This window comes from Kineosporia sp. NBRC 101677 (genome assembly GCF_030269265.1).
Classification (GTDB): domain Bacteria; phylum Actinomycetota; class Actinomycetes; order Actinomycetales; family Kineosporiaceae; genus Kineosporia; species Kineosporia rhizophila.
In genome coordinates this window covers 1-57671 of the sequence record NZ_BSTA01000022.1, presented here as the reverse complement: position 1 = coordinate 57671, position 57671 = coordinate 1, and the positions used below count along the sequence as shown (strand labels likewise).

General features: G+C 64.2%; 15 protein-coding genes and 4 pseudogenes (1 of these 19 running past the window's edge). 7 read left to right on the top strand and 12 right to left on the bottom strand.

The annotated features are described in order from the left end of the window. The 3 genes and pseudogenes from QSK18_RS34790 to QSK18_RS34785 form a co-directional block, all read left to right on the top strand. Nucleotides 1-466: pseudogene (locus QSK18_RS34790) on the top strand (transposase); it begins 954 nt to the left of the window's first position. A gap of 43 nt (nucleotides 467-509) precedes the next feature. Further along, nucleotides 510-782, top strand: a pseudogene (locus QSK18_RS36170) (alcohol dehydrogenase catalytic domain-containing protein); the annotation flags it as partial. 137 nt (nucleotides 783-919) lie between these two features. After that, entirely contained in the window at nucleotides 920-1309 is a 390-nt protein-coding gene (locus QSK18_RS34785; RefSeq protein WP_285628541.1) for a zinc-binding dehydrogenase, read from the top strand. Nucleotides 1310-1769: 460 nt separating this feature from the next. Here the strand turns inward: QSK18_RS34785 and QSK18_RS34780 are convergent, their stop codons facing one another. Next, the gene (locus tag QSK18_RS34780; RefSeq protein ID WP_285628538.1) at nucleotides 1770-2609 is read right to left on the bottom strand and encodes an alpha/beta hydrolase; all 840 of its coding nucleotides are present in this window, start codon (nucleotides 2607-2609) and stop codon (nucleotides 1770-1772) included. Here QSK18_RS34780 and QSK18_RS34775 point away from each other — a divergent pair. Further along, the gene (locus tag QSK18_RS34775) at nucleotides 2544-5057 is read left to right on the top strand and encodes a winged helix-turn-helix domain-containing protein (protein ID WP_352396721.1); all 2514 of its coding nucleotides are present in this window, start codon (nucleotides 2544-2546) and stop codon (nucleotides 5055-5057) included. The two genes, QSK18_RS34780 and QSK18_RS34775, sit on opposite strands and share 66 nt — an antisense overlap. Nucleotides 5058-6403: 1346 nt before the next feature. Here QSK18_RS34775 and QSK18_RS34770 read toward each other — a convergent pair. Further along, on the bottom strand, nucleotides 6404-7324 hold the full coding sequence (locus QSK18_RS34770; RefSeq protein ID WP_285628550.1) for a transposase: 921 nt from the start codon (nucleotides 7322-7324) through the stop codon (nucleotides 6404-6406). Nucleotides 7325-7855: 531 nt separating this feature from the next. Between QSK18_RS34770 and QSK18_RS36340 the strand changes: the two are divergent. Both QSK18_RS36340 and QSK18_RS36165 read left to right on the top strand, forming a co-directional pair. Continuing rightward, nucleotides 7856-8008, top strand: a pseudogene (locus tag QSK18_RS36340) (IS3-like element IS1206 family transposase); the annotation flags it as partial. Between the two features lie 75 nt (nucleotides 8009-8083). Further along, nucleotides 8084-8311, top strand: a pseudogene (locus QSK18_RS36165) (IS21-like element helper ATPase IstB); the annotation flags it as partial. Nucleotides 8312-8568: 257 nt separating this feature from the next. On the opposite strand, the gene QSK18_RS34760 reads toward QSK18_RS36165, so the two are convergent. The 6 genes from QSK18_RS34760 to QSK18_RS34740 form a co-directional block, all read right to left on the bottom strand. Then, a complete protein-coding gene (locus QSK18_RS34760; RefSeq protein ID WP_285628529.1) occupies nucleotides 8569-10095 on the bottom strand; it encodes an acetolactate synthase large subunit in 1527 nt (508 codons plus the stop codon). Beyond that, nucleotides 10092-11156, bottom strand: coding sequence for a glycoside hydrolase family 6 protein (locus QSK18_RS34755; RefSeq protein WP_285628526.1), 1065 nt, complete (start codon nucleotides 11154-11156; stop codon nucleotides 10092-10094). The genes QSK18_RS34760 and QSK18_RS34755 overlap by 4 nt, the downstream gene beginning before the upstream one ends. 236 nt (nucleotides 11157-11392) lie before the next feature. Next, a complete protein-coding gene (locus tag QSK18_RS34750) occupies nucleotides 11393-12529 on the bottom strand; it encodes an MFS transporter (RefSeq protein ID WP_285628523.1) in 1137 nt (378 codons plus the stop codon). A gap of 130 nt (nucleotides 12530-12659) precedes the next feature. After that, nucleotides 12660-13346, bottom strand: a complete 687-nt coding sequence (locus QSK18_RS34745) for an Atu4866 domain-containing protein (RefSeq protein WP_285628513.1) — start codon at nucleotides 13344-13346, stop codon at nucleotides 12660-12662. Nucleotides 13347-13643: 297 nt separating this feature from the next. Then, the gene (locus QSK18_RS36160) at nucleotides 13644-13865 is read right to left on the bottom strand and encodes a GMC oxidoreductase (protein WP_352396720.1); all 222 of its coding nucleotides are present in this window, start codon (nucleotides 13863-13865) and stop codon (nucleotides 13644-13646) included. Nucleotides 13866-13877: 12 nt separating this feature from the next. After that, entirely contained in the window at nucleotides 13878-14078 is a 201-nt protein-coding gene (locus QSK18_RS34740; RefSeq protein ID WP_285628510.1) for a hypothetical protein, read from the bottom strand. A 717-nt stretch (nucleotides 14079-14795) separates the two neighbouring features. Here QSK18_RS34740 and QSK18_RS34735 point away from each other — a divergent pair. Next, complete coding sequence (locus tag QSK18_RS34735) at nucleotides 14796-16394, top strand: SMI1/KNR4 family protein (protein WP_285628506.1); 1599 nt, start codon at nucleotides 14796-14798, stop codon at nucleotides 16392-16394. Nucleotides 16395-16955: 561 nt separating this feature from the next. Here the strand turns inward: QSK18_RS34735 and QSK18_RS34730 are convergent. The 4 genes from QSK18_RS34730 to QSK18_RS34715 all read right to left on the bottom strand — a co-directional run bounded on the left by QSK18_RS34730 (nucleotide 16956) and on the right by QSK18_RS34715 (nucleotide 57635). Then, nucleotides 16956-18029 (bottom strand): glycoside hydrolase family 26 protein, encoded by a 1074-nt coding sequence (locus QSK18_RS34730; RefSeq protein WP_285628503.1) that lies wholly within the window; start codon nucleotides 18027-18029, stop codon nucleotides 16956-16958. Nucleotides 18030-18064: 35 nt separating this feature from the next. Continuing rightward, the gene (locus QSK18_RS34725) at nucleotides 18065-19198 is read right to left on the bottom strand and encodes a glycoside hydrolase family 26 protein (RefSeq protein WP_285628500.1); all 1134 of its coding nucleotides are present in this window, start codon (nucleotides 19196-19198) and stop codon (nucleotides 18065-18067) included. Nucleotides 19199-19296: 98 nt separating this feature from the next. Continuing rightward, the gene (locus QSK18_RS34720) at nucleotides 19297-20436 is read right to left on the bottom strand and encodes a hypothetical protein (RefSeq protein WP_285628497.1); all 1140 of its coding nucleotides are present in this window, start codon (nucleotides 20434-20436) and stop codon (nucleotides 19297-19299) included. A gap of 899 nt (nucleotides 20437-21335) precedes the next feature. After that, nucleotides 21336-57635 carry a hypothetical protein gene (locus QSK18_RS34715; protein ID WP_285628494.1) on the bottom strand — a complete coding sequence of 12100 codons (36300 nt, stop codon included), beginning with the start codon at nucleotides 57633-57635 and terminating at the stop codon, nucleotides 21336-21338. Between the last annotated feature and the right edge of the window lie 36 nt (nucleotides 57636-57671).

Here is a 57671-nt window from a genome sequence, read left to right as displayed (position 1 = left end):
TGTTCATGGCATCCCGCACGTCGTTTACGCCGACCGCGGCACCTCGATGACGTCCAGAGACGTCGCGGCGCTCCTGGACGATCTGGGCGTGACCCGCTCTCATTCACGGCCGAAGGTCAGCAACGACAACCCGTTCAGCGAGGCCTGGTTCAAGACGGCGAAGTACTCGCCCGTCTTCCCGGAGTACTTCGCGGATCTAGCTGCAGCGCAGGCTTTCATGAGTGACTTCGTGGATTGGTACAACCATTGCCACCACCACAGCGGGATCGGGCTGCACACCCCGGCCGACGTTCACTACGGCCGCCACCCGTCCGTCACCGAACAACGCCGCCGGGCCCTGCAGAAGGCACGCACCGCACATCCGGAACGCTTCACCACCAGCCAGACCCTGCCCAAAGCGCTTCGACTGCCCGAGCAGGTCTGGATCAACCAGCCCGAACAGCCGGCTGAAACACCAGTTGCCTAACACCCGCTGGCCCCAACTCCTTGACGCTTACCGGCGGGGTGAGGTGCTGGTCAAGGTGCGTGCGGTGTCCCTGAACTTCCGGGACGTACCGACCCACAAGTCCCCCACCTCATTCTTCATCCCTGTCTCGGGCGCGGCCGGACAGAGCGTGGCCGTAGGTGAGGGCGTCACCCGGTTGCGTACTGGAGACCGCGTGATCGATGCGTATCACGCCGACTGGATCGGCGGCCCGCACTCGGCCCGCGCGAAGCTCCTCGGATACGGTGTGACCCAGGACGGCTGGCTGAGCGAGTACCGGGTGGTGCCGCAGCACGCACTGGACGCGATTCCGGGCGCACCGAGTTTCGAGCAGGCCGCGACGCTCCCCTGCGCCGGTGTACCGCCTGGACCGCCCTCGGCGGCCCGAGCCCTATCGAGGCCGGTGACAACGTACTCGTCCTGGGCAGCGGTGGAGTGTCGTTCTTCGCCTTGCAAATCGCCCAGACCTTGGGCGCTACGGTCGTGGCAACCACGTCGATCTCCGAAAAAACCGATCGACTCACAAAACTGGGCGCCACAGCGGTGGTCAACCACCGCGACCACCCGGACTGGAGCAAACCGGTGCGGGCCGCGACGAACGAGGAGGGCGTGCACCGGTTGGTCGAGGTCGGTGGACCGGCGACCATCCGGCAGTCGCTGGCCTCGCTCGCTCGCCGCAGCGGTGAGATCGCACTGATCGGCTTCGCCGGGGGCGGATCGACCGCAATCGACTTCTGGGAGGGGACCCGCACCGCCGCGCGCGGGTCATTCTTGTTAATGACGACACCGGTCGCCGGGTCGCCAGCGCCTACCTGCACCAACTAGACCCCGAGGTGACAACCGCCGGTGGCGGGGGCCGAGGCACTTCTCGCCCCCTTGAGCGGCCACCTCGACCTGTTCTTCCTGGAACAGCACATGCCGCACATGCACGGGCTGCAGACCAGCCGCGCCGTACATGAGCACGCCAAGACCCGCGACGTGCTCATCGTCGCGCCCCCGCCGTCGGCACGACAAGAGGGACGAGTTGACCGGAAGCCGGCGCAAACGACTACACGACCAACCCCCCTCAACCCCCGACAGTCTCGCGCATGCTTAAGAACATCCGCGTTCCCGTCGCAGGATGTTGAACAGCGAGTCTGGAAGTTCGCTTGAGGTAGCTCGCCAGCGAGGCGCCTCGGGCCCAAGCTGGAACTAGAAGAACTGGGTCCAAGTTTCGAGCTATTGCACTTCGCATGCGTTCTCAAGCAGTTGGCCACCGTCCCGCTCGGAGGGTCCAAGTACCCGTTTACCTCGCGGCTTCGATGATCACCTGAACGAGGTCGTCCGGGTGGGTGAGATGGGGGGCGTGGCCCGTGGGCCAGGTCAGGCTGGTAGAGCAGCGAGAGGCAAAGAGATCCACCAGGCTAGGGGCGATGGTGCGTTCCTGGATGCCAGCCACATAAACGGAGGTTCCGTGTTGCCAGGGGGCGGCTTCAGGGGCTGCACCGAAGATGCTTGGGGGTTCGGGGCGCAGCAGGGCGGTTGCAGTGGCGGCGTCCCGGTCGCTCACCCCGATGTACAGCTTCCTCCGGGCGTCAGTGGGGTCGAGGTGCAAGAGACCGGCGTCGTCCAGGTGGGTGGCCAGGAGTTCGGGTTCCTCCCCGGTGTCGGCTCTCACCTTTGCCAGCAGCTCGCCCGGGGATTCGTTGGCCAGAAGAACCCAAGCAGTCAGGAACACGTACACGGCCGCACCGGTGACCGACCCTGCGGTCAGGCCGCCAAAGGAGTGCCCGACCACGACGGGCGGGCGCGGAGAATCGTCCACGACTGCCTGGACCTTGGCCACGGACTCGGCCAGTGACAGCATGTGCAGGTCAGGCAGTTCGACCGTCAGACCCTGAGCTCGCAGGCACTCGGCCACGTACGCGTAGTGCGCGGGCTGGTGCCACGCTCCGTGCAGGAAGATCACGTCAGTCATCGCTTTGGCATTTCTGTGTGAGAACGGCTGCAGTCGACCGCGCTCGGCGGCCCCATCCACTCTGGCCTGAACGCGACCGGTCCACATCACGTGAATGATGTGATGATGAGTCAGCGACGTGGTTCTGGTTCCGTTCGCAGGGACCGGTTGTTCCGGATACTGACGCACGCCGCCCGGGTAGTCACCGTGACGGCTGCGGCTGGAAGCGGCAAGACAGTGCTGGTGCGGTCGTGGCTCAATGAGAGCGGCCGGGCTGATCGCGCGGCCTGGGTCTCGCTTCCTGAGGAAACGACCGGCGCTCAGTCTTTCTGGCTCTCAGTAACCGATGCATTGCGCGGGCCGGAGCCGGATGTCGTGCCGCCGGTCACTGCGGCCCCGGCCATGGCGGGCCGTGAGCTGGTGGATCGGCTGGTGGACCATCTGGCGGCGCTCGAAGACGATGTCTGGCTGATTCTGGACGACGTGCACCTGCTGCGCTCACCCGAGGCTCTTGACGATCTGCAACGGCTGATTGAACGGGCGCCGAGTCGGTTGCGCCTGGTGCTGCTCTCCCGCTATGACCTCGATCTGCGGTTGCACCGTTTTCGCCTTGCCGGGGAGCTCACCGAGATCCGCGGCGACAACCTGCGATTCACCAGTGAAGAGGCCGCCGCGTTGTTCGAGGAGGCCGGGATCAGCCCCTCACCGTCAGCTGCGGCGTTGATCCAGGAGCGCACTGAGGGCTGGGCCGCCGGCCTTCGGCTGGCCGCCTTGTCACTGGCGGGCCAGGATGATCCGGATCGGTTCGCCGCCGACTTCTCCGGCAGCGAGCGCAACGTGGCCAGCTATTTACTGGACGAGGTGCTGCGGCGGCAGCCGGACGATACGCAGCGGATGCTGCTTCATACGTCGATCCTCGATCAAGTGTGCGGCCCGCTGGCCGATCTCCTGGGTGAGGTCGAGGGCGGGGAGGGCCTGCTGAAGTCTTTGGAGGCGGTTAACGCGTTCGTCGTCTCCACCGGAACCGGCTGGTTCCGCTACCACCACCTGTTCGCCGGGCTCCTGCGTGATCAGTTGCGCCACCGTGAGTCCCCAGAGTCCGTTCGGGATCTACATCGAAGGGCCGCCCACTGGTTCGCCGATAACGGTCATCCGATCGAAGCTGTCCGCCAGGCGCAGGCCGCCGAGGACTGGAGCTCTGCTGCCGAGTGGCTGGTCTCGTCCTGGCCCGCCCTCTACCTGAACGGGCAGTCAGCGTTGGTTAACGTCCTGCTGCAAAAATTCCCCGACCTGACCGCCAGTCCGGGTCTCGCGGCCGTGGCTGCTGCCGATCAGCTCTATCTCGGTTCACCGGCGCAGGCTGAATCCTATCTGCAAGGGGCGGAGGCCAGCGGGATTCTGAATGCCCTGGTGAGGATGCTGTTCGCGCGGCAGATCGGTGACCCGCCGGCTCTAATCGAAGGGGCTGGACTTTTGCAAGAGTTGGCGCGGACGCCAAGGCTGGGTGATGACCTGAAAACTCTTGCGCTCATCCATCTAGGAGGGGCCGAGCTGGCAGCCGGTCGGCCGGAACCAGCCAGGCTGCACCTGGAGCTCGGTGTGGCCCAGGCCCGGCGGATCGACCGGCCGTACCTGGTGATGGGTGGGCTGGCCAACCTGGCCCTCCACGAGGCCACCCGGTCTCTCACCCGGGCCTGCGCACATGCCCGTGAGGCACTCGACCTGGCGGCCCAACACGGTTGGCATTCCGATCCAGCCGTCGGGAACGCGGGGGCCCTAATCGGCTACCTGCGGGCCTGGCAGGAGCGTCCGGACGAAGCAGAAACCTTGCTGGAAAACGTTTTTCGCGTTCTTCAGCCAGACGGCGACCCTGAGACGGCAATGCGTGCCTATGCCGCCCGCGGCGCTCTGGCCCTAGCCCATGGGCGGGTTGGGGAGGCATTGATCGCTCTGCAGATCGCCGAGGACTTCGGATGCCGGTTCGTCGTCCGGCACACTCTGGCCCTGCAGATCAGGATGCAGATGCTGCACCTGCGGCTGCGCTCGGGCGAGTTTGCCTTCGTAGAACGACAGCTGAACGACCTCGTCCGGTTCCGCGGCTACGAGGTCTATCTGATCTGCCTGGCCGATCTGCAAGTCAGACAGGGAGATCAGGCGGCGGCAATCGAGACCCTGCAGGCGGTGCTGGACGGGACCGTTGAGGGAGGCGACCACATCTCCCGAACGCGAGCGCATCTGCTGTACGCGCTGGCGCAGGAGAGCGAGAGCGAGAGCCATGCCGCCCTAGAACAGGCGCTCGCCCTGGCCGCTCCCGATGACCTTGTACTACCTTTCCGGCAGTACGAACTGCGATCACTTCTTGAGCAGCACCAGACCGCGCACACCGGCCTGCTGGCGCGACTTGTCACACCGTCCACCTCTGGGCTTCGCTTGCAGCGGCCTCTGACTAGGAGCGAACTGCGCGTACTGCAATACCTTCCGACGCACCTGTCGATGCCCCAGATCGCAGAAGCCCTGGTCGTCTCCGTCAACACGATCCGGACCCACATGAAGAGTGTGTACACCAAACTGGACACTCACTCCCGGGACGAGACGGTCGCTGAGGCACGCAGACTGGGCCTACTGGCCCGCATCTAACTGAACCCCGCGACTGCTGCAGTCCGTGTTGCAGGTGTACCGCTGATCTGCGCCATGCCTTGGAGGGCAAGAAATGAGCTTCCCGTACCTAGTATTGCCCTCAAGATCGAGGAGGTGGGGGCGCTGCACCTGCCCCGCCGGGCAGGGACTGACCAAGGCGGCCCCGGGGGGGCCAGCTTCACGATAAAGGTGGCCCGCGGCCAGACCAACTGGCGGATGGGATTGATAGAGGCAATTGGTCGTACCGTCGAGGGCCGGGAATGCACTCCCAAAACCGACTGCCGCTCGGGACAGAGTTTTCGGTGTCTCGTCGCGCGCCTAGGCCGATTCTGAACCCACCGGCTTGACGCCGACGCTCAGTTGATGTCGCTGACGATCATGCTGCAATGGACTATCGGATGACATTAAATTTAGAGTTCATTGTCCCGCTTTTCTGGACGTTTCTCAACGTCTTCCCCTGGTATGGGCATGAGGGACTCGCACAGGTGTTCCATCAGAACGCCCCGGTCAAGCTAATTTCGTCGGGTATCGCCCCGACCATTCACTCAGATGTTAATTATGCTGGCTAACAGATCGGAAATGAGCAGACCGTGGACGGCTATGGTCAGGGTTCGGTCAGCTTCTCAGCCACTTGACTGTACCCCTCGCCCCACTCCAGCACTACTGGTCCGGGCTCAGGTTCTTTGCAGGTGGCCTGGGCAAAGACTTATTCGACAGTCTGAATCCCTGCGTAACGATGAGCGTGGTCGTTCCAACCGTCCCTGTAAGCGCGGACTTCCGCACGGAACGGCAGGCGTCTCGCTGGACAACCTGCTGTTCAGCCATGAAGAGTCATCACGCGACCATGTTCATCGAGAGGAAAACGAGCAAATGTGTAAACGTGGACACAATTACTCAACCTGGACCTGGTTACGTCTCCTACTCTGGAGGTACCCTACAGCGGCGCGTCGATTGAGATTGCGCGATACCGAAAGGAAAGAACATATGCCGCGGCCTGAGTTAGCTACCGGGGCAGGTCTTCTAGTGATTACTATACTGATCAGCCCGGCTGGCCCAGTAGATTCGACGTCGGAAGAAAACTCGACTACTCAAAGATCCGCCGCAGCACCCGCCGCCCAGACAGACTGTGACACTAGTCCGGTTAGCGACCCGACCCCCGGACCTTGGCCGCGCTGAGCTCGATCCTTCGCGAGTGAGGAACGCTCGGTTCTGACCGGTCGGTAGTTGATCTTGTTCTGCTTCCCTGTCGGGTTCGGGGCGTGTTGACGGGCCGACTGTCGGGTCCGTGGCCGCCGGTTCCAGGGCCGGCCGGGTTCCTCCGGGGTTGCTGGGGCAGGACCGGTTGGTCAGATGGCTTGCGGCAGGGCCATCGCAGTATTGAGGCAGCGTTCCAGTTCTTCAGACCAGAGCCAGGTTTCGGGGACGCCGATGGTTCGCCGTCGCTGGCCGCGGATGATCCGGGCGCTGGTGTGCAGGGTCCGGTAGCGCAGGGTCTTGGGTTCAGCCTTGGCGAGGTCACCGTTCAGGCAGAGCAGGCGGAGCCAGGCCAGCAGGTCGAAGGCCATGCCGGCGGCGGCCAGCCGGGCCTGATTGAGCTGAGCTTTCTTGGAGGGCAGGTGGCCCAGGCCGGTCTCCTTGGCGGGGCGGATGCGGTCCTCAACCCGGGCATGGGCGCGGTGACGGGCTTCGAGGAACGCGATCTGGCCCAGCCGGCCGCGGGTGGTAGCTGGGGTGTTGGTCGCGAACAGTTGGTGTCGCCAGCCCTTGTGCTGCTCGAACAGCGATAGCGGGGCTCCGGGGTGGGGCTTTTCGCGGCGGGTAAGGATCCTCATCCCGGCTGGCCAGGTCTTCAGCAGGTCACCTCCGGTGGATTCACGCAGCAGGCCGGTCATCTCGACGACCGCGGCTTGTTCCAGCGGGCGGGCGTTGCCGTGGCCGTCCAGGACGTGCTGCCAGGCGCTCTCGGGCAGCAGCGGAAGAACGGTCTTGGTGCGGTCGTCGAAGTCGAATCCGACACTGTAGTGCACTTTCCGATTCGGCGAGGCGTTCAGGGCGGTGATGTGCTCGATCAGGTCGTGGGTGGAGCTGGCGCCGTCACAGGTAATCAGCAGGTCGCGCCGGAGCGCGGCGGGGATCTGGCGGATTGATTCGGTCAGGACCTCGAGGGGATCGGTGACGGTGTTCGATCCGGCGTTGCCCGGTCGCAGCTTCACGGCCAGGCATTCGTCGGTGTTGTCGCACCAGGACGTCAGCGGGTAGTGGCCCAGGTCATCTCGACAGTCACTGCGGCCCAGTTTTTGTCGGAGTGCGCAGGGAAGCGTTCAGGCGGATCACAACGGTCCGGCCGAGGTCGTACTGCCCGGCCAGCCGCGCGGGCGGGATGCGGCCGTGCCGGGCGGCGATCAGGTTCCAGATGTGAGTGCGGGTCTTGGCGCGGGCTAAAGCCCGGCATGAAGCTGGGAGAAGCGAGATAATCCCTCGTGGCCCGCAAGTCGTATTCAGAGGAGTTCCCTCAGCAAGCGATGGGCGTGTACCGGTCCACGCCCCGACGCGCCGACAGAGGACATTGCGGCCGACCTGGGCGTGACCAGGGACGCGCTGAGCAAGTGGATCCAGGCGCGGCGGGCACCAGCAAATCAGAGCCCGGGTGCGGTCCTCCGCGCCGCTCGGCCACGCAGGAGCACCCAGCGCCAGACGAGGGCGCCCCGCGGGCGGGGCTGAACGAATCGCGAAGAGCTGGAGGCCCAGGTCGCGGTGTTCGAGGCAGCTGAGGCTGCCTTTCGGGTCGAGATGCGCAGCTCGCAACCGAGCGGGACATTCTGCGTCAGGCTGCGAACCTTTCGCGGGAAGACGAACTGGTGATCCGTTTCTAGTTCGTTGACGACAACGCAGCCACCTTGACAGTGAAACGGCTGTGCGAAGTCCTGGACGTGAGGCGGTCCTCGTTCTATGCCTGATGCAAGGCAGCTGCTGGCCGGGAACGTTCGGGCTGTAGCCAATGCTGCGCTGGCCGAAAATCGTTCCTGGTGCATGAACTCCACGATGCCGCCGAGCACCTACCCACCGTCCTGAAACAGGCCACGACCGAGGGACTCACCCTCACCGCGGCCCTGGAACGGCTGCCGGCGATCGAGGTCGATGCCACCGAAGCCCGACGTCTGGCCGGACGGCTCCGTTTCACCTGCCTGCCCACACCCGCCCGTCTGGAGAACTTTGACTCCGATACCGCCCCGGCCGCGATCAACCGGATCTTGCACCAGTCCGTAATCCTCAAGCTCGACGGCGACTCCCTACCGCCTGCGCGACCACCAAGCCCGCACAGACACGCTCCGACAAGCCGTGGCTCACAGCGAAGAACCTCTAACCTGACGCCTACGCCGGTTCCAATGACCGAGGGCTGTCCGGTCGTGCGGTACCCCGACGACGGCAGCACGAAGTACATTGGCGCCCGGTGAACGTCCGCCGAACCGTATGTGATCAGGGCATCTCAGCTAACGTTCCTGCGAAGGGACTACTGGTTGCCGGTGAGGACGGCTTCGATAAGATGCGGCCCGGGTTCGGAAATGGCGGCCTTGAACTGGGTGGCCAGCTCCTCCACGGTACTTGCGCGAGTGGCCGGCACCCCCATGCCCTTACTGAGGGAAACGAAGTCGAGGTTAGGACCGGCCAAGTCGATCATTGCCGCCGCGCCCGGCCCCTCAGCCGGGGCGCCGACGCGTTTCAGCTCCGCGCGCAGTATCGCGTAGGAGCGGTTGTTCAAGATGACCGTAGTGATGTCGAGACGCTCGCGGGCGTGAGTCCAGAGCGCGGACAGCGTATACATCGCACTCCCGTCCGCCTCCAGGCAGATCACGGGACGCTGTGGACAAGCAATTGCGGCCCCCGCCGCGAGAGGCAGGCCCTGCCCGATCGCCAAGCCGGTCAGGCCGAGCGCGTCGTGAGCGGGTGCCCCAGCGAACGCGTCCGGTAAGACTTGGAGACCCGACGTAATGGCCTCGTCGACCACGATAGAGTTATCGGGCAGAAGAGCCGCCAGCACGTAGGCCCAGTTGTCCGAGTCCAGGGCACCAGTCGGCAGATCCACGTGTCGCGGCGTAGTTTTTCTCGCCCGAACATCAGGGGCGAGGTCGTCCGCCAGAGCTTTGAGTGTGGCGAGCCCGCCGCTGAGCTCGTGCATCGTTGCTCCGTCGGGCGTCAGGCGTCCGTCTTGGCCCGGATAGGCGAATGATGTTACCGGCGGCCCGGTCTCAACCAAGAGCAGGTGCTTCACCCCGGCAAGCTGTTCACGAACCGTTTCGGCGCGATAGCTGAGGGGTGTCACCACAGGTACTCCGACACCGCGGCGCAACCTGGCCGGCCACGTGGGACAGAACAACTTCACGTTGCCGGACTGTGCGACCCGGTCTGCAGCGGCCAGGCCCTCCTCGCTCAGCACCGAACCATTCAGCAGGAGCGCCACCGATTCACCGCTGCTGAGTACGTCGCGCGCGTAGGAGATTTTAGGAGACGCGGGCGGGCTAGTTCGGGAAGGCGCCCGGCCTGCTGGCTGGGCGCCGTTCGACCAGGACACATCGGCCGGCACGATGAGGGTGGACACACCACCCGCCCCGATAGCCTCCAGGACCGCTGGTCCTAGCGCATCGACCTCAGTCGGACGCCCGACCCACGAAGAGACCGTGCCAGCGGCCGACTCAATATCGGACTGCAAGGGCGAGTCCAGAAGCTGATGGCTTGCAGCGTGGTCACCAACGATGTTCACTACCGGTGTGGCCGCGCGTCGGGCGTTGTGAAGGTTGGCCAATCCGTTTGCCAGCCCCGGCCCCAGATGCAACAGGGTCGCCGCCGGGACACCGGCCATCCGACCATACCCGTCGGCCGCACCAGTGGCGACACCTTCAAAAAGGCAGAGGACCCCACGCATGGACGGGTACGACTCCAGGGCCGCGACCAGATGCATCTCTGAGGTTCCAGGGTTGGCGAAGCAGACCCTGACGTCGTTGTCGATCAGCGTCTGCAGCAGTGCCTCAGCGCCGTTCACAGTGTCCGCGCACCGGACTGGTTTCCAAGGACCATGTCGTAGGCAATCTGCGGGTTGAAGGTGCCGGCCTTGCTCGTGGGCGCGTTCCCGCATTCACCGTCCGAGTTACCTGCTGTCTTGATCCACAGCCGGGCCTCAAGACTGGTGCCGTCTGTGCTGTCCACACGCGATGTCACACCAATCTTCCGGCCAACAGGGTTGCACCACTGACCATTCCAGCCGTTACCGTTGCGACTGGTATCCATCACGTAGGGCTTCTCGGATTTGCCCTGCGCCGCGAGGGCCATGTTGACCGCGTCGCCAAACGCTGTCTCCTCCGACTCCGTGTGGAAGTTCGAGACGTTGAGGGCGAACCCGCGTACGTTGTCCACTCCGGCCTTTGCTAGGCGGTCGGCGATGTCTGTGGCCTTGGCGTACTTCGAATTACCCGCGTCGATGTAGACCGCAGCGTTCGGCGCTTTGTCCCGGAACTGCTCCGTAGCGTAGCGAATCAGATTCTCCCGCTCGGCCTTTTGTGAACTATCCAGGCACGAGTAGTCGGCCAGGGCGTCGGGCTCCAGGACCACGACGGCAGGGCGGTCCATGATCGCGCCGGCGTAGGACGAGATCCAGGTGCGGTACTTTGCCGCGCTGGTCTCGCCACCACCCGAATACCCGCTACATGCATCACGGTTGGGAATGCTGTAAGCGACCAGGATCGGAACCTTGCCGGCCTTCTCCGAGGCATCGACGTAGTCGCCGACGGACTTGCTGATGCTGGTGAACCAGTCTCCAAACCACCGCGCCATCGGGTTCTTGGCTAGGCCCTCTCTGATTACTGGCATCCGGCTATCACCCGGGTTCGCAGCAGTCCACAGCGCTGACTGTGACTTCGGGTCGACGTAGAAACCACTGCTGGCAGCTAAGTTCAGGGTGCCAATCGGCCCGGCGGCAACAGCCTTGGCTGCGACCAGCGAGGCAGCCGGAGCGGCGGTCGCCGACTGGGTGACCACCACAGTGGTCAGACCGACTGCAGTCAGCAATCCCGCCGCCACGGCCGCGGTGAGGTGTGTACGTGTCATGTCAACTTTCTAACGGGCCTCGGCTGGCGCGAGTGTCGGAGGGGCGTCATCCAGAGCCTCAGCTTGTCTGGTGCAGCCTTCGCGCCGGTGAATGTTGTCATCCCAGCTAGGTCGGTGGTGGGGTCGGACACCGGGTACACGTGCCCTCGAAGCCCAAGGTTCACCTCGGGCTCGCACATTGCCATGGCCAGCCCTAACCCCACACTCACACAGCCGAACGACCTCGTGGACCGCCCTTACGAAGCGTCTTGTCTGCGCAGAGCAGGCAGGATGAGCAGCGCCCCCACCACGAGCAGCCCTGCCAACCCCTGCAGCAAAGGACCGAAGCCGTGGCTGATACCCGCGCGAACCAACTGCGGGCCGAGACTGGCGCCGATGAACATCCCACAAGCGTAGAGAGCCACCGCCGCACCGGCCGTCCCCGGGGCGAGCGCAGTGATGGTCTGAACGATGGCGGGGGCGGTTGCGGCAACGGCGGCGACGAACACGAACAGTGCCACTCCCAGCCACACCGTGTGCGCGCCGAGTAGGGAAGCAGCCAGGAGGGCAAGTGCGCCTACGGCCAGAGCCACGACACTTCGCACCGGTCCGCGCAGTCGCTGCAGGAACGGTGCCGCAGCAGCGACCAAGATCAGTGCGGGCAGCGAGCTGGCCCGCAGGCCCAAGACTGCGCCACTGTCACCGGCCAAGGACGGCGGTCCGGCAATGGCGATAGCGGTGTACAGGCCGACGAAGGCACTCATCAAGCAGACCGTCGCCCCGTACACGGCCAGCAGGTGCGCTCGTCGCAGAAGTGCTGGCATTACGGCAAATGCCTGGAATAGGCCGGTCTCCCGCTGGTGCGGACCGGAGCGCAGCACACGCCGGGAGACGAGTGCGCTCACAGCCATAAGCGCGCCATTGAGGATGAAGACGGCTCGCCATCCAGCTGCGTCGGCCACGGGCACGACAGCGATCTGCATCACGATGGCCGAGGCCAGCATGGCGCTGGTGACGCAGGTGAGGGCGAACGGCCTGCGTGCAGGCGCGATGTGGTGGGCCACGTAGGCAAAGGCGGCCGGTGCGAAAGCAGCTGCAGTGACTCCCTGGACGGCTCGCAGAGCGACGGCCCAGCCGAGAGACGATGCGCTGGAGACCGCAATCGTGGTCAGAGTGCAGGCCAGCAGACCGGTCACAATGACCGCACGAGGCCCGTAGCGGTCGGTCATCGGCCCGGCGACCAGGAAACCAGCTGCGTAGGCGATACCAAAAACGGTCGTTGCCCAGGTGATGTCGGGTGCGGGTACGTCGAAGGTCTCGGACATTGGGGCAGTCAGCGCCAGCACGGCGTACATCTGCCCCACGACCAGCAGACCGAGAAGGATCAGCAGCACGACCGGGCCCGAGGTGGGCGGCTGGGCCTGCGAATCCTTGACTTCGTTCCTGAGGACAGTCATGGCTTTCTCCTGAAGAGCAGGGTGCTGGCCCGGCGGCCTGTCCGGCCGCCGGGCGGTCGGGTATAGATCAGCCTCGGTTCAGGCGGTAGCCGGCGTGATGAAGCACACCGTCGCGGAACTCGCCGAAGGCCCAGAAACCCAAATCGTCGAGGTACTCGATCCGGTCGCCCTGGATCCAGTAACGCCCTTGGTAGGCGTGCGGGCGTCCACCCCGTGTTTCGTCGTACCGGCCGTCGGGGAGCAGCTCCTGGTGCAGGAAGTCGGTGTCGTCGATCCACATGCCGGCGTAGGCATGCTCCTGATCTGACTTCACAGTCGCCTCAGTCGGCTCAGCGGGCGTGGCGGCCGCGAGGTTGACCGGGCGCCCGTCCCACAGCTGCACCTGCCCCTGTGACAGGACGATGTCCAGGTGACTGGGGCGGTTGATTACAGGGCCCGTGGGCGTTCCTTCGCTCTCGCCAAGCCGTACTACCACGATGTCGGCCGGGTTGCCGCAGGTCAAGGTGCCTACGCCGGTGCCCGCCGGGGCGGCGAAGTCAGGTTGCGCAGGCATCACCACGCAGCCTGTGCAGTCGATGACCAGCATGTCGTCATCTTCAGCGGCCGACAGCAGCCCCGGCCCGACCCCGACAATCAGGGAACCACCGAGCAGGACATCGGCCTGCTCCCAGTCACCCATCAGCGGATTCCTGGTGAGAACCGTCCCGCCGCTGAGCAGCAACGGCTGCGGCTTGGAACTGGTGGCCTTGAGCACAGCCTCGAGAACTTCGACGCTTCGCGACTTCTCCACGGACATGAACCTCTCCTCACTTCCAAATTGTTGCGCCTCAAGTGCTCCCCGTGATCGAGGAGCTTGGCGTGCATAAAGCTTGGCCGAGTCGGCCGACCCCATCCAGGTAGCCGCCCTCCCTAGGAGCGCCGCACCCAGGCACGGCACCATCAGCAGGGGGACGACGTATCGGCCGGTCGGATTAGCGCCTACGGCGCCGTCAACTCATGCGCTGCCGGCGATGCGGGCCGCGGCCCGTTCGGACAGCGTGATGACAAACGACTACAGGTTGCCGCGCGTAACGTTCGGCAGCACCCATGCATCAGCCACGAACAGACCAGCTACGCCGTGCATTACCATGGTCGCCGGATCAATCACGGCGTCCGAATCGGTGCCATACGGCAGGGCCCCGGCACGATGCCAGTCCGTTCCCCCTTGACGCTCATCCAGGCGTCCAGGCGTCCAGGCCGTCCTTGCTCCAGTCCGCTGGCTGAAGGACCTCACCGATCGTCACCTTCAGCGACGGAATCGCAGGATCCGGCGGATCAGTCGCGGGGCCCCGCGTGGTCGGACCCGGTCGTCCGGGTCGGACAGATGGGCCGGGTCAGCTACCGGAACTACGGCCGGGTCGGCCGAAGCCAACCCCAGGATTCCCACACTGCGCAGGGCCAGCAGCAACAGGGCCAGGGCACCACCGGGATCGGAGATGACCTGCAAGTCCCTCGTCCAGCCCGAACAGGGTCAGCGTGACCTGGACATCAGGTTCCTTCTCCCCGCCCGCATGCTTAGGACAGCTCCGGCCTGAGACACAGACGCGAGAGATTCGCGCCGCAGCAGCGCCTAAGCACGCTGAGCGCGTTGTGCAGCGGAGTGCCATCCGTGACCGTCCGCACCGGCGTCAGCAACGGATGGTCCTGCAGATTGGCTCCGACATTGGGCAGGTCCCGCCACGCCGGGATCAGTACTCGGCCAGATGGACGGCCGGGACGATCCCGCACACCACTAGCAGTTGAGAGCTGCGCAGTGCCCGGCGGCCAGCACCAAACATCGCCGGGAACACCCTCGCATCTGCGGCCATTGAAGTTCCGCGTCGCGGGTAGACCGTTGCCGTCGCGCACCCGGTTCACCCGCATCGGGCCGCCGCCAGTGCTTCGTCGAAGTCCCCGTCTTCAGGGCCGGGAAGGCTGAGGCGACCTCGTTCCACGACCAGTCGGCAGCACCGCGCTCGGCCCACCCGTCGTAGCCGGCGGAGCACCCCTCGAACCAGGACATCATGGTGATGCTGCTGTCCCGCCCAGCCCCTTACCCTGCGCGAGGTACACCGACGAGCCGAGACATGGCTGCTGGAACGGTGTCCCACCGCCCTGGGGCTCACCCCTACACAGCTCTAAGCAGGGTCTGAACCCGGTCGGAGAGGGGCCCGTGCTGAGGAGCGTGAACGCACAGAATGTGCGCGGTTCGGTCGAGGAGACCGTCCCGGGCATGACAGTTCGGTGGCGGGTGCTGTTCCGTCCGACCGGTCCCGGGCCGTGGCGGGAGGGCCGGCTCCTGCGCATCGGTATCGGATCTGCAATCCCGTGGCCAATGCAGCGGATCGAATGGATAGACCGCGCCGGGTACAGCTGTACGGTCGACTTCAGCAGCGACGGCTCCATCTTTTCGGGAGTGCGCACGACCCCTGACGGCCAGACCGAGGAACTGCAGGGTCAGATCCTCGGCCCAACCCCGGCTCCCGAGTCGATCCGCGCATTGTGGCCGGCCTGGCGAAGGCGTCCCAGCTCTGAGGGCTGGATCTTCACGATCGAGACGGCTGACCGGCTCTGGCGCAGCACCAGCGGTTGGCAGATCCTCCTCGATGACGGCATCGCTCCCCCGGCCTGGGTCGGCTGGCAGGACGTCACTGGAGCCAGCGGCGAATGGGACATCGCCGAGCCAACACCGCGCGAGCGACCCGTCACCATCGCGAGCGTGCAAGCTGACGCCGAACACGCCGCGGCCGACGAGGTTGCCGCCAACCTCCTAGAACCGGGCCCGTCGAAGTGGTTCGCGGACCAGCCGACCGGCGACCTTATCCTGCTCCTAGACGAAGCGGCGACGGTGACGTCCTACGAACTGGTCAGCGGCGACGACGCGCCAGACCGAGACCCCAGCGAATGGCAACTGCTTGCGCTCAAAAGGTCAAGTTGGAGCGTCGAGTTCCAACCCGAAGAGTGGCAAGTCGTCGACGTCAGGTCTGGCGAAGACTTCGCCGGCCGGAACACCGTCCGCCGCTTCAACGTGTCCCGACCGGGCAGCGAAAGCCGTGTCTACCGCCTGCGGATCACTCGCAACACCGGCTCTGTGCATCTGCAACTCAGTAGGCTGCTGCTGTTCGGCCTTGCCGCGCCGCATCCTGACACCGTGGTCGGATTCCGCGAGCCAGCCGGTGGACATCGGCTGATCATGCGGGGGTACGCCACGACTGAGCCTGCCAGGCATCTGCTCCTCACCGGCCACAACCGCGGTACCGCCCGGTGGGAACTGGATCGAGCGGGCTGGGAGAGCCCAGACCCCGCCGATCCGACAGGCCCGGTGACGATCGACGAATGGACAGCATTCCTCGAGGAACTGGGAGAGGTGTATCCACCCGCCCTTGAGGAGCAAATCCTTGATCTGGAAACACAATTGGGGGTACGACTCCCCCCTAGCTACCGCAATTTCCTGAGAGTCAGTAACGGCCTCGGTCAGGAGAACCCCATCGGCCCGTACCTCTTACCGGTCGAGGATGTGGGCTGGTTCCGCGACGTACACCGGGAAGTCCACATCGACGGAATCATCATCGGTGCTGACCTTGGGGACTGGGAGAGGGTTTTTGGTCGCAGCCTGGCCGTCTCACGTCAGGACGACGGCTGGTACCTCTTCCTCGACCCCTTCACCATCGACGAAAACGGCGAATGGCGGGCCTTCCGATGGCGTGACGGCGACGCCAGCCCCCCGGAGGCCGTCACCGACTTCGGCGCTCTGCTTGCCCTCGAAAGAAGCCGGCCAATCTGAGACCCCACGTCGGGCACTCACCTCGGTCAATTCCATGCATCCGCAGGTAGCTGTAGTTGCCTTCCTGGAATGGTTCATTCTCGACGCAGTTCACATCGACCGTCAGATCGGGCCTGAAACGCCCGAACGGCATCGCACAGAGGGCCTTCTGTTGCTCGTAGGCCCGCCTCGATCCGGTGCCTCGTTAATGCCGGCCCGATGTGCCGGTGTCACCGCCGGCGTCATCGCCCCCTCCGCAACTAATCCGCGGGACACGCCCAAGCCAGCAAGCCATGGCGTTCAGGGTGGCCGGGATGGCCGGGATGGCCCAATTCGTCCAGGATCTGCCCGGGAACATAGGCGTCGATCAAGTGGCTACGATCGATTGAGCAACGCATCGCCACCGTGAACGTAGGGCAGCAGCTGGCCGCAGTGGTGCGGCTGAGCACCTCGCAGGGCTGTGGTCCTTCGTTGTGTCGCTGCCGGGGAGCTGGCCGAGCAGATCGGATAGGCCAAGACGCTTATGGGCTGGGGCCCTGCCCGGAATCCCTTGTCGAGGCCCGGACACGACGCCGCCAGAGGTCAACCGAAAAGATCCCGGAACACGGCTGCGGACTCGGGCATCGAACTCAGCAGGTGGTTCCCATTGTCCCCTACATCGAACTCGAAGTAGGCCTGATAGGCCACGTTATTCACCGGGTCGTGGATGAACTCGTGCATGCGCTCGATGAAGTGTGGGTTGTCCATGCCGCCGTGCCCGTCGTTGACGGTACGGTCCCATAGACCCCACTCCGGCAACGAGAGTGGCTTGCCGCGCTCGGCTGCGAAGCCCGACCAGAACTTCAGGCCGAACTTGGAGTTGTAGATGTCGTTCCAGGCAGCCTTCTGGCGCTCCAGCCGGCAGTCGGCAGGGCACTCGCTAGGGTAGGGGTAGGTGTTGTTCGCCCAGGAGATGTCGTACACGTCCACGCCGATGTAGTCGACGTAGTCGTCACCCGGGTAGAAGCGTGTGCTGTCATAGCGCTTGCCTCCGTTGCTGGGGTTCCAGTCGAACCGGAGGTTCTCACCGCCGGGGACCGCGCGCATCGTCGTCACGATCTGGCGCCAGTAGCCGATGAAATCCTCACGCTCGGCCGGGTGCCAGCGCCAGTTGCCGAGGTTGAACTCCCACCCAAGTCGCAGAATGGCGTCCTGCTGACTGTGCTCGACCAAATTCTGTGCCAGCCGCCGGTAGTAGCGGTTGTACTTACCCTCAGCACCTTCTGCGAGAGAAACCTTGAGGTGCTTGGCCTCGGGCAGCATGGCTAGGCCGTAGACGATCCGGTAGTCGTGGTCCTGCCAGGCCCGTAACTGGTCGTAGGGGTTGGCAATCTCGTCCCAGGTCGAGCGCAGGGAGAAGTCGATGACGTACTCGATCTCCTGGCCTGACCAGTCCGCGAACGTCTGGACGTCCTCGGGCGAGGTACTGCGAAAGACTCCGGCTCGCGGGGTGGGCGCATATCTTGAGGCTGCATTCTCACTGGGCGCTGCCTGTCGGCCCGGTTCGGAGGGCTTGGAGATCTTGTAGGCAGTGGCACCGAGCGCGAGCAGGACGGCAACGCTTAGTGCGACCGGCCAAAACCCGCGCCGGTTGGAAGTTTTTGGTGCTGAGTTCACAGTGAAAGGTTCTCCGGGATGCTGAATGTCATTAGCTAGCGGGACGCCAGTTCGCGGAACTTTTCCCCGGCGCGGGTCAGTACGGACAGCTTGTGTGTCCCGTTCTCGGCCACGTCGAAGTCGAAGTAGATGTGGTAGGCGACGTTGTTCTTGGGGTCGTTGATGAACTTCATCATTTGCTCGATGAAATAGGGGTTGTCGCCGCCGCCGTGCCCATCAGGTCGCTGCCAGACTCCCCATTCGGGAAGCGACATCGGCTTGCCAACCGATCGCGCAAAATTGGCGTAGGTGTTCAGCCCGAAAGTGCCGTTGAGCTTGTCGTTCCAGGCAACTTGCCGTCGGTTCTGGACGCAGGCTTCGTCGCACCCCTCAGGCAGTGGGTAGGCGCCGGGAGCCCAAGAAATGTCATAGATGTCGACACCGATGTAATCCACATAGTCGCCGCCAGGGAAGTATTGGCGCGGGTCGTAGGTCTCTCCCCCAATGTTAGGATTCCAGTCGAACTGCAGGCCTTCGGCCCCTGGGACCGAGCGCATGGCATTCACGATGTGCTGCCAGTAGCTGATGAAATTCTCTCTGGTGTCCGGGTGCCAGCGCGACTCACGCAAGTTGAACTCCCATCCTAGGCGCAGGATGGAGTTGCCCTGCCCATGGTCTACGAGGTTCTGCGCCAAAGTTTTAAAATGATGGTCGTACTCACCATTGGCACCGGCGGCCATCGTGGCCGAATCATCCTGCAGCGGGAGCATCGCCACCCCGTAGACCATCCGGTAGCCGGACCCTTTCCATATGTCCAGTAGGTAGTTCGGGTACGCAATCTCCTCCCAAGTAGCGCGGGCGGAAAAGTCGGCCGCGTAGTCAACCTCGCGACCGGCCCATTCGCCAAACGTCGACACCTCCGGGGGTACGCTTCCTTTGAAGACACCGATTTTGGCTGGCTTCGAATCTGGTTCACCAGCCGAGTCATCAAAACTTCCTGCAAACAAAAGAATTCCAGCGACAACTGCGATCACTGTAATCAGCGGGACCACCGGGAAACGGCCCGATCGGCTGGTTTCTTCTGCCTCATCCGCTTGAGTTTCCGTGTCGTCCTTCTCGGACCGCTCCGTGGGGTTGACTGGCATTGGAACCGTGGGCTCGGTTGGGGGATGGACTGACTGCTCGGCCATGTTCTCGGCTTTCTGCTCGACGTTCCTAGCGCCTGTGTCACGTCAGCAGCAGGGCCACGGTTCACCGGCGACTGTCCTCCCGGCCTAACCCCTTCAGGTCATTTCGGAATGCCTGGGCGTGCGGCGGGTACGGTCCACACCGTCTTGCTTTCGGTAGGGCGCTGCAACATGCTCAGAACACGATGTAGAGCGACGTCGGAAACGTCGGGCTCGGAGTTCTTCGCCAACTGCAGGTGGTAAAGCAGCTCGGGTTCCGGCGCCAGGCCGTATCGTTCGAGGTAGTAAGTGATCGTGTCAGTCCAAACCCATCGTCCATCGGTCCGGAACGTCAGCGGGACCACTTCAGGACGCTCCGGGTCCAAGACGTCTGCCATGGTCACCGATGTTGTCAGGACAGGTAAGCCGTCACCCAGGTACCGGAGTAATGCAATTACTTCATCCAGGTCATCGATCCGCGGGTGGTTCTCGTCAAAGAGCGGACCATGCTCAGGATCCACCGAGTCGAAGACCCTGGCCATCCGTACCGGGGCGGTGGGCTCCGACGTCCAGATCAGGGCCCCCCTTGCGCAGGCGTTGCTTTGGTAGGCCGGCACCATCGTGGCCTGGCCACAAACCTCGACCTGCGGATCGGGTTCGCCGGCGGCAGAAAGGGCTGCCTGGAGCCGGGCCGTGACGGCGGGCAGGTCATGCGGCTCAAGCGGAGCAGCAGCCTGGACCACGAAGAGCAGTCGGGGCGTTGGCCACGGCGAGCCGTCCGCGGGCGCCCGCCATGACCGCCACACAGCGATCAGTCCGATTTCGGCCCGGGCTGCAGAGACCATGACACGGTCCAGTTCGTCCTGGGCCTGTTGCTCGAGCGCGAGGGTCAGGTCAAGAGGACCTTGGACACCTTCGGGTCTACGAGGGTCTGTAGAGCTGAAGATCCATGGAAGATGCTGGCTGGCGCCGTCCTTGAGCCTTTCCAGGGCGCTGATGAGTTCGTCATCCTCCCCGGCCGCCTGAAGTTCTCCCGCCATGAGCTCGGCGTCCTGACCCAGCACCGGCACTCGGCCGGTGGCCGCCGCGAAACCGATTGCCTGGGCCACGTCCACCAACCCACCCTCAGCCAGCCAGGATCGAGCTTCGCAGATCAGGTCGTCTGGGAGAGTTCCGGCCAGCCGCAGGAGCATGGTGTGCCAGTCCCCCAGCCCGCTGCGATTATCACCCGCCGTCAGCCGCTCTGTTCCAGCGCCGAGCACCCGCCACCTCCACCATGACTGCATCCCACCGGGCACATTGCATAAACCGGCGGCTACCGATGTCACGGTCGCTTGCTTCAACAAGGTTCAGCGGCCGGGCCAAATACCCCGGAGACGTGGGTCACAGCACGCCGAATTCACCAGGCGGCTATCTTGCGGCCGCTGCCTCAGCCCCGACGCGAATCAACGGCGACGAAAGATGCTCTGGGGCCTCCTGTATCGGCGTCAAGGCCACGTCATGTCATGGGCGAGAGGTATGCATCATGCAAAAGTACGTCTTCGAACGGCTTCCGGATGTCCGAGCGCGACTTCGCCGTGACCGTCGCTTCCCCGGGACTCCCGCGATGACAACCATGCTGGACATCTGGACCAGTGGACAGCGCTTCCGGATCAGGGACCATGACGGGCGTCCAGTGCGTGACCTGCTGGCAGACGTCACTGAGCAGAGCGGACTGGGCCGTGTGCCGAGCACACTCGAAGAATTCATGGATGCGGCAGCCGGCTCAAGAGCCCCATTCTCGGGGCCGACTGACGTGTACGGCGACCTCTCAACCGGGATAGCTCTTGTTCGGGAACCCCATCGAGCCCCGTGGACGACTGACGCAGCGAACCTTCTTCCGGTGATTGCGCAGTTGGTTGTCTCGTCCATCCCATCCTCTTGGCGACCGGTTGGCCACGGCAGGCAGCTTAATCGTCCTTGCAGCCTTTACGTGTCGAACCTTGCGGGCTCAGCTGGGCTGTGTACCTGGGCGGTTGCGGGCCCTTTCATCCTGTCCAGGCGTGTGCAGGAGGCGGGAAATCCATCAGTATCGGTAACGGTCGAGGCGGTCGAACTGGTCGAGGCACCGTTCGAGCAGCCTAAGACCTGTTCCCCGATGAAGCTTCTGGTCGACACGGACCTACCGGATCACGACTCTGCGGTTCAGCCGGTCCAGGTAGGCATGCGCGACCGCTTGCGCTAGGTCTCCTGTGTAGGAGCGTTCCGACGCCTTTCTGTCTCCCAGCACCTGCCAGAGCAGAGTCTCCACTTGTGCAGGCGAGGGCATGTCCGGCTGCGGGTCCGAAACGATCTGCATCTCGATCAGCTCTCGCAGTTCGACGGTCACTTGATCGGTCAATTCCTGCAGCCCGGCCTCAACCTCCCGGGCCGGCGCACCGACCTGACGACCCAGCGTCCCAAGAGCCCGGACAACGGCTTCGGACAACGTCTGAGGTCTGGGCGGTGACGTCGGGTTAGGTGTTGCGGCGAGAAGGTCTTCTGTCTCGGAGTCAAGGTCTGTGTATGGCTCCTCGGGGAAGGGAATGTGCGACAGGTCTGCCTCGCCTCCGCCACCAGAGCTTGCCTCAGGTCCGCTGATCAGCGCCAGCTGGGCCTTGAAGGCTTCAGCAGCATCTCTGGCGGCCTGCGCCTGTTCCTCGTCGGCCTTTAGCCGGCGGCGTTGAAGCTCCACCACTGTCCATGCCAGATCCCGTATGGACGTGGTGTGTTCCGTGACCGAGTGAGCCAGTTCCAGGAGCTGTTCCTCTCTCAGTTGTGGCAGCAGGGTTTCACCACGCTGTTCCAGCAGACGCCTGGCCCGGTTCACATGCGAAGTCAGCAAGGTGAGCCCGTCAGGACTCGACTGATCAGCTGAACGTCCGTCGTGGGCTCTGGTAAGCCGTTTTGAGAAGGAGCCAGCGATATTGCCATGCGACGAAGGCATAGCCGGGGCACCGCGTTCTCTCACGGACACTTCCAGCGACACAGTGGGTCCTTCGGATGTGCTGGTGAGGTGCGCTTCAACGGTCACCATGACGAAGGCCTGGTGACGTCCCGACCTCCAGTGGCGGCGGCGCGGGTCAAGCCGGATGGTCTGCGGTTCGGTGCCGGAGCCGTTCAGGAACTGATTGCGGACGCTCTGACGCAGCCGGTCCGGATCGACGGTCGCCAGCGTCGCCGACACATCCGCGTAGTCCAACTCAGCCAACAGCACGCGAAGTTGAGGCTCGGCTTCCTGCAATGCCCGGGCGAAATCGTAGCTCTGCTCGAGGGCAAGCGCCGGCTCCAGGGCCGAAGTGATCGGCCCGGCGATCACCCGGGCGTTTGCCTCGGCGTCAGACTCGCTCCCGAACCCCAGTCCCAGGGCCCATCTCATCACCTCCGCAGGAAGGCCGTCGTCGGCGGTCCACAACCGCCCGGCGAAGATCAACGGCAATGCCCCCGATCTGGGCCTCTTACGCCACAACTGGTGCAGTCCGCTGCCGGACATCCATCCGAAATCGCTGTCCTCCGGACGACCGGCCAAGACCCAGAACACCTGATAGGTGGGAACACGCTCGTCCAGTCGCAGGTGTACCGCGAGCTCGACGCGGACCAGAGACCGGCGACCGCTCAGGGAGAGCGGGCCGGTCTGCTCGAAATGCCCGGCCACCGTCCGTTCGATCCGGTCCTTGACCTCCAGGAGCTCCGCCTCCGTCACACCGGGCCCAGGCACCAGCAACAGCGGGACCCTGACCAGGACAGCCAGCAGGTCGCCCGGAAGCTCGCCGACCTCGGGCAGGACGCCGACCGAGACCTGCGAGGGCTCGTGTGCGAGACGCTCCAGCGCACGGCCCAGTGCATCAACAGTGTCTTCGCTCTTCAGCACATCATCGGTAAGCAGAGCCAGGCCGTGCCGCACCGACTGCCGCAGCAGATTGCTGCGAGCCGGCTCGTCCACGGCCTGACCCTCATCGGAAGACCACTGAAATGGTCGGAACCTTAGGTAGCCGTGAACCTGCGCGAGCTGAGTGGCGGAAACGGCCACGGGCGATGCCTCGATGATCGGCACCACAGCCGGGTCCAGGCGGGTATGGGGACGCAGAACCTTCGCCAGCGAACTCAGGCCCTGGGCGATCGCCTCGGCGTCCGCCTCTCTGCGTTCGTGGACGGCCTTCTGCCATCGGGAGATCCCCTTGCCCACGGCCTCCAAGGTGGTGGCCTGTGCCGGTTCCAGAGCAGTCGACTCGTCGTTCAGGTAACTGCGCACCGCGTCCGGGTCCAGTACCGGGATGCCCTCGTTCAGAAGCTCAACAATCCGGCGGGCCTGAGCGTCGTAGGTGTCGTCTTGCCCGGCGTGTGACGCCCAGTACTGGTCCCACAACTCTTTCAACTCATTGACCGGTAGATCTCGGTCACGGGGCAGGACTCCCTGAGCAGCCGAGAGGACCTCTGCCAGACGTCGCAGATACGGTCGCAACTGGTGCGGGGAAGAAAGATCACGTAAGGCTGCGACGACGTCTTGACCGATCGCTTCGATTACAGTTCCGTCTTCGAACAGATTGGGTACCTGGTACGTCAGGGCGAAGCCCTCGTAGCGCTTGTGCATTGTGGTGAGCTGCGCCGTTTGGTTTCGGATCTGTTTCAGTCCCTGGCCCACCCAGGTTCCGGGAGTAAGTTGTGCGCGGGATGGACCGGCTTCGGAAGCATGCCTGTGTGCGTGGAACCTGAACGCTTTGAGCAGGCGACCACCTCCGGGGACTCTGAGCCCCAGCAGGTCACTCAACATTGCCCGTGCCAAGGAGTCTGTCTGTCCCAGATTGACGCCCTGAGGTTTCTGGGCCTGAATACTGGCTAGGTGTTCCTGTACCTCTTCCAGCGAGAGCATTCTCGGCGCCTCGGCAGATCCGTCGACATCTTGGTAAAGCATTCTTAGTCGGTCGTGAACCATGCGAGCGGTGGGCTGGCCCGGCTTCAGGTGGTGCTGCACGATCTCGTCTGCGCGTTCCTGCACGCTCCGCACGGGGGCGCTCACCAGGTGATCCAGCTCGTCCAGCTGATCCGGCCCTATGGACGGCAAATCCCGTTGCTTCAGCAGCCGGTTTACTTCGCCTAGAACGCTGGGCGGCTCTTGGGCATCGGAGCTCGTCCCCTTCGGTGCGGCCGGCTTTACGGATGGGGTTCGCGATAGGTATCCCTGGGGATGGAAGTGGTTCTTGCGGCGACTCTCGTCAGCGGCCTCGTCGGCGGCCCTCTTGGCTTCCATCCACAGGCCGAGGGTCTCTCGGAAGGAGAGTTCCAGCCGGTCGGCGGCAGCCTGCTGACGCAGCAGTTGCCGACGGGTTTCGTTGAGGGGGTCCGGATTGCCCCCGTTCAGCTCCTGGCGCAGCCGCACGGCCGAGGCAAAGACCTCACGTCGGGCCTCCTGTCGCTTGACCCCGGCCTTCACCAGCGCAGCCTGCTCCCGACGCGGTTGCCTCATCGACTCCGGCAGCGCGAATCCCAGCTCCGTGCGGGCCACTTCGGCGCTCATCCGCAGCCCAACGGCGCGCTCGAGACTGACGATGGTGAAGCTGGTTCGTGAGCCCTTGCGATGAGCCAAGAGAAAATCGATGGTGTGTGCGGTGGCGACCGAAGCTCCGCCCCGACGCACCATCCGGCTGTTGGCCGAAGTATCGCTCACTCCGGAGCGCTGCTCAGTGGCGCTAGCGCTGCGTGGACCATTGCTGCTCTCGGTGCGTGGCGGAGGTTCGCTTTGCATGCCACCGGGATTGACGTTAAGGCTAAGCATCGTGTCTTCGGCGTGGGTACGCACCGGAGCGCTCACGGCCCGGGCTACCGACGGGGTGACCGCTGCCAAGGCACCTTCGACTGCCGTCCACAGATCCTCGCTTGAAGACAGTATTTGGGTGTTGAGCATCCGTGAGTAGATCTTCAAGCCCGGGTAGGGAGCTGGGTAGCCCTCGTCGTTCTGTGACAAGGGAATCCAACTGCGAGCGGCCGTGTTGCTGCCCGCCGTCTCCAGGACCAGGGCCAGAACCGTGTCTTCCGCCACCCCCTCAAGCCCGAGCAGAGCATCCTTCAGTGGGCCCGCCCCCAGGAACCAGGTGATGGCTGACTCCCGCGGCATCCGGTGCTGGGCGCCTGCAAGGAAGTTCTGGATGAACGCACCGGCCTCGGCGTCGGAATCTACCGTTCGGGCCCGGTGTACGGTCACCGGCCCGGGAACCGCAGGGTGTGGTTGCCCAATTAGGCGTAGCGGGCTGGCCGCATGTTCGACCGTCAGCGGATCCACCTGCCCGGCAACCGAACCGGTCACGGTGAATGTTCTGCCGTTGGGCAGCCGTAGCGACACTTCGACCTCGCTGACCGGCACCTCCAGGAGGGCCCGTGGACCACCGACCAGCCAGTTCAGCGCCAGAGTGGCGGCGTTCTCTGCTCCATCGGCACCGTTCTCGACGAGGAACTGTTTTCCCGTCCCAGGGCCGGTGCCGAATATAGGTTGAATGACCTGGTCGGGCTCGCCCTGGAAGCCGAACCCGCCAGCGGCCTGGATCTTGCGTCGTTCGAGGAACGACAGACGTTCACTGCGCTTAGCAAAGAAGTTCGTATACATCTCCAGGTCGCCCCCGTCGACGAGGATCTCGGTGACACGAGCCCGGCCGGCCCGCACGACTACCTTGACCACTGCGACCCGGGTGCTTGCGCTGCGGCTGGATCTGCTCCGGTCATCTTCGGGGGCTGGGCTGGACGCGGCTGTGCTGGACGCCGCCTTTTGCAGGCGGTTGCGTAGTGGACTGCTGCCGTAGGAGGACAACCCAAACACCGCGCCACCGTCCAGGGCGTCTTCGAGCAGGCCGCCCAGGCCCTCCGGTCCGAGAGCCCAGAGAAGTTGGCCCCGATTGTTTCGGACGTCCTGGGCTCCGTGCGGGAAGAATGTGTCGGCGAGCGTGCCCATCTGGGAGATCAGGAGGTCCGCGAAGTGGCTCAGGTCGGGCACTAGTGTGAGCAGGCCTTCGCCCAGCGCAGAGCCCGGTCCCCCGCTCAGATAGGCGGGAGGTTCAAGGGATGGGACGGGCCCGGCCGTTGGTTCGTACAGGGGCGGGGTGTCGTCCGGGTCGTGCCCATGATCGGCCAGCCACTGCTGTCCTTCGGGTGAGTGAGCCCACGCCCGGTTGTTGGCCAGGATGCTGTCTAGTTCGTCGAGCAGTCGCTGGCCGGTGACCGGGTCCGGGGGCAGGGCGCGGGCCTGCCGTTCGGTCAGCAGTTGCAGCGCCCCCTGCAGCACCTTCATTTCCCCCACAGCCCAGTGGCCGTCCCCGTCAATCCCGAGCCGGGCCGGGCGTTCGTACGCGGTGGCCACCGTCCAGGAAAGGTCACCGGGGACCAGGAAGAGCGGCGCTGTGCCGAGCACCTGTTTCAGTTCCCGGGTAGCCGAGAGCTCGAGGAGATGATCACGCTTACGGGTGCGGCCCAGACCAGCCGTAAGGGCGTACTCGAAGAACGGGCCGAACGGCTGGCTTCGACCGTTGACCCCTAGGTCGAGATCCCACATCCATGCGCGGTGGCCGCCTGCGCCGGCGGAGCGCCCACTGGTGTTGACCACCTCGCTGTAGACCCCGAGAGCCAGGACGCCCAGCACTTGACGGTTGCTCAGGCTGGGCAGGGCGAAGACCTCGACGTCGCCGAAGCGGTGGTACCAGCCGTGCGTGGAGAACTGGTTGCGCACCGCCTCGGGACCGAAGCGGGCCGTGACGGCCTGCTCGTGGGCGGCAAAGACGTCGGGCCCGGAGACCTGGGCGATCTGGGTCTTCACCTGCTCGAGCAGGTGTTCGCGCCGCCGGATCTCCAGCACTGTGCGGGTGTCCTCAAGCCGGCCCCGCACGCCGCCGCCCCGGGAGTTCAGGATCTCGGGGCGGGAGGACACCTGCTGAACAGTTGGGCTGAGCACCATGGCAGGACGTTGTGGCCCGTCCTGAACCAGCTCAGTGATCGCCCGCGGCGCGGTCACCGTCACCGGTCGGCTCACCACCGTGTGGATATGTGGGACCGCCGGCGATGCCGAGGTCACCTCAGCGGTGATCTTCCAGTGCACAGGCGCCTTGAAGACATCGGTGGTTGGGTCGCCGACCCACAACACACTTAGTTGTTGGCTCACCGAGACTCGCTTCAGCGAGCTTTGCTCCCAGATCATCTGCGCACTGAGCGCCGGGCCCAGATGGGCGTCGGCGAAGCGGGTCCGGATGTCCCCGGTGAGGCCGGCCGCCGTGGCCGTCACGTTCTCGAGGGTGGAACCCGTACCTCGCTGATGGGTGGCGCGAACTGTCGAAGCCGGCCAGTGCCCCTGGTAGACGGGCCGGCCCCTGCGTGGGGTGATGGTGACGGTCAGGAGTTCGTGGTGGCCCACCCGGTCGCGGCGCAGCACGATCTGACGCTTCTCTAGTGGCGTCAGCGATGTGCGGGAGACCTTCTGACGGATCGCCCGGTCGTTCAGGAACCTTGTCTGAGCTGTCTTTTCATCTACACGAATCAGTTCCGGGCCCCCGTTCTGGGAGATCTGGTCCCCGAAACCGGACTCGTGCACGAGAGCTCGCACCGCGTCTTCCATCTCCAAGGAGACGCTTGAGGGCAGGATGGCAGACAGCAGAGTCCCGGCCGGATCATCCTCGTCGGTGGACCATGAGGGTAGGGACCGGGCCGGATTGCCGGATGCCGGGTCGTACGGCACGAGCATGGGTTTGGCGCTTGCAGCTCCGGGTAGACCGAGGCCGGATGCTTCCGGGATGGACAGGCTGATTACGGCGTGGATTTCGTGGGGGGTGCCCGACGAGGGTTTCCAGCTTGACGTTCGCGGGTCGTAGTGCGACTCCGTGATGTCGATGCTGACCAGGTACAGCGCGCGCGGGTGGTTGATTTGGTGGCCGCCACGCGACATTTGCGTGTGCGACACGTCCTGGCTGCTCTGGTTCGTGAACGTCAGAACAGGCATGAGACGGGCCGCGAACCAGGCCAGGACGTCGAACGGTGCGCCGAAGGCGGGGCCCATGGCGAGGCTGACGTCGAGCCCGGCCCTGTGTCGCAGCCCACTGCTCCATGCCACCCCCAGCGCCGTGCGCAGGTTGGCGGCGCCACCGGCTCCGAGAGGTCGCATCCGGGTGATCGCGGCTGAGCTGTTCAGAGCCGTCCACTGTGCCTTCTTGCGTCCCAAGAGCACCGGGGAGTCGGATCGGCCCTCCAACATGCTGATCAAGTCACGCTGCAGCGCGACGGAACGCGAAAGGCGTTCGCCGGTGCGCCGGCCTGCGGATCCGGTCTCGGAGACGCCCGACGGCAGCCCTTCGCGCCGGGCGCTGACCAGATCGCCCGTGTCGACCACCGCATCGATCGAAAAGGACCGAGCCTCCACCACGGCGGCGCTGCGCTCGGTGCCGACCTCGACAGTCACTTGCTGGGCTGCCGGTACTGGAACGAACTTCAGCAGGTCTTTGGGAGCCTGCACGGTCAGTGTGCCTGGCACTGCTGCGACGAACGGCAGGTCCTGTGTTTTCGTCTGCGTCACCGGGACCGCGACGACCTCGAAGGCGAAGCCGACGGGGACCCGTGCACCACCGGTGCTGCGCAACGAGCGTTGCTCTGCGGGCGTAAAGCTGACCTGCTGGGAGACATCATTGACCAGTCGGGCCGAGAACTGCACGCTTCCGCCCACCCCGACCGGCGACAACAGAGTCAGTCCGAGCGGCGTCCCTGCCCCCGACTTCCTCGTCTCTGAGCGGCTTTCGGTTTGTGACCGCTGCGTGTTCAGCTCCTGTCGGATACTTGGCTGGACCAGCGCGGAGTCCTGCCGGAACTGCCGCAGCCGCAGATGAACGTCCAACTCCACCGTGGACCGCCGACCGAGGACGTTCCGGTGCACGCTTCGGGCCTGGATCGGCAGCGCCCGCCCCTCGCCGAGAAAGGAGTCGAACTCCAGGATCAGAGTGGTACTGACGACCTGCAGTTGGTCCAGGGCAACGGTGAGGCCGAAATGCAAGCCGGCTTGGCGCAGCACCGCGAACAGCTGGAACACCCCTTTGAGGTCCAGCGGCGCTAGCTGCCCCATTGCTCGCGGAAAATAGGGGACGACCGACAGAGTGGGCTCCATCCCCCGGTCGGCCGATGCCTCCGCCCTTTCAAGTTGTTGCAGGCGCGCCTGGAAAAAATTCGTCCGCAACGATTTTTGACTTGCAACACGGGCGGGCGCCGGAGGTGACATGGGTGCCTTACCCGCTGCCTGGGAGGCATTGCTGGACAACTGGCTCTTGCGCGCCATCCGCAGGAGGTGCTCATTGATCTGGTCTGGATGCTCCCGGGCCTGCGGCAGCGGCCGGAAGTGCTCGTGCCGCGGTAGGTCCACCACCTGCGAGACGCGCTCCCAGACCTGATTGAGCAGGCCGGCGGCCAGATCCCGGCGCATCTGCCGCAACTGCTCGTCTGCATCCGCGACAGGAGCCTCACGGGCAGCTGCGAGCGCCGCCGCGTTCACGGCTGCGACGTGGATGCTTTCCATATGCTCAGCCGTAAGGCGCGGTTCGCGGGTCGCTGCCAGGTGCTGAGCGGCCAAAATCCGGACCATCCCTGGCACGCCTTCCAGTGCCAACGGCTCGTACTCACGGGCATACCTCTGATAGGCGCGTGTCAAGGCGTCCTGCAGGCTGCGGTTGCTGGCCACGCGCTGAAAAGCTGCCTGCCCATCTACCCACTTCCTACTGCTCTTCCGCCGCGACCCCGATGGCGAGAGCAGACCGGTGCCATGATGCCCGTACTGGCTCGGCCGACGCTGTGCGCTCATCAACTGATCATCCGGCCACCCTTGCCAGGGGGTGCTGCGAACTACGGAAGAGGTGCTGGCGCTCAGCGTCTCGGGCTCGGCCATAGACGGCGGCAGGAAAAGAGGTCGCCGCATCGCACCTGCAGGGTGAACATCGGCCTCAGTGCGTCCGATGGGGCTGGTCGTAAGGATCGGCCGCCCCTCGGAGGTGAGCCCCAGGGCCGCGGGAAAGACACTCTTGGTGACGCTGGTAGTGACTGCCAGGCCTTGTCCCTTGCCGGACAGGACTTTGCGGACGGCGGACCAGGACCCGATGAGCGCCGATGGGCGTGGCATCCGGGTGAAGTGCGCCTCCACCGTGAAACGGACCTGTGGTGAGTCCGGGTTCGCTGGGTCCTCGCGGCGTTCTCCCAATACTGAGATGCTCACCTGCCGGCGAGGGCGTCCGGACTGCCGCCCGACATCGGGATGCCCGATCTTGATCGGTTCAGGCGTCGTCGCAGATGGCGCGAGCAAGGCGGTGAGGGCTTTCGGGGTGACCTTCGAACGGACCGCGCCCAGCACGTCCTGGGCCCAGGTGCGCCCGTACATAGCGCCGAGTGCTCCCGACTCGTTCAGGGCGGCGTGGATCTGGTGCAGCACGCGCTCGCGAGCAACGGGCCCGAACGCGGGCGGCGGTGCCGACGACGGCCGCCCGAACACGTCCTCGAAGCCGGATTGGTTGGCAGCCTTGAGAGGGACCAGGCCGAACTGGGCCACGGACTCCTCCCACGAAAGCGGTTCTCTCTCCCGGGTCGAGGGGGAGGCGAGCGCCAGGTCGAACGGCTCGTGACCGGCGTCCTGCAACGGAACGAATCCCAGGTCGGTGATGGATTCCACCAACCTGTCGCCCTGCGTCCCGGAGACCGGGGATTGCTCAAGCGACTGCTCGCCCAGTTCCTCAGCGTGGGAACGGGAACTTTCGGCCACGAAGCGCTCTCGAGCGTGGCCCGGGCTGTCGCCCAGGTCGACCCATGCCTGCAATCCACCCTGATCGGCCTGGCCGGCCTGACCATCGATCGCGGGCGCAGACTGTTCGATCCGTCGCAGACGTCCGTCGGTGAAGTCGTACGTCCGGGCCTTCGTCGTCGTGGGCGGATCCATCCGCCGGACATGGCCGGCCCCAACGCCAACGATCTTCCCCTGGGCCAGCCTCATCCTCGTCACGGCGGCAAGCGACAGTTCACGCCAATTCAGGAACAGCAGCGACGTGTCGGTCTCTGCAGCGAGCTGATCGCGCTGCCCCGGTGAAAGGTAGGGGTCCTGCTGGAGTTCCTCGCGCATCGCGGTCAGGAACGAATCAACGAAATTGAATAGCTGAGACTCGAAATGCATATAGCCGTCCGGGCTCAGCCCGGCCCGATGGATCCGCACGGCTTCTCCGAGCGTGTCATGCGCGCTCAGAGTCCGCATGAATGGCTGAAGTGCTTCAGCGCCGGCGGCGGCCTGTGCCAGCACGGACTGTGCCTCGCTGACCTGGTGCCCTTCTTCCAGCACGTCAAGGGTGTGTCCCCAGGCCAGCATCAGTGTCTGAAGGGCACGATGCCCCCACGCGGGCGCCGAGAGGGTGTGCAACCCTGGCTCAGCGAGCATGGGCTTCCAGGTGTGCAGCGCCCACCCCAGCTTGGGCAGGATCGGCTCCCCACCGACCTCCGACAGATTCCCCCAGCCATCGCGATGGTAGGGCCCCTGCCCGTACTGCTCCAGCAACGACACGTACGCTTCGGCGAAGGCCTGCCGCAGGTGAGGACGCTGCGTCAGATCTTCCGTGGGGAAGCCCTCATATGCGTAGGCCGGCCAGTCCTGCGGGTCGCTGCTGTTACCGACGGCCGCCAGCAGTTGCCTGAGCGGCCACTGGTGATGCTCAGCGACCAGGCTTGCAGGGTTGCCCCTGATCTCATCGACCAACTCGGGAGCGATCTGCGGAAGCCGGACCGGAGGCCGTCCGTCGGCGAGCATCTGCGCAGGATCATCAGTCGTGAAGGCCGCGACGGGGGTTTGGCGGGTGGGGGGGAGTTCATGGGCGCCAGGACTGTTGAATCGCTGAGCCAACTTCCTAGCCACATCCATGGCCTGAGCAGTGTCCCCCTCCACCAGGAACGGGCTAATGATCGTCCTGATGTTGGCCAGGCGCCGACGGTATGGACTGTCCGTGCCCAGGTGGCTGACCGATGCTTCCGGGAGCGGGAAGTACTGGTGGACGATGGCAGCAGCCTGCTCTTGAATCTTGCGCTCTATATCGCCCGTCAGGGCTCGCGCCGTCAGGGCCTCCTGAGCCTGCCGCAGGCTTTCTCCAAAGACGGCTCGCTCGCTCTCGCTCCACCACGAGGGGAAACGGCTTAGCGGCTCACGAGTCGGCGGTGGCGCCGGCAGTTTGCCCAAGCGTCCTGCGCTCAATGGCAAGGTCAGCACCGTTGCCTTGTATCCCAGGTCGACCTGGACTGGGTGCAGTCCACCACCCGAGCCCGGGTAGACCCGGATTTCGGCTTGTTCACCGGAGCGCCCTAGAGGCAGATTCTGCCCAAAGAGGTCGAGGTTTCCCGCCTCGTCGAGGCGCTGCCTAAAGACCGAAAGCGGCCGGATGTCTTGCGACGTGGCCAGATTTACAATTTGCCAGGCCAATGTGCTTTCGTCGCCGAGGTAGGTATCCGGGGTCGGTGACGACTCGGCGTTACCTGCAGTTACCTTGAGGTCGCTTGGCGAGATCTGGACGTCGGGCGAGGAGTTCTCCTTTAACAACGTTGTTAGGTCGTCGTCTGTAAACCATTCAAGCAGGCGGTTACGGACCGATTCTCCTGGTGCAGGGGAGGGCTGCCCGACTTCCTGGCGCACGCTCATAACATACGACACAGGCGTCGTAGGAGCTGCTGGCTCTATTCTGAAGATCTCGACCACGACGCGACTGCTCCCCCAGGTAGCACCAACCTGCTTCCGGCCGTGGGGAGTCACTGGAACAGCCCCACCCACCAGAACAGTGCGCGATACGGTGACGACAGGGCGAGTCCCCGACAACCGAAGTGCCTCGACTTGTCGATCGGCCCGCCTGATCTCGTCAGGCGAGGCACCCACATGGTATGCGACCCGGGAACGGTCGAGCGCGAATTTCGGTCCTGACACAGACTCTTCCCAAAGGTCTTGTGCCAAGGTACGGGCCGCATCTCGGGCACCCTGCTGATCACCTGTGACAAGATAAGACATGGCCACCAGCGCAATCGCTCTGGTGCGCTGACGGTGAAGCATAAGTTCTTTAGAATATCCGAGGTGGCTCACCGGCGGCAGGACTGATTCGGCAACCGTTCGTATCGCGCGCGCCCTCAATTCCGCCAACTCATGCTGGGTCAAAGATTGCCCCGCGATCAGATCCACAGCTTTTTCGATCACGGACGCCGTCCATGAACGTTTCTCTGCCGACAGCCGAGAAGGAACAATTTTTTCGTATGTACCGAAATTCCATTCTGCAGCATCGCTCAGATCGATGTCGCCGAGGTCAATTAAGCGGTACGCACGATCCACGCCAGGTACCGGGCGCAGATTTTCGTCTACTAGGGTGAACTCGAGTAGATGCTTGTCGTCGGTAGTTGCAGACTTGGACCAGACCTCCATCTTTACATCCGCCCCGGCCCAGGTTGCTGGAAGGTAGATGAGCCGGGAGAATAAGAGCCTATTATGTCCGTCTAACGTAGAGTAGGTGATACGCCCAGGCGAAACGCCTTGACGTCGATACATGTCGACAATCCGGAATGCGCGCTTAGCGTCATTGACACTATTCCGTGCCTCGTACACAACCCCGGACGCGCGAGCCCCGGCCAGTTGCGCCGACGTCAATTTGGGCAGCAGTCGGTTCCGCGGTTTCAAATCCTCTACACCCGCGTTTTTGGCCGCTTGTTCATCTTTCAGCTCGACATGCATGAAAAACTGCGTCTGGCTACCTGGCAGAGTGCGATAGATGTCAACGATTACGTCCTGAGCCGCCCAGTCCCAACCGACCGATGGGTCCCCGCCCAGCGCGATGTTACCCGCGTTGCGCACCCGACGCTCGATCGTCTTTTCCTTGTCTTCCGGCCGGGCCTGCCTCCAGTATTGGTTCGCAAGTTCGATATTGCCTCTGGGCTTTGAGGTCTTCTTCGCCGGTCGGGCGGAGCCGTCGGATGATTGGCGCGGGTGACCGGAATGGTTGCTGCTACCACCAGACACTGAACCGCTCGGCTGTGGGCCGCGGCCCTGGGGCATACCTCCGGCGAGCCCACTCCAGATCTGGGTACGGCGCTGCCTAGGGGCAGCGGGAACCATGAGAACCACGTCCGACCACACCCGGTGGGATTCGGGCTGGAAAGCGGTTGTGCGGGCGGAGATGTGGATGCCCACGGTTTGGGTGTCGTCGTCGAAGTCAAGACGGACCTGAAGCTCTTCCTCTGGCCGGTGTCTGGGGCTGCCCAGCGAGACCTCCACCACGTAGGTGTTCGATCCTCCCGATGGCGCCATCTCTCGTAGCACCTCCGGGTCGAGTTCCCTGGCCAGTGGATGATTCATGGCGAAACCCTCGATGTGAACGGCGTCCGGCCCCACGTCTCCCGCTCGTTGGGAAGAAGCCGTGCTGACGAGGTCGCCGTATCCCTTTGCGCGCAGCTGTGTGCCTACCAGGCGGAGGATGAGCTGTCTGGATGCGGGTAGGTCGTACTGGAACCACCCGGGTTGGCGTCCCTCGACCCGTCGCGGTGAGCGATCCGGCGCAGGCTGCCCCAGTGAATCTTGGCGCAGATCCTGGCGCAGTCCGAGCACCGCCAGCAAGTGCCTTGTCTCAGCGTCACTGCGTGGGATTCGCACGTGGCCGTCTGCTGCAGCTGTCGGCTGGTGCGGTAGCAAACCGGCTGTCAGCACCACCAATACCTGTTCGTGAACCGCGAGCGGCCGGTCCAGTACCAGGGGTACGGACGACCAGGGGTCCGTGCTGCCCGACAGCTGTTGCGCCCGGGCCCGGCCGGCGTCGGCGGCCTGTTCCAGATGCTCCAGTCCCTCGGTCTGCCTCAGGTCCAGCAGTGTGGTGCGGGCCTGGTCGTACTGGAGGGTGAAGTCCCAGAGCTCGTCGGTGTACAGGTGCGCCACCCGGGTGGCCGGATCCCGATCTCCTGCCCACGTGCGTTCGGAATAACGGTCTTGGTCCAGCGCCCGTGGAAGCAGGTACTCGACCTGGGCGGCGGAGAGGAGGGACGATCCCTGGGGCAGGGTGCGCCCCAGCGTGTTCAGTTCGCTGAGCTTGGCCCGCACCTGGACAACGAGGCCTTCCAAAACGGCTGCTCTCGGGCTGCCAGAGGATATTCCGGCCGGCGACTGTTCCTGAGCCAGCCCTAGGGGCAGCTTCTCGTCGCCTCTGAATGAAGAGGTGGCCACCGTTGCGTTCTCACCGGCTGTGCCACGCACGTCAGGATGCGGGACCAGATTGAGGACCGGCTGCCCAGACTGATCAAACCCGATGTGAACCTTCTGGGCTGGCCCTTGGGGAAGTGTGGTGGACGTTGGTTCGCCCAGCGCAGCCTGCGCGATACGAGCCAGATGACCGCCGGTGGCGGCACCACCGGGCTCAGTTCGGGTCAGATCGGGCGACGCTCCGGGTTGCCGTGGCACTCTCGCGTACGGGGCTGACTGCCTTGGGGCCTGCAGGCCTAGCTTGTGGACGAGAGACCTGGTCAGTTCTACAGCCGGCCCGAACCCTTGATTGGGGCTTGTCAGTAGTTCGGGGCTGTTGCCCAGGATAGCGGCCACCACCGGCCTGACTTCCATCTGCAGGCGGAGCAGGCGGTTGTCGCCAGCAGCCTGCTGGTTCGCCGAGTTGATCCTGGTCAGTGTGTCACCGGAAGCGCTTGCGATCACACGGATTGCCCTGGCGTAGGCCTGATCTCGTGCTCGAGGTCCTTCTCCGAAGCTTGAGAAGTCCGACTCACCGCGCGGGGCGTTGCTCCACCAGGCATGCCACCAGCGCGGAGAACTTCTCTGTTTGACCGGAGCCGGTACGGCTTCGAAAGCAGGCATGATCCGCAAAGCCTTGCCCGCATCCGCGATTGCCCAGGAGTGCGGCAAGGGCACTGCGTCCTCGGTGGCCGCCCACAGATGCCACGTTTCGGTCTCGAACCTGCTCCAATCGGGCCCGGACAGGTCGATGAAGTGGGCGGTTGGCAACTGATCGCCGTACTGCCGTTGCAGCGCGAGCATGTGCTGGGTCCCGACGCCTACATAGCGGACCCCGCGGCGCACGGCCCGAGCCACGATCTCGCTCATGGCCTGGTCACGCCAGGCCCAGAACATGGTTTTCGTATCCGATGAACGATAGTGGGCTTCCTGCTGTTCGGGGGCCAGGAAAGAATCGTTGAAAACGTGCCCGCGCAGAACCACTTGCAGTGATTCGACGAAGGCCCGCAAAGCAGGCAGAAAGACTGAGTTGAAAACTTCTTCGCCGACGAAATCCTCACGGTAGGTCACCAGCCCGTAGGAAAGTTCCGGCATCAGGTCGCCGGTGCGGTCGGCGGCACTTATTGAGTCCGAGTCCGAGTCCGAGTCCGAGGGAAACGCTAGACCACGAAGCAATTCGATGAACGGCTCAAGGTGCTCACGCTGGGCCTGCAAGACATCCACCAAGGCACGCTCGGCATCGGCTCGCTCGGCGCTGAATGGGTCTTCTATATTATGTCCGGCGCCGCGGTCGGCAACGTCGTTGGCGTAATCCCAAGCCATGAAAAGAACGTGCGGGAAGGATCGTGCCAAGTATTGGTTTTCCGGAGACGCCGAAGCGCCTAGGGCCGTGAACGATGGGCCGCTGTCAAGCCCGGGATGGATCAGTGAGAGCGCCCATCCAAGCTTGGGGAAGATCGAGTCCGCACCGAACTCGTGAACTGAAGAATTCCTGGGCAAATTCATTTCACTGAGGATGGGCCCCAGCCCGGCATGGATCGTCTGCTCCAGCCGAGGACTATCGGTCAGATCGTCAACCGGGAACGACTCGTCGATAAAGCTGGGCCTCGCGCCATGTTCGGAAACGCTTGCGTAGACATCTCGGAAGGTCATTCCGACACGGAACTCCCCCATGATGACGGTGCCCGTCTGCGGAAGGGTCACCTGTGTGCCACTCGGTCCGGTGAAGAGCACCCCGATGTGATCCGTACGCCCTTCGGCATAATCGATCATCTGCTGCATGGTGTCGAAGGAGTGGATGGCTGCCCCCTCGAACAGCGCTCGCGCCTTTTGGCTCAGGTGCTCAGTAGGCATTATCTGCCGTCCCCCGACCCAGACCCTCGAGGAGGACACCGCGGCCGAAGCGGATCGTTCGGCGGAGGAATCCTCGATGTGCATCGGATCAGTGGTGGGGGCCCCACCCTTCAGACGCGGCCATTCGCGCCCATGCTCCCGGTGATACTCGCGCACCACGCTCCAGGCCAAATCCCGGAGATTACGCCCGGCAGAGCCATTTTCCAGTACACGTCGCCCCATCTCGACCACGTAGTCAGCTGCCGGCATGGGGAAATCGCTCGGCAGACCTAGCCGGTACAACTGGTGCATAGCGGTGCGGACGTCCGCCACCAGCATCTGTGACTGTTCCGGTTCCAGATGAAGGGGCAGCGGTATCTGCTCGCCCTCAAGCATCTGCCGTAGTTGAGAAGCATGGGGCACTGAACCGTCCGGCCTCATGAGCAGGACGTCCACCGGGCCATCGTCGGGAACGGGCGGGTCGAGTACGCGCAGCCGTTGACCGACAGGCGCCTGCGGATCCCACCATACGGGGGCAGCATCGTTGCGGCCCCACACCGTGGTGATCCGAGGCTCGGTGGAGCGCTGCTGGACGATCCAGGCGAGCGCGCCGCCGCCCAACCGGCCGAGCTGAGCATGCAGGTCGAGCACAGACATGGAGGGGAATGTCGTGAAACCGTTGCGCCCGAGTCCGAGCACGAGCGAGATCTCTTCCTGCGGTGTCACAGTTGAGTCGGAAATGAACCGGTCGCCGCCACGAGAACCCTCGAACACACTGTGAGCTACCCAGAGCGCTCGTTCCCGATCGCTGGCCGATACCAGCGGGCCAAGCAAGTTCTCCAGCTCATGTTCGCGGAGTTCCGTGCCTGGTGTTTGCTCGCCGCCGGGCAGCCCCAGGATCAGCCGGGCCGCAGCTTCCAGGCCCTGAGCCCCTTCATCAATCTGGATCGTGGTTGTCAGGGCGCCGGGGAAGGCGAGTTGACCCATGGGCCACTCGAGGTCCTCTTGTTTCGCTGCCCCGTCGAGGGCGACGATGACGACGGCGTCGTAGACGGTTGCGGGCTCGTCGGAAAACATTTGCCTGTCGTCCTCGGCCAAGGCCTCCATGGAGACTTCGGCGAGGGTGCCGGCTCCCTGTCGGAGGAACTCCTCGCCTACCACCGTGATCTCGGGGGCTGCGGCTAGGGCAAGGCTCCGCCCGCCCACGGTGACCGGCCCCCATCCCTGGAGAACCGACACCATCTGGCGGCGCAGTTCCTCCCCTGCCCACGCCAGGTACTCCGGCTGGTTCGTTCCGGGTCCTGGAAATACCAGTACCCGTGGACGGGCGAAAGCAGACTGGGCCTGCGAGGAGTGGCGAGAATCAGATGAGATCTCGACGGGGTAGCGATAGGTGCTGGTGATCGGTTCGTCGGTCCAGGCACGCGCGAGGCGGGTCAGCACCGCTTCCAACATGTCGCCCTGGAACGAATCCTCAGGCCCGCCGAACAGAGTGCGAACCCGATCGCGCAGGCCCGCGTCGTCAAGGCGCTCAGGTGCCTCGGAACCGCCCTCGGACCGCGCGGTGACTACCGCTAGAAGAGTTCGGCGCTGCGCCGGGGTGAGGTCTGCCCTGCCCTTCAAGTACCACATGACTCCGTCAGCGTCCGGAGCTGCTCGGCGAGGTTCGGCCAACGCCATCATCAGCAAGCTTGCGGCTTCTGGCGGACCAGCAGGTGTTCCCTCCTCGCTGTCGTTGGCCAGCGCGAGTCGTGCATCATCAAGTAACTGCTTAACCGCGTTGGTCAAGTCCTGGTCGCTGGCCTGCCCGAGTGAACCGCTGGGCAGAACGCCAAGCATGAAGGCAAGGTTCACTGCAGCGTGGACGAGGCTCGAACGAGCCTCGGCCAGCACCGGCGCCCCATCCTCCAGAATCTCATGTATCTCCAGCACCCGGTCCTCGACGTCGCCACGCCGTTCCTGGTCGACCCGCAGAGGAAGCTGCCCGGTCACGCTAAACAACCGTTCCGCTTCGGGGTCTCGTTGCACTGGCGAGGGATCGGAGGGCTGTTGGTCGCCGGAGTTCCGCGGTATAGGCGGGCTTGCCGTGATCTGCGTCTGGGCAGGCTCCTGATCACGGACAACGGGCAGGGTCAGTTCGTTCTCGAAGGCCGGCTCCAGGAGGGGCAGGCCAGACTCGCCAAATCCCAGGTGCAGGGAGACGGTTTCGTCGTTCCGTAGGGTCAGTGTGACCGGCAAGGAGACGGCCGGCTCGTCTGTTGCGGTGGATCCTTCCGGGGCCGACTCTACGAGCGGGACAGGGCTCCAGTAGATCGGGCTGCGCGGCGTCATCAACCCGTCCGGGTCTGGGCGCCGGTCCCCTTGCAGGTCGTAGGGGACCTCACGCTGCAGGACAGACTTCAGGTCGGGCCCGTAAGTCCGGGGCGCGCGATCGGCCTGGTTGAAGTAGAGCACGATCTGGCCGTCCCGGTCCGTGTCCGGTCCGTTCAGCCCAGGCTTTACCGCGCGGACCTCTGACCATTGCCGCCAGGAATCGCTGGTTGCCAGGACATGGCTGTCGATGAGTTCGGCCAGGCCCTGTGCATAGGCGGGGGTGACCCCACCCATCGCTAGCCAGATGGGACGCGGTCGAGACGACGGCCCTGCGCGGTGATGCTCGGGCATCTGCAGGATGCGTTCGGCCAGATCCTGGAACGTCAGGACTTCCTGGACGACTCTCGTCCTTTCTCCTTCGCCCGGCGATCGGAAAGAGGTCAGCAGAACATGCCCAGGGCCACCGGTTGGATCAGGCTGGAAGAAGCCAACTACGGGCTGCCAGTCTCCATAGGAAGGCATGGAGTAGGCCGCCCGCAGCCTGTCCTGTTCTGTGCGGTGCTGTGCCAGGTCAGCCTCGAAGCGAGCGCGCTCGGTCAGATCCGCCGCCTGGGGATCGAACTCCAGATCGGGAACGTGATCGGACAGACTAGGTAGGTACCGGCCGTGTGCGGTCGGCGATCCGAGGTAGGGGTGCAGCAGACGTTTGGCGATCACCGTCTCGCTGTCCACGAATAGTTCCAGTGCGCTGTCGAGAAGATGCGCCTGGACCAACTCCATGCCGTCGGCGTTCTTCATTGCCCGCCGCCTCTGGACGTCAAGTTCCTGATGCGCGAGGAGCCCGACGATGACCCGCAGGAAGGGCCCTGTTCGCCGGAACGAGTCCGGTACGGGAAGGCGCTGGTTGACGTTCCAGACGATGTTCTTGCCGTAGTCGCCTGTGGCGCCGGCGCCGAAGGTGAACGAGAGGAGGGGGAGGGCGGGGACCGGCATCTTGCCGGTGCCTGACAGGCTCGCTGCCAGGTTGTCGCCGAATATCTTGATAGACGACAATTCCTTCATTCGAACGGTCTCGGCGAGGGTGGAGGCGTTGACGAAGTCGATCGTGACCGGGTCGTAGAGAGCGTGCGTCGTACGATTCGACGCCCGTATATCACTCATCTCACCAGTGGCGTGGGTGAGCTTGGGGAAGGTGTGACCGTCCTCCAAAGTTAGGTGGAAGCTGCTGAGGATCTGTGAGGGCCCGTGCAGGATGGACAGCATCTGGCGCGGAGTTCCGGTGGGGTCCATCAGCTCACGAGCAGTCTTGGACGTATTTGCGAGAGTCCGCACCGTGTCGTCATGCAGTTCACGCAGGGCCGGCGACGAGACGCCCACCGGCAATATGGCCCGATCGCGCATGTCGGCCCTGGAAACCGTTAGTGGGGTGCGCTGCTGCCTCTCAAGGATGGAGTGCAGGGGTATCTTCTGCCCGGTCTCGTCATAGGCGGCCACTGGTGTGGCCAGGCGGCCTGCAGGGGGGCCGAAGTTCCGGGCGATTGAGTCGTTTAGGGTGAAGACTTGCGGTACGAAAACTTCGTCGGTGAGAGATTTTTTCCCCTGCTGGGCTGTGATGATGAGCTTGTATCCACCTGTGTAGCGATGGCCCAAGCCAGCGAGCAGCACGTTGTCGCGCGTCCGTTCAATGCTGCCGCGGTGCCGGGTGCTGGCCCGGAACGGATTGCTGTTGAACCCTCCGGTCAGGCTTCCACCCGACAGGCCCGGTACCGGCGGGAACGCTGAGACGGTTCCGGAGCCGGAAACTGTGTAGGCCGTGTAATTCGATTGGCGGATGGCTTCGCGCTGCGTGTTGAGGCGGTATCGGACCTGGCCCGAGTCCTGGGTGTCTAGGTAGACGTAGGAACCGTCCGGCGCAATGAGACCGGCTTCCAGCCACTCGGGCGGTATCTCGTCCTCGGACAGTTCCTGCACCCGCAGCTGCAGACTTACGTCGTCGACGGGGCTCAGGCGCGGGTCTTCCAGGTGCAGGAGCAGCCCTGGCCCGGCCATCTGATCGCGCTGGGCCAGCAGAGAGCCTTGGTCGAGGATGCTGACCAGAACAGCCGGGGTACCGCTGCGCCCAAGATGGCCGGAGCTGGGAAGTACACCCGCTTGCCAACGAACATGCAGAAGCTCTGGGCTGATCTGGCCCAGAAGCCTGCGGGCCGTCTTAAGTACCAGGTTCTCGTCTCCGGCTAGGAAGGACGAGAGGTCATGATCGAGCCAGGCAGCCAGCAGCGGTACCTCGGTCGGATCAATCTGTGCCGGGATCCCGGCCGGTTGCAAAGCCGTCAGGTCGGCCTCGGGGCGCAGCCCCGCGTAGCCTCCCAGGACGACCAGCCGGGCACCACCGTGCCGGCCCTCTCGATCGCCCACTACATCAGCGTGTTTCTCGCTGTGGGCCGTCACCTCCATGTCCCAGACCATGGACGAGCGAACCCCGCTGTAAACCTTGAGCGCGCCGTACACCCAATGCCCGGCGATCGGCTCGTTGGCCTCGGTCCGGCTGTTCTCGTGGTCCTGGGCGGTGCGACTGCCTCCGGCCGCAACGCCGCCCTGAGCGGTTCCAAGTCTTTCCACTCCCAGGGCCGCGGTCTGGGTGTGGCGAAGCCGTTCCCGGCTGGCTGTGGCCGGGTCGGCCTCGATGATCGTGTTTGGCCGGAACTGGCCAAACCCAGCTTCCGGTAGCTCGGAGAAGGATCGACCGATAAGGACGATCTCAGCGTGCCGCACCTTGGGCGCCTTTCCCCCAGCTGATGCGGTGAAAGTCTTGGTTGTGACGACTTCCTGATTGAACAGCATCTGGCCGATCAACAAGTCCTCGTTGAGCCAGGCCTTCAAGTCAGCGGCAATGCTGTCCTCAGGCAGTCCGGCATCAACCAGGAGCTTGGTCGCTACCGCCCGCAGCGCTGCGCTCGACAGCATCTCCAGCGGCACATCGTCTCGACGTCGTCGCGGTGACAAAGGGGCAGAGCCGTCGGAGAGTGTATGTAGGCTCAGAGGTGGCAGCACGGCTGGCTCGCCGATCCCCACGACGGTCGGCGGGATAATTTCCACGACCTCGCCGAGGGTCGGAACCAGAGTCTCTTGCCCTTCCGGTAAGGCTATTGGGGCCATCGTTTCCGGTACCTGGTACCGGATGATGCTCGGGATCTCCTTGTAACTGGTAGCCGAATGCCATTGTGTCGAAGTTTCTTTTGGTGTCTGCTCGGCACCGATGTTCCTGTCGGAGGCCAGGTTGGTCACGGCGTCTGTAGCGGCTCGGCCCATCGCTGCCGCGCCCGCAGCAAGCGCTCCCCCCTTGGCCGCCCGGCTTTTGAAAGTCACCTTCGTAGTGACGCCGAAGCCGACGGGAAAGGTGAACGACCGCTGCTGCCCCTCCTGCACGAACCCCTTCGATGTCCAGGACGCGGAGCGGGCTGTGCCTTCGACCTGTTCACGTTCACGCGCCCCCACCCCGGAACTGCCGGGGACCTCACTCATGTCCAGGGCTGGGTTGGCCTTGTCGCGGGTAACAGGGGGCTTTCCCCCGAGCCCGCCGGCCCAGGTGTACGTATTCTCCTTCTGCGAACGTTCAGTGTCTGAGGAGGCTGTGTAAGAGATCGGGTAGAAGTTGCTGGATCCCGTTCCGGTCCGGCGGCTCACCCACTTCTTGTCCTGCTGGGAGGACACACTGACCTCGACGTCCAGGACGCCACCGTCGACAGCGAGGTAGAACGTCTCGCTCTGGGCGTCACCGATCAACCGTCTGGTGTTGGGCAGCGCCGTCCGGGTCGAGAACTGCTGCATGATCCAGCGTTCCAGATCGTGTAGGTCCCGGCCGGGTACCTGCTCCGTGTCGGTGCTCGCGAGTGCATCAAGGTCCTCAAGAACCATGTCATTGGCGGTTTGGGCGACCTGATAGTAGGAACCCAGGATGTCCACTACACCTATGCCCCGGCTTTTCCCGGCCTGGATCGCCGCGGGAGGCTGGCGATCTGTGACAGCGTCGCTGTCGTCCGGAAGTCGGGATCCGGGACGCACGACGTCCTCGGTGTCCTCGTCGCTGTGGGCCAGCACCGCCCGCAGCTCGGCCTCGAAACGCTGGGCCTCCCCCTGGGCAATCCGCACATAGCGGGTCGCGGTGGACGAGAGGGGTGTCCGAGCGCCTTCGTCGTCGGTACGCACCTCCGTCTGCAGGTCAATGGTCATCCGGTAGGTACGCGTGTCGGACTCCAGGCTGAAATACTCCCAGTCACCGGCACCGCTAGCAGCGCTCGACTCGCGGGTATGCTGAATGGCATGCCCAGTCGTGGGCCCAAGGTTGGCCGAAAGGTTGATGCTGTCGGGCATGACCGTGGGAAACGTCCCCTTGAGCCGCCCGCTCGCACTGAGACTGGTTGCAGCGTTGCCAATATTGCCGCTTACAAGCAGGTGACGGGTGTCTTGGTTCAAGAGGGCGTTGGAGGTGTCGACCGCCTGGACCGATGTCGTCCGCCCTATGATCTTCAGGCCGGCCCAGCCGCCGTTGGCATTGGTCGCCGTGCTCGGGGGAAGGTGGCCCGATCCGTACACGTCCATGCGGTGGCGGAAAAGGTTCTCGTCATCGAAGATTTCCGTGGTTTCCCGTACGAAGTCCTCGTCGCTGTCGGCGAATCGGCCAATGATTTGCCGTCCCAGTGGGCCCGACTCGTTGTCGTGGGCAGTGAGCGACTCGTCGATCGCCAGAACGCGCCAGGTGACGTCGTGGAAGGCTGACTTCTTGATATGACTCGCGGTTGCGGGCAGTTGGATGAGCTCGCCCAGCTGATACGTGTGGCCCGCACTGCCCACCTCAGGTGACTCGTTCTCAGAAAAGGCCAGAAGGACGGCTTCAGGGGCAGTGATGATTCGCTGGGCGCCCTGGGAGTCCGCGTACTCGACTCGCCACTTGCTTCCTTGCGGACGGCCGTGGGCGGCTGGGGTAGTGGTGAAGTATGCGAGCTGGTTGTGGACGGCCAGTTGCTCAGTGACCACCTCGGCCCAGATGGATTGCCCATGAGTGACCTGGCGTCGCACCCCGCCTCGGCCCCCGATACCGATCCCGCCGCCGCCCGGCAGTGTGACGTCGGCGCTGAGGTTGGCGTTGCCAGAGACGGCGCGGTACGTGTCCTTGTAGGTGCTGGGCTGCTGGTAGCTGCCAGGGTCGACGGATTGTGTCGGGCGGGAGCCCAGACGCAGCTTCTGCTCGGACTCCGGTGTCGAGTAGGTGACGCTGCCCTGCTCGTGCAGCGGTCCCAGATCCAGGAAGAGTTTTGCTCCATCGCCAAGGTCGATACCCTGCGGCGAGACCAGTCGGCGCCCGGGGGCCCAGCCGGGCATCTTGTCCTGGTAGCTGTCATGGGATGGACCCGCCTCAGTGACCTGCTGAGGGTCCAGAGTCTGGTAGATCTGCGAAAGCCCTTTCAGCTCGCGGTGGATCGCCTGTCGAAGGTGCTGTGGCAGGTCTTCGCCCAGCTGGCCGATCGCACGATCGGCGACCTCCTGCAGCGACTGAACCGCGGTCCCGCCGACTGTGACCACATGACCGAACTCGCCCCAGGGCAGAGGCCGGCCCGCCGCGGACTCAAGCAGAATCCGACCGGGCAGACGTCGTATCGGCCGTCGGCCGTCGGCAGCCGCCAACTCATCCGTCGCAGGCCAAGCACCGTCTTCGGTGTGGTGTCGCTCGAAGTCCGAGGCCAGTCGTTCGGTCACGGCCGACAGGTCGACGAGACGTCTCACCAAGCCCGCATCAGCGAGTCCACCACGCACGCGTCGCTCAACCAGTACCTCAAGTTGAGCCTTTGCCTGGTTCAACTCAGCCCGGTATGTGGCCAGGCGCCAGGCAGTGAACGGGCCAGGCGCGACCTCGTGCGCGGCTCCGGGTGACCCGTAAATGCTCTCAAGCTCCTGCTCGGACGCACGCACCCGCTGCTCGACCTCAGGCAGCAACTGCGCGAAGGCATCCCGGTGAATCGCTGTAAGTTCCCTTTCGACCGCTTCCATCGGTGAGCGCCACTGCCGTGGAGCGGTTGGTCCGCTCTGGAGCGACAGGTCACGAGCCGACATCACGACCGCCGCTATGCGGTGGCTTCGCTGCTCGCTGCTGTCTTGCGGGTGCTCCCTCAGCAGGTTCAGGGACTCCTGTGCCTCGGCCACACGCGCTGGGATCTGCGCGAGCTCCCAGGCTCGTTGTCGAAAGAGACGATGGGTCTGCTCATGCACGGCCTGCTGCAGGCTGTCCATCGAGGTAAGGGTGGTGGTGCCCACCAGGTCGACCAGATGACGGATCCGGTCTTGAACGGACCGTCTGTCCGCCGGCAGGACAAGATCGGCAAGGGTGCCCAGGTGCGCGAGCGTGACCGGGTCCGGATAGCCGCGATCACGCAAAGGGCTGAGCGCGGACAGGGCCAGCGCTCGTAGTCGGCCAACAGCCGCGATCAAGGCGACGTCGTAGCTGCCCGGAAATAGCTCCCGGAACAGGACGGTGGCGTCCAAGAGGCCTTGGCGCTGGATTCCGGTGTACTGGGCTAACTCCTCGACTTCCGCACTATTGGTAGCGCCTAGGCGCCTCAATACCTCGAACGCCTCACGGTGCTTTTGGTACCAGACACGCTCAGGAGCAAGCCCAAGTAGCTGCACTCCCTGCACGGGATACTGCCGTCGTTCCAGTTCGGTGACCTGAGAAGGCGCGGGCGGAACCGGTCGCGAAAGTGGGAACAGCGAGAGCGCTACCCGCAATGCATCACCTAACGTGCTTACCGGTTCATCAGCCACCTGCACATCCAGCAAGACCGAGTGCGAATCACGCGACTCACCACGACCAATCCGCACCAGGTCAGCGATATCCCGGTGATCGACGTCGAACTGCCGCCCCATGTGCTCGACCAGTACATCGCCGACCTGCCTGACCATGCCGGTGTCGCCCGCGGAGACAACTCGCCCCATCCACTCATGGATCTCCGGCGGCAACTTGGCTGCCGCAGTCCCCAGCCCTAGCAGCGCTGACGGGTCGATTCCACTTGACGACCCCGCCCGCAGCGCGGCCTGAACGAACGCCTCATACGCCTGCTCAAGATGAGCATGCGCCTGCAACATGACCCCCTCCGACAGCCCAGCCTCGCTAAGCGCTTTCGTGACTGCCGGCACAGCAGCCCCACCAGACAGCCCACCCGGAGAACGGGGGACGGCGGCCGGGTCGCCGTGCAGGTCGCCGGTCTCACCGGACTCCGGCTGCACCTCACCGGACTCCTCTTGGGCCTGCAGCTCGTCCAAGAGGACCGCAATCATCTGGTCGTCGAACCATTCCACGTCCTGGGTAGAGCCTTGCGGCGTCACCAGGGTGTACTCGGCCCCGGCCGGCTGAAGAAGGGCGAACCCGTACCTCGCCCGTAGCTGCTCCAAACGGGGATCGGTGAGCTTCTGCGAGATCACCAGTGTGCGACGTGCCTGGGGTCCGGCGACGTCGACCCGGGCTGTCAGGTCCTGGATCAAGCGGTTGGAGTAGGTGAAGCCACCATCGGACTCTTGTTGGTCCGGCGAAAGTTCGACTACCGACCAGCCGCTGCGTTTGGCATGCTCTTGGAGTAGTCCGCGACCGTTCACCGGCTGGTTTGGCAGAAGCCGCAGTCCCTCACCGAAAATCAGGCTCCCAGCCTTCAGGTCCCTGGCTGCCTTCGCCAGGCCACCAAATGTGTCCGATAGTTCCTGGGCCCGGGCTGCAGCCCTATCCGCTTCGCGCGCAACACGCTGGACAGCTTTCAACCCTTTGTCGGTCCCGTGCAGGGTGTGCCGCGCGATTGTTAGCACGCCGCGTGGCGTGCTAACAACATTGGGAATGTACCGAGCCTCGAACACCTCCTCTGGGTCTTTGGAACGCCAGGCGGCGGCACCCGTAGCTTGCGTGGTCCCTCCGAATAGCGTCTTCCAACCGTAGCTCTTCTCCCCCCGAAAGCCCGCTACGAGAAACAGGCGCATGGTCATGTTCGGGTGCCGGTCTTGACCAGCGACGGGGTCTGGTAAGGCATAGTCCGGAAAGGCGAGGTCCAGCCAACCGCTGGACAGACCCTCCTCATGATCGACGGCGAACCCACCAATTAAGGTCGTCAGCTCCTCCGCCTTTTGGGCGACCCACCTACGAGCATCATCTCCCAAAGCATTGACGTGCGCCCACAAGGGACGTCGACTTAGTGCGACCAGTCGGTTTTTCACGAGCCTAATGCGGCGCCTATTCGACTCGGGTCCGCCCGATCGATCGCTGTCGTCAGCGGCGACCGCATGCGTATAAGCCGTAACCACAGTCCCGATAAGACGCTGCACTTCAGCAAACCTGCGAAGAAAATCCAGATCGGACTGGGGCAGCTCGCCGCCAACCAACTCCGAAAGGAACATCGAAGAAACCTCGCCACCTAGCTGAAACGCGTTTTTCAGAGTCGTCCGCGGCTGCTTAGCAATAGGAATCTTTTCAGCCAGTGTGGCCAGCCCCTGCAAAAGTGCGGGAACTCCGGCACCGTCGGTATTGGCAGTGAACTGCAGGAAGTATGCAGCCTCATGGAAATTTTCGGGCTTACTAATACGCAACTCGCTGATACCAGGTTCTAGTTGAGCTGATTCATTGAGCAACACGGTCGCGACCCGTTGCGTCGCAGAAGCCCAACCAGGCTCCGCTGCCCGATGAGTGGCGGCCCACTCGTGGACCCTTGCTTCAAGTCCGTGCCGGACCGGATGAAGAACCGCTTGCAACGTGACGTTCTGACTGACGCTGTGATCCAGCCAGGAGAAGACAGCCTTGGCGTTAGCATGATATTCCTCGACACCCTCACTGCCAGAGCCCCCAGCGGTCGACCTTCCAGAACTGAAGGTGACCTCGACGACAGAGGCTCCGAACTCCCCCTCGGGATCCTTTCCGGTGACCGCTCGGACAAAGCGGACCGCGCGCGGATAAGTGACCCCGTCCTCACCAACCAAGAAGTAACCGGAGTCCGTATGCAGCGCTACACCGATCTCAGGCAGCGCCGCAATCCACGCCTTACCATAATTTGGGTAGTTTCCTAAAACGACTGAGGTCTGCCCGTCTTCATCGACCTCATTGACGAGTTGCTGCTCCCCCAGGACGAAAGGTCCCTCGATTTCACCGGCAATGTCTCCCCCGCCGGTCAACCTGACCTTTCCCAGGCTAAGAACTGAGGTCAAAAACAGCGCCAATTTCTCGACCGTCCGGCTCACAACCGTCGGTAAGTTCTGGATATCTTGCGCAGCAAGATCTGTCTCGGCATTCCGCAGCGAACCCCGTAAGAGAACGGCCACCAAGGGAACTACCTGGGACCTCAGTACAGATGCATCAGGATCCGTATTGAACTCATATATTCCATAGCCACTCGCCGCGGTGACCGACCGGATTGCAACATCCATCAGGAATTCCCGTTCCCGTACGGGCATCCCGTCCAGAATCGCCTGTGCCGCCGCGCCACGATCCACCAGCCACTGTTGGCGGGCATGTTCGAACCTCGCAACATTACCGCGGAGCCCGCTCAGGTCCCATATACCTTCCAATAAGGGACTTTCCAGTAACGGAGCCATACCGGTACGGACAGCTGGGATGGCCGAGTATTGCTCGCTGAACTGGGCCAGCGTCACCGGGCCGACCATCTGTGAGTGACTGATCTTGGTCGGCCCGGCGGATAGCCCGACGCGCTCCAGATCCGACTGCGTCAGCGCCAGGTGCGGGTTCTGATTCTGGAAAACCTCCTGCAACCGGGTGCTGAGCATCCAGCCGTTGTCACTGATGTGCTGTAGTCGCTCGATCAGGTGCAGGCGTAAATTGAGCGGCCAATCGGGCTCCCAGTGACGCTCTGGAAGAACCTTTCCTGGCGAAATCTGCTTGAGCAGAACAAGGAGTGCCGCAGCCTGACCTGCTGTCGGCTGGAGGTAAAGATTGACCAAAAGGTGGTAGGCCTCAGCCTCAGAAAGCAATGGTACAGCAAGCGCGTGCGTCCACGTCTGAATATTTTCGGTCGCTGTGACTTGCGAAGAAGAGGAGTTTGCCGCAGCGGAGCTTTCCACGGCTGGAATGTTCGTGTCATCCGGCACAGCCGGCACCCCACCGCGTAGCAAGCGGTTGAGGATCAGGCGCTCAACGTCCGGCCCATGCCTCAGGTCCACCCCCGACTCGCGCAGGTCAGCGATCAGCTCTCCGACCTGCTGCAGGGTCGGGGCCGCGCCACGAGCCTCGCCCTCGGTCATGGTCAAGCCTCGAGCCGTCCGTTCGAACTCTCTGCTGACCAACTCGTACGCCCAGCGCGGCGTAACCGTTCCCGGATAGAGATGAAGTGTTGCCAATTCATCAGCCAGTTCGACGAGGGTTCTCGTCTGCGGTCGTGGCAGGGTGAGCAGGTCCTCCACGGCGGTGCGTGACAGTCCCTCACGCCCGCGACTGCGCAGATAGACGTTCACCTCGGTGTGGATGTCCGCCAACGTGGTGGTGTCGTCCAGCGGCCGCCGGGCGGAGTGCCATCCAATGCTTGGACCGGTTCCTTCCTGCTCGGTGGAGACATCCCGCACGAGACCTGTGGCAGCGGATTCCTGATTCGCGGACCTCTGGGACGGTTCCGCCGCAACGCCGAACCCGTCGGAGAAGAGTGCCACTGCCGCGGCATCCTCTTCTTCGAAGATCGAGTCGGCATATATCTGCGTTTCCGGATCAGAGATGAGGTTGGTATCGCCGCCCTCGAGCGGTTCCCCCGTCCGCACGGGGGCCTTGTTCAGGTCCGGGTCGGGGCGAGCGCTGTCCACGGGGACCGGCGGCAAGGTGGCCTCATAGTCAGCGCTTCTCGACCAGATCCGCACTGAGTCGTTCTGCGTCCGAAAATCCTTGTCCGCAGGGACCGGGACCCGGACGTCCGTATTTGCCGCGGATGCCGAGGACTCCCCCATCTGCCTGCCCGCTAACCCGTCCCCGTCAGCTGGTACCTGTGCCTCTGGGTCCAATTCCTGCTGAAGGGTCACCGCCTCGTCATAAGTAGGCAGCGTGGCCGGGGAAACTGCTTCTCGACCAGGGCCCGGGTCTAGCTCCGGCTGAGCACTGCCTTCCATGTAGTCAAGCGCATCGCCAATTCCGTCGCGGTACATCGGGGGCTCAGGATCGAACAGTCCAGCTTGACGCGTCTCACCCACCGTAACCGGGTATTGCGGCAACCGTTCCTGGGCCTGCCCACCGGTCAGACCGTCGATCTGACGCAATATCCCGAGGAACTCTTCCGTTCGGCCCTCCCGCACCAGATCCCGGTGCAGACCGAACAGGTCAAGGCCAAGGCGTTCCACAAGGTGCAGGTCCAGGCCGGCCTGGCGCAGCCCGTCTGTGACCCGGGCCCGTTCCGCATCTCCGTCTAGAGCCGCCCATTCGGTCCTCAGCGTCCTGCTGGGTATACGAACAAACCGTCCGGCGATCAACGGCCCGAAATCGGTGCGTAGTAACAGGTCCACACGATGGCCGCTGCCACTGTTCTCGGGTGTGACTGTCGTTGCAATGGTGTACTGGCGACGACCGATTGTGCGGGACGGGAGATGCGCGGACCTGGGACCGTTGCTGTCTTGCGCCTCGCGGCTGAGCGCCCAAACCCTGACCATTGCTTCGTGAAGGAAGTGCGGTGACAGGGCATGACCCTGTCCATCACGCCCTGGGTCCATCCCAGTCGCCCTACGCGGGGGCCCGAACTGCAGAAATCTTTCACGGTCGAGCGTGCCGAGGATGTTGATGCCGTGCTCCTCAAGACCACGCAGGATTGTCTGCAGGACCTGCTGCCGGGAAGGGCCGGTCAACGGGGTAGTGGTCCCCGCCTGCCAGATCGGGTTGCCAGCGAGCTGCCGAACCGGTCCCTGGGTGACGAACTGTGGCGGACCCTCCAGCGTGGGCCGGCTCACCACCCGTGACCAGGAGAACTCCTCGGTCCCTTCCTCCGGGGGAAGCCGGTGCACCAGGTCCAGGTGCGTCTGGTGGCCCAATACACGAGCTTGCTCGGCCGTCATCTCGAGGTCGGTCGACAACGGCGGCCGGTCACGCCGGTACGCAGGCACCCGACTGCTGGAACCGTCCATCCAGTCCTGGAAGTCGCTTGCTGACACCACGGCCTGCTCACCTGCCGGCAGGGTCCAGCGCCCACGAGCAGTCGCGCCCGGGTAGAGGGATGAATGACTGAGCGCGATGCGCCCCGGAGTAGGAGGCCTCTGAGTGATCGACCACGGCCGACCTGACAAGTCGAAACCCAATACCGATCGCGTATTCTGCGTGCCATCATCCGAAGACCGCGACGACTGCGGCCCTGCTATGGGCTGCGGCTCGGTCAACCGGTTCTCACGGGCGCCGTTGCGCCCGATCTGAGACATCGGACGGTTCTTGTCCGCCGGTGAGGTCACCCCGCCGTCCCGCCGCCCGCCCGTTTCCGTCCCCACCCCGGTCTGCACCGCGACAGGAAGATCGACGTCGAAGAACGACAGGTCCGTCGTGTCGGAGGCCGCCCACAACGGAACCGATCCGATCCAGACTGCTTTCTGATCAAGCGTCGTCGGGTCAGCCTGGCCCCGCTGACCAATCACGATGTCGACGGTCCGCTCGGACGAAGGCACTGCTGGCCCAAAGCCGAAGGTCATCTGGACGAGGACCCGATCGACGCTCTTGGCCCCAGGGAGCCCAACCTGGATTAGCACCTGATGCTCACTGCTTCCGGTGAGTCCATGACGGAGCGCAACCACGTCGAGTTCGGTTACCAAGGGATGGTCGGGTGGGAAACCCGCTACGGCACCGGGCTCGCGAGAGAAGCGTGGCAGTAGCCGGCGGAGCCCGGCGTTCGTCATCTGTGTCCGGAGCACCTCGAGGATCTCAGCGCGCGAACGCTGCAGATCGAATTCCGAGAGCCAGTGGCGCCGGCCGGGCAGCTCCGCCATCCGGTCTCCCGCCCGGGCGCGTTCGTACACCTCGGCAACGTCCCTCCCGGAGGGGTTGATGCCGGCCATCGACAAACCATCCCTCATCAGCGTCGGCCCGATGTCTAGGGTGGTGGGAACGACCCACCTTCGGGTCTGGCCGCCAGGTTCAAAGACCCAGAACCCGCCGCGGCGCATGGGATCCAGTAAGGCGTCGATCACATCGCTGAGGTATCGATCGCCGAGGCCGAGCGCGTGGGTGAGCTCATGCCCCAGGACCGAGGGCACGCTGCTCACGAAAACGTTACTTTGATCCTCTCGCATATCAACGGTTTTCGCATCCGGGTGAACCAAGATCCTTCGGTCTGCCGCGGCGTTGGGGTTCAGGTGAATGACCGGCCGGGCCCGGACGAACACAGTACGGCCGCCCACCTGGGTTCCCGGGCTGTTCTCCCACGCTGTGACCATGCCCGCGTTCATTCGGGACGCGACCGCGATCAGCTCCTCTTCGGAAACACCGTCCATGGGGGTGAGCAGCACGATTGGATGCACGACGACAACAGTCGCGTCCTCAGAGAGCTCGATGATACGGGCCTGGTAGCCATGCTCGTTCTTCTCGAAAGCCAGAACGTTCTCGTCGCGCGCTATTCGCGCGAGGAGCTCGTTGAGCACGTCCGGCGGACGGATCTGGGCCGAGGGCCGCCTCCGGGGATCTGCCGCGCGGATCGCGAGGTTCGTCGCCTGACGGTCCTCGGCCGCCTGCTGCAACGGTTCCAGCCGGGAGCGAACCTCCGAGCGCAACCGGTCCGGGTCCAGTCCACTCAGCCAGTGAGTTCTCTCGGGCGTGCGCAAGCTCGGGTCCATGGCGCGGGCCACAAGCGTTAAGGTTTGACTCTGCAGACGCGTCAAAGGTTTTGAGCTGTGTAAATAGCTGCGCAGAATATGCGGGTCGGGGGTCCGGTGATGATGCGGCGGTGGCGGAGCCCAGCGGGGCAAGGTCGCGGACTCGTTCTGAGAGTTCTGGGGCCTTGGTTGTGTGCGCCGGGTCCCCCCCGCGATGCGGGTGAGTAGCCCGCCCAAGGGGTCTGCTTCGCCCTTGGCCCCATTGACTTTTAGGAGCTCCCGGGCGACGTCCTGCAGCGCTACCGGCTCGATCGTGCGCAATTGCGGCATGATGAGGCCTTGTTCGTGAGTCAGGGACGCCACGAGGCGCATCAGCGGGATCACCAGGTGCCGCGGAACAGTCGCCCCTTCCGCCAAGGCCGCCGCCACCTCGTGCTTGGACGGCATTGCGCTGCCCAGTTCCAGCACCCGCGGTCCGGCTCCGCTGACCTCGATCGGCTTGTTGTACGGGCGGGTGTCGACGACCTGGTTCCATTCAGGGTTCCAGCTCACCGGACCACGGGGCATCCGGTTCTGCACGGCGGCTGGCGTTGGCGTCTTCAGGTAGAGGGGCCGGCGGTTGTCGTGCAGGCGCACCGATTGGACGCCGGGAGCCCACTCCCGCCACCTGTCCAGGATGATCTGCGCCAGGTCGGCGTCCGACGTCTGGGCGGCAGATATGGTCGGTCGGAGAGCATGCACGGACATCTGGCCGGCGCGCGCGCTGAGTCCGACGCTGTCGGACAGCATGATCCCAGCAGGCATCCGTAGCAGATGCGTCTCAATGTTCGTCTCGGGGAAACCGGCTGTGACTGCCAGGGGGGCCGAGCGGTCGTGCTGTGGCAGACGGCGCGTCCACTCGGGTGTGCCATACAGGTCGTCGAAGGCCCAGTCTTTTCCTTCGGACCCAGGCCCGTAGCGCAGGGACCAATTGTGCAGATCGGTCGGCACCAATTGTGAGTCGTCCGGCTCAGCCCGCAGGTCTGTCGGCAGCGGGTAGATGACTTCGGTGCTAAATCGATCGGACAGGTCGTGGGCGAGGTCGCGAGAAATCTCTCCCAGCAACCGCATCGGCAGTCCAGGGCCCGCCCCGATTTCCTGCGCCGCAGTTACGACCGCATTCTGCACCCCCGGGTCCCGGGTGTCTCCCAAGACCGATATCACCACCCAGCCCGGCTCCGGGCTAGGTGCCTGATCAGGCACCTGGCCGCGGGGTCCCACGACCGCTACCCCGTGCCCAAGATGCAGCGAGAACCCGGCGTCCCCCGGGACCGCGAGGTCTTGACTCATCAGAGGTCGATCAGTGGCTGTCGGGGCCACCGGGTCAAAGACCGGCGCATGGTGCTCGCCCAGATCGTCCACCAGCCAGGTGCGGGAACCGTCCGACACCCTTAATTTAGGCTCCGGCGGGTTAGCCGACGCCAGACCTTCTGCCAAGCCCGGTTCAGCCGGGACTAGACTGTCCCCAGTGACAGGTTCAGAAGCCGTCACGTGGTCAGCGCGCATCCGCACCCAGCCGGGGCCCGGACTGCCGTCGGGTGCAGGCATCGTACGGCCGTCGGTCCCCGCCCCGTTCGGGGTGTAGACCAAGTCGATCTTCGTGTCCCAGACCAGATCACGCAGGAAGGCTTCCGGCAGACCCGGTGTGTAGATGCGCCAGGCGGTCTGATCGGCATGATCGATGACGTATTCCCTAATCTTCTGCTGCACCAACGGATTACCACCGTGTGCCTGCACAAGCAGAGTGGTGCGATCCGGCTCGGTGAGCAGAGCGGAGGGCTCCACCAAGGGTGCTTGGTGCATGGCGGTGAGAATCACCGAATCGCTATTGGCATACTCAGTCCACTGTATGCCGCTGCCGGCGGGCGCTGGTGCCTGCGGCGCAGAGATCGGCTGGGCAGAAGAACCTGCCGGAGGTGATAGCTGGGCGAAGACGGTTGGCTGCTCGGGCAGAAGGGGGCGGTTGTCTGTCGAGAGGCCAAACTCGGACAGAGAAAATCCGGCCTGCATTCCGCCCAAAGACTTCATCGGAGCAGCAATATCCGACCAGTCGACCTCGCGCCGCCGGTTGACAGACTCGGAGCCTGGCTGCTGAGACTCGCTTTCAGGCAAAGTTTCGGATTCGGAAGCACTAGGCTGGTCGAGTCCACTGTCGTGCTTACCGGTTTCGCTGATGATGGAGCCGAGGTCGGGCGTGCTGACTGGCTGGCTTGAATAAAGCTCGACGATCTTGAGCAGGTCGTTCATGGTCCAGGTCAGGCCATCGGGCAGTGCGATTTGCTCCGCCGAGGGGCGCAACGCCTCCGGCAGGTCAATGATGATCTGAGCGACTTGAGCGGCGCTGATCTCCCGGCCTTCGAAGGGGCCTTCGACGTGCATCTGCCGCGGACCGGGATCCCCGGTGATCTCAAAGGTGTCGATGACATCGGGCGTGGTGGCGGGTAGCCCGGCCAGCCGAACGGTGACCCCATCAGCCGCAGGGGCTGTCCGAACGCCCGCAACCATGGTCTTCTGCGTGGCCAAGACGGCCCGGTGGTAGGAGATCAGCCCGTGGTCGTATAGACCAACCACCTCCGAGGTGGGCAGGGTGTTGGTGCTGGCGGCGACGTGTTCCCCAATCTGCTCAGCCAGCTGGTCGAACTGGGGGGTACGCAAGGATTCGTGAAACTGCCTCACGCGCTCGGTCATATCGGGCAAAGTGGCGGTACGGCTCCAAGCTTCCTGCACGGCCGCGCCCACCACCTGCCGGGCCTCGTCGGCGGCGGCCTGGGCCTGCATCTGCTGCCATTGTGTAATGATCTGTGGCTCGGCCTGCCTGAAAGCCCGCTGCTGAAACCCTTCGACGGCATGGTGGAACTCGAGGTAGGCGCGGGCGTCCACCGCAACCAGGCCTTCGTAGGCATCGGCCAGCTTTCGCGCCGCCTCACGCAGGGTGATACGGCCCTCATCGGCCGCGTCCTTGATACTGGTGGCGCGCCGCTGAGCCTCGGCGTCGAACTCTGCCAAGGCGCGGTCAATCACGTCGTCGGAGCGCTCGAGCGACTGCCACAGGGCCCGCAGATTCGCCTGGTCGGCGCGGATTCGAGGGTAGGGGTCGGCAAGGAACTCGTCCTGGAGCGACGGCGTCTGAACCGTGTGGCCGGGCCGCTGCGCCGCTGATACGTTCTTTTCTGTCGCGCTGAAGCTTTGGAGCATTTGCAGTAGGCGTGTACGGGTCTGTTCGGCACCGTTGGGCTGTCCATCCGCCGGTTGCGGACGGTATTTGTCCAGCAGGCCCAGGCCGGACAACGCCGACGGCGCGGACGGGCTGCCGTCGTGTCCGCCAGTGGTGCTGACCGCCCACCGATCGTTCTCCAGCAGGGCCCGCAGGTCTTGTTCGCCGTCGGTCAGCAGGTAGTGATCGATAAAGGCGAGGTCACGGCGGAAGCCCTCGAACAGATCGCCCATGACCTCCTGCGTGATCGCGTAGTTGCGGTTGAACTCCTCCGTCCCGACCAGATCGTGCCAGGTACGGGCCGCGTCGCGGATCGAGGCTCGAATTTGGTGCTGCTCACGAATCCAGGCCGGAACCTTCGCGAAGACCAACGCAGCCTGCTGGTCAAGGCGTTTGACCCGCTCGAAGGCATCCTGGAATTCTTCGCGCGTACGCCCTTCCCGGTAGAGGTGAAATATGTTGTCCTCAAACCGCCCGTAGCCGAGAGCGTCTCGTACGTCAGCGTCCCAGATGCTGTCGCGCAGGGCACGCAGTCGCTCAGTCACTTCGGCCCCGAGCAAATCCACAGCCTGCGGAGGAAGTGCGACCTGCTCGTCAGCTTCTGCTTGCCACTGTGCGTACGCCGAGTCCACCGCATCTAAAGAGACAGCCCGAAGTGCCATTTCGTCGGCAATAAGGCCGATTCTTTCTGGTTCGCTCAATCCTGCGAAGGCTTGCGGGCCGCCAGCAGCGTCTACGAGAACCCGGCTAACGGCGTCGCCAGTTCCCAAGACGGGCCGCACCGCGGCGTCATATCCGTGAAGAATCCCCGCAACAATCTGAGGATGACGGGCCAGGATTTCCGGCACAGGAGAGCCGTTCTGGCGCAATATCTCTGCCGTACGCTCCAACAGCGGCCCACCTGTCAGACCGGAGTGTTGACTTGGGGGAAGGTTTAGTGCGGAGCGGTTCTCGTCGAATACCTCCTGGTCCGGTTGACGCGCAGCGTCGATGTTCGGACCGCTGGACTCCACGGATGGCTGGTCCCTCGAGGAGCCGTCAGACGCGCT

Coding starts and splice junctions, on each gene's coding strand:
- QSK18_RS34775 (WP_352396721.1), top strand. CDS start 2,544: ATGATGAGTCAGCGACGTGGTTCTGGTTCCGTTCGCAGGGACCGGTTG.
- QSK18_RS34755 (WP_285628526.1), bottom strand. CDS start 11,156: ATGACACGTACACACCTCACCGCGGCCGTGGCGGCGGGATTGCTGACT.
- QSK18_RS34725 (WP_285628500.1), bottom strand. CDS start 19,198: ATGGCCGAGCAGTCAGTCCATCCCCCAACCGAGCCCACGGTTCCAATG.